Genomic DNA, 57,671 nt, shown 5'->3' on the forward strand with positions numbered 1-57,671 from the left:
TTTAGAACCTGTTTATCTCTGCTTAATTTACTTTGGTACCCACTTTTTCTCCTGTTACCACTTTTTCCAGATTTCCCGGCCTGTTCATGTCAAAAACTATGATAGGCAGCTTGTTTTCCTGGCTAAGGGTGAAAGCTGTGGTGTCCATTACTTTAAGGCCTTTTAGAAGCACATCTTCAAAACTGATAAAGTCAAATTTTGTCGCTGCCTTGTCGATTTCAGGATCGGCTGTGTAAATTCCGTCCACACGGGTTCCTTTTAAAATGACATCGGCATGAATTTCAATAGCTCTTAGCACGGCTGCTGAATCTGTTGTAAAATAAGGATTCCCGGTGCCTCCTCCAAAGATCACTACGCGGCCTTTTTCAAGATGTCGCATTGCTTTCCTTCTTATAAAAGGTTCTGCTACCTCATTGATTTTAATGGCCGACTGAAGCCTAGTCTGAATTCCTGCATCTTCCAAAGCCGATTGTAAAGCGAGCCCGTTGATCACAGTTGCCAGCATTCCCATATGATCCCCGGTAACGCGATCCATTCCTCTACTGGCTCCTGCCACACCTCTAAAGATGTTACCGCCACCAATGACTATGGCTACTTCAACGCCTTTGTCGGTTACTGCTTTGATCTCCTGTGCATATTCGGCTAAACGTTCGGGATCGATCCCATATTGGCGGTTGCCCATTAAAGCTTCACCCGAAAGTTTAAGTAAAATTCTTTTGTAATGCATCTATGTGATTTGATGGGTTGTGCAAAACTAAGGAAATTATCTTTGTCATGTATAGCGGGAAAAATCAAAATAAAACTAAAACGGGGTTAAAGAAGAATAATATTGGCTTTGGGAATTCCGTTTATTGAATAAATTTACCTGTAAGAAAAAATGAAGATGAAAAATTACATTTTTAGAAGTGGATTGGTCTTGCTGCTTTGCATTATAAGTATCGCATGTTCGAAAGACATAGATGATGAACGTTCCATTTTAGGAACATGGATAGAATCATCCCCGGTACCGGAGAGAACTACCCTTCATTTTGGAGAGAACAACCGCCTCACCCGGATTGACGGTGACGGGAATTCTGAAGAATATATCTATCGCATTGAAGACAATACTTTGTTCCTGAGCCTTGCATCCGGTCAGGAAGGTTCTTCTGAACTCTTCTTCGAGCAGATCAACGAGAACCGGATCAAGGTAGAAAACCTTTATGTATCCATTCCTGAAGCAGAGCCTACTTTTATCATTTTCGACAGGTATTAAATAGGGGCAAGAGCCAAGAATATTGAGTCAAGACTATATAGAAACAAATAAACCCTTCCAGGGTTTGGAACCCTGAAAGGGTTGTGTAATTAAAATAAAAAACCCGCTTCTCTTTAGAAGCGGGTTTTTTGAATTATGAGTAAGTGCTTATCCTAAAGCAACTCTTTCAAAAGCTACAACCTTAAGGTTAGCATCCTGAGATTTTACATATTCAGAAACAGACATTTTGCTGTCTTTGATGTAATCCTGGTTTACTAAAGTGTTGTCTTTAAAGAAACGCTTGATCTTACCTTTTGCGATATTGTCAAGCATATCTTCCGGCTTACCTTCCTGTCTTAGTTGATCTTTAGCGATCTCGATCTCTTTTTCGATCACAGACTGGTCAACACCTTCTTCGTTAAGGGCAACAGGGTTCATGGCAGCTGCCTGCATAGAAACGTTCTTTGCGATCTCTTCGGCATTTTCGCTTTTTCCTGAAAGGCCTGTAAGAACAGCGATCTTGTTTCCTGCGTGAATGTAAGAACCTACGAAAGGAGCTTCAAGAGTCCTGAAATCTCCAATCTCGATCTTCTCACCAATTACTCCGGTTTGCTCAGTCAATTTCTCCTGAACAGTGATGCCTTTGTAATCTTTAGAAAGTAACTCTTCCTTAGAATTTACGTTCATTGCAAGATCTGCGAAATCTTCGGCCAACTTGATGAAAGATTCATTTTTAGCAACAAAGTCTGTCTCACAGTTAAGAGAGATGATCACCCCTCTTGAATTGTCTGCATTTACCTTTGCGATAGCAACACCTTCAGCTGATTCTCTGTCGGCACGGTTTGCAGCTACTTTTTGACCTTTTTTACGAAGAACTTCAATAGCTTTATCGTAATCTCCTTCAGCTTCAACAAGTGCCTTTTTGCAATCCATCATTCCGGCACCGGTAGCTTGTCTCAGTTTGTTTACTTCTGCGGCGGTTATATTAGCCATAGTCTTTAGTATTTTTATTAAAATGAATAAGTCGTTTAGCTAAATTCGAAAGAATGCAACCAAACGACTCATAGATTAATTATATGAACTTCTATTCTTCCTCGTCGTTAGAGCGTGCATCGGCCAAAGTCTCTTTTTTGGACTCCAGTCTTACATCTTCCTGAGCTTCTTTCATATCTTTCTTATCCTGTGGATCTGAAGATACAGCCTCGGTCTCTAATTTTGGCTTTCTTGCTCTTGGAGCTTTTGCCGGTTTCTCTTCTGCAGAGTCTTCTTCTTTACCTTCTTTACCAGAAGCTTTTCTTTCAGAAAGACCTTCTACGATTGAGTCAGCAACGTAAGAAACAACTTTGTTGATTGATTTTGAAGCATCATCATTTGCAGGGATCACATAATCCACATCTCTTGGATCTGAATTGGTATCGACCATTGCAAAAATTGGAATGTTTAATTTTTGAGCTTCTTTAACCGCGATGTGTTCACGAGTGATATCTACAACGAAAAGAGCACCGGGAAGGCGGCTCATTTCAGAAATAGAACCTAAGTTCTTTTCTAACTTAGCTCTCAAACGATCTACTTGTAAGCGTTCTTTTTTAGAAAGCGTGTTGAAAGTACCGTCTTTCTTCATTCTGTCGATAGAAGCCATTTTCTTAACAGCTTTACGAATAGTAACGAAGTTGGTCAACATACCACCTGGCCATCTTTCAGTGATGTAAGGCATATTGGCTCTTTCGGCTTGTTCAGCAACGATTTCCTTTGCTTGTTTCTTGGTAGCTACGAAGAGTATTTTTCTACCGCTGGCTGCGATTTTGCTAAGAGCCTCACCGGCTTCCTGCATTTTAGCAGCACTCTTGTATAGGTTGATGATGTGAATCCCGTTGCGCTCCATGTATATGTAAGGCGCCATGTTTGGATTCCATCTTCTTGTGAGGTGACCAAAGTGTACACCTGCATCAAGTAATTCTTTTACTTCTACTTTGTTTGCCATTTTTGTAATAGTTTACGTTCTGTTGAATTAGCAACAATCAGGTGGCGATATACGGCCCTGACCGTTTAGATGCTAAACTAACCACCGGCACTTCGACAAGCGGAGTGAATTCCGGAGTAACAACAAAAATCTTATGATTTAAATGAACTTTTTGGTGCTTTGAACACCAAATAATATTAACGTTTAGAGAACTGGAATTTCTTACGGGCTTTCTTCTGACCGAATTTCTTACGTTCAACCATTCTTGGGTCTCTTGTAAGTAGTCCTTCAGGCTTAAGCGTGCTTCTGTTCTCAGCATCCAACTCTACCATAGCTCTGGAAAGGGCAAGGCGAATAGCTTCTGCCTGTCCTGTGATCCCACCACCGTAAACGTTAACTTTGATATCAAAGCTCTCGTTGTTTCCGGTCATGTTAAGCGGCTGTCTTACTTTATACTGTAAGGTGCTTGTAGAGAAGTAATCCTTAACGTCTTTTTTGTTTACAGTGATGTTCCCGCTTCCAGAAGAAACGTACACACGTGCAACTGCCGTTTTTCTACGGCCAATTTTGTGAATAACTTCCATTACTTAAGATCGTTTAAGTTAATAGTTTTTGGCTTTTGCGCCTGAACGTCATGCTCGGATCCTGCAAAAACTCTTAGGTTACGGAAAAGATCTGCTCCAAGTTTGTTCTTTGGTAGCATTCCTTTTACTGCATTTTCCACAAGTCTCTCAGGACCTTTTGTGAATAATTCCGATGCAGTTAAACTTCTTTGACCCCCAGGATAGCCGGTGTGGCGAATGTACTCTTTAGAGTCCCATTTCTTTCCTGTTAAGTTGATCTTCTCGGCATTGATAACAACTACGTTATCACCGCAATCAACGTGTGGGGTGAAATTAGCTTTGTACTTTCCTCTTAGCAGCTTTGCCACTATAGAAGAAAGGCGGCCAAGGGCCTGTCCTTCGGCGTCTACAACAACCCACTCCTTATTGACAGTGGCTTTGTTGGCAGAAACCGTTTTGTAGCTTAATGTGTCCACACTAATTAAATTTACTTAATAATTAAACATTCCATTCCCTGCATAAAACAGGGGTGCAAATGTACAATTAAAAACTAATTATTCAAATGCCCGATAATTAATTTGTTGGAGTGGAAGATTTTGATTTTCAGAAGGCTCCAAAGAGCTGCTGAAAATACCTTTTTTGGTAATCCATTCTTCCTGAAGATAAACATAAACTTTCGAAGAAGATTTCTTCCGAAGTATTCCGTTTAACGATCATTCATGTGTTAAATGTATAATGAGATAAGAATTACGGCCGATTTTCTTTTAAGTATTCCTGATGTTTCTTTTCCATAGGTTTTACATGCAGCTCCTGCACCAGGATCATAACCACCAGAATTATCGGAGTGGCCAGAGTTATTCCCCAGAACCCAGCAAAACTGGCCACAATTAACTGTGAGGTTATAATGAGGGCGGGAGGGACGCTGGTCAACCGCTGCTGGATCTTAGGAGTTATTATGTTGCTTTCCAGGAACTGCACCAGAATGTAGAGTCCAACTACTATAAAAGCGGTCTGTGGATCCATTGATAACGCCACCAATACCGCTGGTATCATGGCAAGAAGAGGACCAAAGTTGGGAATGAAATTTAAAAAACCTGCAATAATCGAAAGTGCGAGCCACATAGGCATCCCCAAAATGTTCAAACCTACTGCCGTAAGCACAAATACCACGAACATGGCGAATAGTTTACCCAGGATCCACTGTTTCATGCTCCGTCCCAGGTGGTCCAGGACGTCATCGGCCTTACCTCTGCCTTTTGGCGGCACCAGTTTTTTAATCCCTTTTGTATAAAGATAAGGAGAGGCGGTAAGGTAAGCTCCCACTAACAGGATGACATACATATCGCCCAGGATTCCAAAAGTAGTTCTGAAAAAGCTTGAGAAAGCGGAGGTCATTTTTTCTCCGCTCCCGCTATCCTGGATCTTCTCTATGGCTTCCCTGCCCAACCAGGTGTCATTTAAATATTCCCTGGCATTCTCGTATGTCTCGGGTAAGGTTTCGCTGAGTTGAGACATTTGATTTTGTGCTTCACTGCCAATAAGCCATATAATTCCCGCGGCAAAAAGCAAGGTTCCTGCAACCGAGATGGTCATGGCAATCCACTTCTTCCAGTTTGTCTTCTTCTCTATGAGTTGAGCTAAGCCCCGAAAATATACTGCGATAAGGGCGCCGCCCAATACCAGGATAAATACGCTGAAAGTGGATTTAAACAGTAGGAGGATGGAAGTGATCAGGGCAAAGATGCCTGCCGTGATCCAAATTTTTTGTACAAATGAATATTTTTTGTCCTGACTGAATTCTTCGGTCATTAACAGGGGTTTTTGGTTGGAAAATCAGTGTTTTTCAAAAGGTACTAAAATTCCTCTTTTTTGCCGCTGCTGTTAACAGAGTCTTCCGAAAATGACATTTTTGGAGGGATGAAAGGTGAATGTTTAAGGTCTATTGATTAAGGTCTATTGATTAAGGTCTAATAATTTAAAGAAGAAGCTTTTTTGTTCTGATGTTGATCCTCAAATTTTGAATCTTGAATCTTGAATCTTAAATTTTGAACCTTAAACCTTAAACCTTGAACCTCCAACCTGCTAGTGCGCTTCCAGCCAGTTTTCGCCCACACCCAGTTCCACCTCCAGCGGCACATCCATTTTAAAAGCATTTTCCATTTCATGCTTCACCATCTCCTTGATCTTCTCAAGTTCGGGGCGGTAAACATCAAATACAAGTTCATCATGTACCTGCAACAGCATTTTAGTGCGATAATTTCCTTCTGTAAGCTTCCTGTGGATATTGATCATGGCCAGCTTAATAATATCTGCCGCGCTACCCTGGATTGGAGCATTTACTGCGTTTCTTTCCGCGGCACTGCGCACCATTTGATTTCGGGAAGTTATATCCCGTAAATATCGTCTCCTTCCCAGCACGGTTTGTACATATCCGTGCTCCCGGGCAAACTCCACCTGTTCACTAATGAAATTGCGAAGTTTTGGATAGGTTTTATAATAAGTGTCAATAAGATCTTTTGCTTCCCCTCTTGAAAGGTTGGTTTGATTGCTCAATCCAAAAGCCGAAACGCCATAAACAATACCAAAGTTCACTGTTTTTGCATTGCTTCGCTGTTCCCGCGTAACTTCTTCAATGGGTACATTAAAGACTTTTGCAGCTGTAGAAGCATGGATATCCTGGTTTTGCTGAAATGCCGAGATCATATTGTCCTCTTTGCTTAGAGACGCGATAATTCGCAATTCGATCTGGGAGTAATCGGCAGCCAGCAGGATATGATCTGCATCGCGGGGAACAAAGGCCTGCCTTACCTGCCTTCCTCTTTCGGTCCTGATGGGAATATTCTGGAGATTAGGATTTGTGGAACTTAACCTTCCGGTTGCAGCCACGGTTTGTACGTAATCTGTATGCACGCGGCCAGTCGCTTCTTCCACCTGCAGGGGTAAGGCATCAATATAGGTGTTCTTTAATTTTACAAGCCCCCGGTAATCCAATACCTGCTGTACGATCTTGTGCTGCGGCGCCAGGACAGAAAGGATCTCTTCCCCCGTAGAATACTGCCCCGATTTTGTCTTTTTTGGCTTGTCTACCAGCTTTAATTTTTCAAAAAGTACGATTCCCAATTGTTTTGGGGAACCAATATTGAATTCTTCTCCCGCCGTCTCATAAATTTCTTTTTCCAGTTGGGAAATATCTTTCTCCATTTCTTCTGAAAGGCCTCCAAGAAAATCCTTGTCCAATTTTATTCCTTCGAGCTCCATATCTGCCAGTACTTTGACCAGCGGAATTTCGATCTCCCTGAAAAGTTTTTCAGTATTTGCCTCTTTTAACTCCGGAGTGAAATGTTGCTTAAGCTGCAGGATAACGTCGGCATCCTCGACGCTGAATTCAGTCTGTTTTTCCAAGGAGATGTCCCGCATATTTTTCTGGTTCTTTCCTTTTCCTAAAAGGTCTTCAACAAAGACGGGGGAGTAATTAAGGTAGGTTTCAGAAAGCACATCCAGACTGTGGCGCATATCGGGGTTGATAAGATAGTGCGCGATCATGGTATCGAAAAGCGGACCTTTAAAACTGATGTTGTATTTTGCCAGTACCTTAATATCATGCTTCAGGTTTTGACCGACTTTCTCAATATCTTCGGCTTCGAAAAACGGGCGCAATTTTTCCAGTACCGCCTGGGCTTCGGCTCTTTCTTCGGGCACCGGAATATAAAAACCTTTACCGGCTTCCCAGGAAAATGCCACTCCTATTATTTCCGAAGAAAAAGGATTAAGGCCGGTAGTTGTAAATTCAAAACAGGCACATTTCTGCTTCATTAAATTCTGAAGAAAAAGCTCCAATGCCATACCTGTTGCCACACTTTGATATACGTGAGGCATTTCTTTAATGGTCTTCCTGCCCGAAAAATTCTCTATCCCTTCTGAAGCTTCGGCTCCAAAAAGGGAAAATTGCCCTGCTCCTGCAGGTTGAGCCTGGGCCTTCCCGGTTTCTGTGCTTGTCACCTGGGTGGGTCTTGGCGTTTCCTCCCCGGAAAATAATTTTAAAAATTGCTCTTTTAGGCGCCGGAATTCCAGCTCCTCAAAAATCTCCTGTACCTTTTCTGCATCGGGCACCGAAAGTTCATAATCTTCTGCATGGAATTTAACATCACAGTCGACCTGAATTGCTGCGAGTTTCTTGGAGATACGACCCAGTTCTGCATTGGCTTCGACCTTTTCGCGCATCTTACCTTTCAACTTGTGGGTGTTTTCCAACAAAGCCTCCATGCTCCCGAATTCCTTCAGGAATTTTTTGGCAGTCTTTTCACCAACTCCCGGAAGACCGGGAATATTATCTACGGCATCTCCCATCATTCCGAGGAAATCGATCACCTGATCGGGTCGCTCCACTTCAAATTTCTTCAAGACTTCAGGGATTCCCCAGATCTCAATGCCGTTCCCCATTCTGGCAGGGCGGTACATGAAAATATTTTCAGAAACCAATTGCGCAAAATCCTTGTCGGGAGTCACCATAAATACTTTATAGCCTTCAGCTTCGGCCTGTTTGGCAAGGGTTCCAATAATATCATCGGCTTCACACCCGGGAAGAACAACTACCGGGATATGCATGGCTTTTAAGATATCCTGGATAAAGGGAATGGCCTGTAAAATAGGTTCCGGGGTGGCATCCCGATGGGCTTTGTAAGCTTCAAACATTTCTGTACGCGCCACACTTCCTTCCTTGTCGAAACACACCGCCAAATGATCCGGCCGTTCTCTTCTGATCACATCAAAAAGTGAATTCATAAAGCCCATAATGGCCGAAGTATCCTGGCCTTTGGAGTTGACGATGGGATTGTTGATAAATGCGTAATATCCCCTAAAGATAAGGGCGTATGCGTCAAGAAGGAATAAGCGTTTCTGTTCGGCCATGGATTAAAATTTTGGAAGGCTAAAATTACGAAACTCAAATCAGTATTGAGTAATGAGAAGTTAGAAATGAAATTTATGGAACCCCATATTCACAATCGGAAACACCAGGCAAGCACCAAATTCCCAATTCCAAAACAAAATAAAAAAAGTGAATGGGCTTTATGGGCCCATTCATACTCAGTACTTCAGCTTTACCTGTATTAGAACTACACTGCTATTTCCGCTCTTTTATGCTTAAAGCCAAAGAACATGATATACCCGTAGCAAAGCATCACCAATACAAGGGCGAGGCTAAAGCCATAAGAATCGGTAAGGAAACCAAAGGCCGGTGGAATAATAGCACCACCAACGATCATGGTACATAAAACTCCCGATCCCTGCGGTTTGTTGTCTCCCAATCCTTCAAGTGCAAGGCTGAAAATTGTTGGGAACATGATCGAATTAAATAAGCCTACAGCGATAAGGGTCCACATAGCGACGAGTCCGGTGGAAAGGTTGGAGATAAGCACGAGCCCAATTGCACAGGCGGCAAATACACCCAGGACTGTACCTGGATTAATTATTTTCGTAAGGTAAGAGCCTATAAACCTTCCTATCATAGCACCTGTCCAATAAAAAGTCACAAATACTCCCACCACAGCCATATCTGTAGAAGTGGTTACTCCTGAAGAAAGTATCCATTCTGCCAGAGTGCGCATAAAAGGGGTTTCTCTTACCACATCTGGGAGGTTCAGGCTAAGGAAATAGTTGACCATATAGGAGCCAATAGCAACCTCGGCCCCCACATAGAAGAAGATCCCGAATGCTCCCATAATAAGATTCTTATTCTTCAGAACAACGCCGTAATCATTCGAGGCTTCAGTATCAGAAACCTTTGGAAGGTTCACAAAGAAGAAAACCAGCCCGATCAGGATGATAAAAATTGCAATTCCCACAAAGGGAGTTTGTACTGCGGCAGCTTCAGAAGCATAATATTTTACCCTTTCGGCTTCGGTCATAAAAGCGATCTCATCTTTGGTCATCACTTTATCGCTAAGAATAAAAAGAGCTCCTATTGCCGGTGCGATGGCAGTTCCGAGGGAATTAAATGCCTGCGACAGGTTAAGTCGGCTTGAAGCGGTACTGGCGGGACCCAGAATGGTCACGTATGGATTGGCAGCGACCTGCAGGATAGTTATTCCGCCTGCCAGGATAAAATATCCCAGCATAAAGACTCCAAAGACCCTGTATGAGGCAGCAGGCCAAAACAGGAGACATCCGGTAGCCATGGTAAAAAGACCCAGGACAATTCCTTTTTTATAACCAATTTTGGAGAGCAGCCAACCGGCGGGAATCGATAACAGAAAATAAGCGCCGAAAAAGGCAAATTGCACCATACCTGCCTCGAAATAGGAAAGGGTGAATACCTCCCTTAGTCTTGGAATGAGCGAATCTACAAGTACAGTTATAAATCCCCATAAAAAGAAGAGGACGGTTAGGAAAATAAAGGCGGTGCGATAAGATTTTTTCTGTTGTTCCATTGTTTAAAAATAATATTTACTGGGGAAGTTCCTATTCTCTCCTGCACGGTATTCCACGTATGAAAAACCTTTTTGAATGCAATAAGAGCCTACTTCTCCTTTTTTATTAAGGGCGATAAAGGCCGCCTGAAAATCTTTATAGTTCGGGTTTTGGTTAATGATGCGCAATATAGCAGTTTCACATGCTTCCTGCGGAGATTTCCCCTGCCGCATTAGCTCTACTATTAGAAAAGAACCTACACTTTTTAGAATAGCTTCTCCCATTCCTGTAGCCACTGCACCTCCCACTTCGTTATCAAGATAAAGCCCGGCACCAATAATTGGAGAGTCTCCCACGCGCCCGTTCATTTTGTAGGAGAGTCCACTGCTGGTGCAGGCACCTGCGATATCTCCTTTTTCATCGATACAAAGCATGCCAATGGTATCGTGGTTCTCAATATTGATGAGGGGTTTGTACTCCTTCTTAATAAGCCACTCCTTATATGCCTTTTCTGAAGCTTCAGTGAGCAACTCTTCTTTTTCGAAACCCATTTCCCGGGCAAATTGATCGGCACCTTCTCCGGCTAATATCACATGCGGCGTCTCTTCCATTACCTTTCTGGCAACAGAAACTGCATGAGTGTTATTTTTTAGATAGACTACTGCTCCTGCATTGCCTGATGGATCCATGATGCAGGCGTCAAGGGTGACATTTCCCTCTCGATCTGGCGCGCCACCGCGCCCAACAGTGGTGTTTCGAATATCGGCTTCTTCCACCATTACGCCCTGCTCAACGGCATCAAGAGCCGAAGCTCCCTGCTTTAGCATTTCTCCAGCCTTTAAGCTGGCATTGGGAAAATTCCAGGTCGCAATACAAACAGGTTGAAAATTTGCCATTTTAGACAGGTTTAGGTACTCTAATAAAGGTGAAGCTGCCGCCACTCCTAATCCGCTAAGGGAGGTATTCTTAATAAAATGGCGTCTTTTCAAATCTTAGCGGGCAAAAATCGGAGGTAAATGTATGAAATGTGATTCAGAAATTGAATGGTAGAGGACCGCAGCTTGGTTAAAAGTGACGCAAATCATTAAAAAGTTAAAACGGGTCAGGAAGAAACGTGGTTCCTTTGCTGCGCCTTAAAAATGATCTTTGGTGTCTATATGGCTATAGATGAAAGATTTGATCCCGGGATATTTTGGCAAGGCTTTAGCAGTATCTTTGCAGCTTAAATTTTTTACATGCGCTGGATCTTTTTTGTTGTTATTTATATTATTCTGGATATCTATGCCTATCAGGCCTTTAAGACTGTTACCCGGCATAGCTGGATCTACTGGATCTATCTCGCGCTTTCTTTAGGAGTGCTGGGTTATCTTTTATATCAATTCAACGTACCCGATAAACAGGGACTAACAGGCGCCCGAAGTTATGCCATTGGCTTCTTCCTTGCTTTTTTTGTGCCTAAACTCATTCTTTTCATTCTGCTTTTTGGAGAGGATTTGGTAAGAGTGGTGGTAAGTGGTCTTCAAAAAATATTTAATTCGAATGAGGCCTATGCTCTGCCGTCAAGGCGGAAATTCATTAGCCAGATCGCGCTGGGTATTGCAGCCATTCCGTTCGCTTCTCTTCTTTACGGAATGTACCAGGGTAGATACAATTATAAGGTTCTAAAGTATGTATTGCATTTTGATGATCTTCCTGAAACCTTCGATGGTTACAGGATCACCCAGATCAGTGATGTGCACTCCGGAAGTTTTGACAATCCCGAAAAGATCAAATATGGGATAGATCTTATCAACGAACAACAAAGCGATGCCATCATGTTTACAGGGGATCTGGTAAATAACACAGCTTCAGAAATGGATACCTGGAAGCAGTTTTTCGGGCAGCTTACAGCTAAAGATGGAGTTTATTCTGTCCTGGGGAATCACGATTATGGAGATTATGTGAACTGGGACTCTGCGGCGGCAAAAAAGGCAAATTTAGATGCGCTTAAGGAGGTGCACCGGGAAATGGGTTGGAATCTTTTATTGGATGAACACAGGAAGATCAGCCGTGGGAATGACACTATTTCCGTAGTAGGAGTAGAGAACTGGGGAGCCGGATTTAAACAGGTGGGAGATCTCGACAGAGCTTCTGCGGGACTATCAGAAAATGAATTTAAGGTCTTGCTTTCTCATGACCCTTCGCACTGGCAGGAGAAAGTGAAAAAGGACAACAAAAAATTCCATTTAACCCTTAGCGGACATACCCACGGAATGCAGTTCGGGATAGAAATTCCCGGCTGGTTTAAATGGAGTCCCGTGCAATACCGCTACGAACATTGGGCCGGAATCTACGAAGAAGCCGGGCGCTTTCTTAACGTAAACCGCGGCTTTGGCTTCTTAGCATACCCGGGAAGAGTAGGAATCTGGCCCGAAGTAACTGTGATAGAACTGCGGAAGGGTCCTAAGCCTGTATAAATTTGATGCCGCTATATTTTCTGCATAACTTCTGCCAGAAAGAGACGACTTCTGTCAATCTAGTGATAGCTTCTTCAGAATTACGAACCCTGTAATTTTCTCCTGGTTCTGTTTATTTTAAATTGTAAAAGTACCGCCATAGCTGTAAAGGTGATAACTGTGATAAGGATCAACACTTTTAATTCCGGAAGTATATCAAACATGTCTCCTCCATAAAATGCTAATTTTCGGAAGCCGCCCAGGTAGTGTGTCACCGGGATAGATTGAGAAAATGCATTAATAGCTTTAGGCATTGCCAGGCTTGGCCAGGTGAATCCGCTCAATACGTATGCCGGAGTGGAGATCACCATTAATAATTCTGTAGCCTTCAACTGATTTGGGATCAAAACCGAAAACAGCATCCCAATTCCCATAGACGCCAACGTTAGGAAGGCAGTAAGGATAAGCATAGGAATATTAAAAATATCCGCTTCCACATTAAAGAACACAAAGAACTGGCTAATAATGAACCACATTACCGGCAGCATCAGTAAAAACGGAGTTGCTTTAAGCCCTATGTGATAAATGGACCATTTTTTCATCTTTACCAGCTCTTTAAAATATCCATCCTCAAAATCCCTTGCAAAAACCAGGGCCATAGCCAGAAAGATCACCTGTTGCATAATGGCTCCCAAGAGTCCGGGGAGCATGAAGCTCAGATAATTTCCGGCGGAATTGTAGAGCTTATTGAAACTAATTTGAAAACTTTCATATGATTCCAGCGCCTGAGATTGAGACATCCCCTGTTTCTGAAGACCTTCAATTTCTATCCCTGCGTTCACGGTCATCAATACCTGCTGTATATTCTTACTGGCAATATTGGCGTTAAGTATATTGGCCATGTTGAGGTCCACTCTCACTTCCGGATGTCTTTTCTGAAGTATATCGGCTTCGAAGCCTGAGGGCAGGGTTATTACTGCAGCATACTGCTCCCCGGGCATTTCTTCAGCTATGGTTCCAGGGGTATATCTTAGATCCTTCAGCAGCAGCGCTTCATTGATCTCAAACGCATCAATGATCTTATCCGATAAAGGACTAACATCCTGATCAACAATGACAATGGGAAGGTCTATCACCTTTGCCTGTTGATAGACAAATCCAAATAAGATTCCGTACAGAATCGGAGCTCCAAAGAAGATAGCTGAGAGCACATTATTGGAGAATATTCTTTTAAATTCTATCCTGAGTAATTTCAGAAATTCCTTCATAATGTTACTTTTTAAGAAGTATGGTTGCATTGGTGTAGAACTGAAGCTCAGAAATATCAGAGGTAGGCACCACTTTTAATTCATAAACAGATTCTGACAGGTCATAAAGCGGGGCGGTACTGGTAATATCTGCATAATGTGCAAGCTGCTTTATTGCTAAAATCTTTCCTTCGATCGCTTCTTCAGTATAAGGATTGACCATTACCAATTCCTTTCCTTCTTTAAAATCATAAATATTCGATTCGTTTATGGTAAACCTGAAGTAAAGACTGCTTTTCTTGTATCCGTTGAATAGGGAATATCCCGGAGTGAGCAATTCGCCCTCTTCAAGGCTTACGGTTTCAATAGACATATCTGCAGGAGCAAGCAGGAAGACCTCATTAGATGCAGTTAGCACTTCTTCTTTAGCTCCCCGCGCACGGTCCAACTGCCCTTTCGCCTGTTCGATCTGTTCAGATCTCGCCCCATTCTTTGCCTCATGACGTTTTGCCTCAATAGCCGAAACCTGAGCTTTGGCCATATTCAATTTCATTTTCACCTCGTCTAATTGCTGCCGGGTTACTAAGGAATCCTTATACATATTGTTAAGCCTGTTATACGATTCCTGTGCGAAATCCAATTGCGCCCTTGCAGATTCAAGTTGTCCGTCGATCTGCATCAATTGTTCTGTTGTAGCTCCATTATGGGCCATATTGAGTTGACCCTGGGCAGCCGTAACCGCGCCTTCTGCCTGGATCATTTTCGCATAGATCTCGGGAATATCCAATTGAGCCAGAGTATCTCCTTTTTTGACCTCCTGTCCTTCCTCTACATATATTTTTTCTATTCTCCCCGCCAGTTTACTGCTCACAGCGATGGTTTCAAATTTCACCTTGCCTCTAAAAGGGGTGATTTCCTCTTCATTACTACATGAACTTAGCGACAGTAGGGCGATCAAGCCGAATCCTATATTCTTTATTGTTATCATATTTCTTTAAATCCTGGTTTAATAATTAAGTAATCCTTTTGCATGAAGTAGAGCGATAATGGCTCTTCGCTGATCGAAGTAAGATTCCTGCAATTGAAATTTTGCTTTTTCCAGATCTTTTAATGCATCAAGCACCTCGTTGACAGATGCCAGATCATTCCTGTATTGCTTATCAATCATTTCATAAGTGGCTTCCGCCAGTTCTATCTCTTTCTGAGAAATACGTGTGTTTTGGAGAGAAGACTCATAGGACAATTCAGCTTTAACAAGGCTTAGGACGATCATTTCCTGAGCTTCCTCACGTTGTTCCTGATATTTCCTGCTTTCGAGTGTTGTTTGGATGCTTTTTAACCTTGACTGGTTTCCGTCAAAAAGATTCCAGCGTATCCCTACACCAACATACCATTGAGGATCTAATAGAGAAAGGTCGTCCTCCATGAATTCATAATGTCCTTTTACGGCTACTTTTGGAATGAAATGACTTCTTTCCATTTTCGCTTTGTAATCGGTAGCTTTTTCTGCCTCTTCCAATGCCTTGATTTCATTGCGTTTTTCAGCATACATCAGCGTGTCCGGCATTATGGAGGTTAGCTCCGGCTGTAGTAATCTTAAATTTTCTTTGTTTTCACCGGTTAGCTGATGTAATACCTCAATTAGTAAAGTTTTGTTATGGCTGAATTCAAGTTGTTTCGCAGCAAGTTGTTGCCGGGCAAGTTCAATTTTCTTTCTGCTAATAGGGGTTGCCAGGCCATTCTCGATAGCTTTCCGAACATAATATTCCTGTTCCATCAGGTATTCTTCTGAAGCTGATATCACCCTTTTCGAAGCATTTACAAGAGCAAGTTTGTCATAGGTTTCAATGATCTTCAGGGCGACCCTGTCCTTCTCGGCCATCCCTGCGTATTTTACAGAGGCTTCCTTATGTTTCCCTGCTTTTAGGGCATTGGTAGCTTCAAATCCACTGAACAATACCCAGTCTACATCGACAGAGGATTTTAAAATGTTCTTGTCCTGAAGATTTGGAGCTTCCTTAAGGGGAATATTTTCCGGAAAAGGAGCGTTGAAAGGCATGTCCATAGCTTCCTTAATAAGAAGCTTTTGTGTAGACATTAGAAGATTTTTGGTGTCATCATCAAAGGTGATATCATCATTAAGCCGGGTGTAACTTCCGTTTAAAGTGATCTTTGGAAGAAATACCGATTTAGCTAATTTTTGATCTACCTGTGCTTTTTCAGCATCCAGATCATACACATTTACTGTATGACTTTGGTTTAGGCCTTTGTTGATAAGGATTTTAAGTGCGGGATCTAACTGCTGTGCCAGCGAAGTCGTGGGAATTATGCCCACTATTAAGAGGCAACTAAGAATGATCCTCTGGAAAGTTAATTTCATTGCAACTGTTTTTTAAAGCAGTGCAAAGTTCTTCACTAAGTAGAGTGTATCCTTTGACCTATGTCAAAAAGTAAAGATCAGGATTTTTTGGAGTCATTCCGGCGAATACGACTCAGGGTTTCTTGTGTCATTCCGAGATAGGAAGCGATAAACCCTAAAGATACTCGGGTCGAAATATCGGGAAACTCTTTTAGCATGTATTCATAGCGTTCTCTGGCAGTCTGGAATTGTAAAGCGTTTAATTTATTGACCACCCGGGTGAGCATCTCAGTAGAAAGTAGCCTTCCGAATTTTTCCATGTTGTGGTACCGGGCAAACAGCATATCTAATCTCTCCCGGGTGATACTGTAAATCACTGAATCCTCAAGCATTTCCAGGTAATATATACTGGGAACCTGTTGAAAAAAACTTTCTATACTGGACATGATTTTTCCATCTATAAAAAACCACTGGGTAATTTCCATCCCGTCTTCTTTGAGGTAATAACTCCTGCCAACGCCTTTCTCTATGAAGTATAATTTGCTGCAAATCTGTCCTTCCCTCACCAGGATCTCATTTTTCTGAACACTTTCCTTTTCAAAATGAGATACAATATCCTCCAGTTCTTCTGACGAGAAATCGACAACCTGCTTTAAAAAAATGGAGAGATTCATATTGTAACTGGCCCTGTTTATCTATACAAAGGTATTTAATTGAGAAGGAAGTGAGTTTTTCTTATTCAGGATTGACTTTAGAATTGATGCCATTATTATTAGTCTCCGGAATTCGGTCTTCTTATTTGTATTCCAAAAAGCGTGAAAAGAACCTGGTTCACATTAAATCAAACTTTTGATTATATTTGAAATAAGCTGCTAAAGAAGCACACTTCCGCAGCATCTCAAATATCAGGATTATGTCAAAATTTGGGGAATTAATTGACTTGCAGATTCCGGTACTTCTGGAATTCTACACAGACTGGAATGAGGCTTCGGAAGCTATGCATCCGGTACTTAAAGATGTGGCAGCCGCACTTGGGGACAAGGCGAAGGTGATCAAGATCGATGTCGACAAGAACTCTGAACTTGCTGAAGCCTTACGGGTAAAAGGTCTGCCCACTCTCATGATCTACAAGGAAGGGGAGATGAAATGGCGTCAAAGCGGCGAACAGGACGCTAATACATTAATTGGGTTGATGCAGGAGTATCTTTAACATCTCCGGGAAATTTTTCAAGTCATTTTAGAATATTAAGAAGAACTTAAGGAGCAGCAGCCTTTTTTCCTACTTTTGATCTGAAAAATTAACCTGTATCGTCGTGAAAAAAATATCACTTCTCCTTATTAGTCTTTTGATACTTTCTGCCTGCAGCAGTGTTAAACGTGGCAAGCAGGCCGTCAACCAGGGGAATTATCATGAGGCTATCGACATTGCTGTGGAGAAACTTCAGAAGGATAAAGACAAAAAAGGAAACCAGGAGCATATTCTTATTCTGGAAGACGCTTTTAAGAAGCTGACTGAAGCTCGTAAAAAAAGAATCGTCTTTTTAGAGAAGGAGGGAAATCCTGCAAATCTAAAGGATATCTACCTGCTTTACAGGGAACTCGACGGGGTACAGAAACAGATATCACCATTGCTGCCTTTGGCCCTGCATAGTAATAACAGGGAGGCGCGATTCAGGTTTACAGATTATACAGATGCATTGATAGCCTCCAGGAACCGGTATGTAGATTTTCTATATGAAGAAGCCAAGAGCCTGATGCAACAACAGGAGAAAATGACCTATCGCCAAGCCCATAATCAACTTTTGGAACTTCAAAGGCTATCTCCCGGTTATAAGGACGTTTCGCAATTGCTGGAGGAAAGCCATAACAGAGGATCAGATTTTGTTTTGGTGGAACTTAAGAATCAGACTCCGTTTGTAATTCCGGTAAGGCTGGAAGACGAACTGTTGAACTTCAATACCTACGGTCTGGATGACTTTTGGACTGAGTATCATGCAGAGCGAAAAAGAAATTACGAGTATGATTTTGCTGTTCAGCTCGGTTTCAGGGAGATCCTCATATCTCCTGAAAGGCTGCTTGAGAGGGAGATTCCGCTGGAGGCGGAAGTTTCCGATGGATATACCTACAAAAAGGACAGGAAGGGAGAGCTGGTACTGGACAGTTTAGGCAACAAGATCAAGGTCGAAAATTTCGTAAAGGTAAAAGGTGTCTTGTACAAGACTGTGCAGACAAAAAATTTAGCACTCCAGGGGAAGGTGGATTACCTGGACCTGAGAAATGGCCGAATTATGAATAGTTATCCTTTAAATACGGAATTTGTTTTTGAGAACGTCTTTGCTTCCTATGAAGGAGACAAAAGACTGCTGACCAAAGAAGATAAGCTGCTTTTGCAGAATCGTTTTGTGCCCTTTCCTTCTAATGAGCAAATGCTTCTGGATGCTTCCGACGATATAAAGAGCCGTCTGGGACCCATCCTGAAAAGGTACAGGTTCAGGTAATTTTATTAGCTCCGCCGCCTTCCAAACCTCCTGGTGCTTTGTAATATGCTATTGTTTCGGATAAAAAAGTCAATGGCCAACCCATACCCGGACAGGAGGTAGGGGAACGAATTTTTCCTGCCCGGGATTTCTAACATTCAGGTGCTCCAGGTACTAACCCTTTGGTTAATGAGCTGCAGGCTTTTTATGTTTCCTGACTCCGCAGGTATTCAGTCCGATCATTGTATAGAGAGGACAGAAGCTAACAAGGCTTGTTAGAACAAACACACCTGCAAGTATTAAAAGGACTATCCCAATGGTGCCGGAGATTACATTAGTATAAAAAAGCGCTACAATCACCGCAGCAATTATCAACCTGACAATACGATCTGCTGTTCCCATGTTTCTTTTCATGATGTAAGAATTTTTAAGGTGTTCAATTTTGTGTGGTTGAAGAAAGGTTGTATGCCAGTCCCGGTACCATCATCTCTTCTTCGTAAAACTAAACAGGAAATTTGATCTGTGCAGTGACCAAAGTCACCATTACCTATATTTATGCTATAAGTGTGCTGCTTTATTTTTTCCTTTTAATAAATCCTTTATTTACAACAGGAATAACAGATATGAATATTCTTTCCTTATGATCTCTTTATTCAGAGGGAGTTCTTTAACTATTGCAGCAACAAGATGTGCAAGCAATTTGGATGGATCCATTTTTATTTCATATTTCCGGCAAAACGAAAAAGGGGGCGTGAGCCCCTTTTCGTTTAATTTTTGGCTTTAATCGGGTATGGCGGACGCTCTAACTGTTTAGGCGGATTTTCCTTTAGCTGTTGCATTACCACTTCAATTGCTTTTTGAAGTTGAGGATCCTTTCCATTAATTACTTCTTTAGGATATTGCTCTACTTCAATATCGGGAGCAACTCCTTCATTTTCCACTTTAAATCCTTCTTCAGTATAGAATGCCACATTAGGAGCCGTTACAATACCCCCATCAATGAATTCGGGATAACCTAAGACGCCTACAAGTCCGCCCCATGTCCTTTTTCCAATAATAGTCCCCATATCAAATTTTCTAAACATCCAGGGCAGGTAATCTCCTCCGGAACCCGCGGTTTCATTAATAAGCATCACCTTGGGCCCCTGGATCGAAGCACTTGGGGATTTGAGATCTTCCCCATATCTGAAGTTCCAGTTGGCCTGGTGGGGTCTCTTTAACAGGTCAATATAATAATCTGCGAGTTGTCCGCCACCATTGAATCTCTCATCAATTATAACGGCCTCTTTATTGGCCTGGGGAAAAAAATATCGCTTGAAATATTCGTGGCCCTGGTCGGCAGTGTTGGGTACATAAATATAGGCCACTCTACCGTTGGTAGCTTCATTCACCTTTTTAATATTTCCTTCTACCCAATCCCTGTTTCTAAGCGCCCATTCTGAATCAATTGGAGTGACCTTTTCTGTTCTGGAATTTTCCATAGAAGGTGATGAGCTAACGGTAATGTTCACCAGTTTACCGGCTGTATTTTCAAAAAAGCGGAAAAGATTGTCCTTTGCTGTTATTTCTTCGCCGTTTACTGCAAGAATATAATCTCCTTGCTTAATGTTTACCCCCGGCTCAGTAAGAGGCGATCGCATATCGGGATTCCAGTTGAGACCTCCATAGATCTTTTTAATTCTGTATCTTCCATTCTCCACAACATAGTCAGCACCCAATAATCCGCCTTTGATATTATCAGGTTTTTCAAAATCATCTCCCCTGCTGGAGAAGCGGTGGTGACCTACTCCCAATTCACTGAACATCCATTCCATGACCTGGTAAAGATCATCACGCGTGGTAAGATGAGGCAGGAACTGGCTGTACTTTTCTTTCATAGCTACCCAGTCCACCCCGTGCATTCCCGGGTCATAGAAATAATCCCTGTTCACTCTCCAGGCTTCATTGAAGATATTCTGCCATTCGTCTTGTGGAACTATCTTTACCTGAACTTCTCCTAAGGCCAGAGCCGGCTTATCAGGTTTTTGACCTAAAGTGGCAATTCCGAATTTATTGTCTAGTTGGTATAGCAGCTTTTCACCATTGGCAGAGATTTCATAGCCGGATGCAGGCATAATTAGTGTATCCTTCTTTTCCATCAGGTCATATTTTCTTAGGTTCCCGGGGCTATCCTCATGATAGGGAAATCTCAGGTAGTACAATTGACCTTCGGCAGGGGACTCCAAACTGGTGTAGGCTCCCGCAGGCACGGGAATATCTACCATACGGAATTCCAGGTTCTCAAAATCTATTTTTAAAGGTTTGATCTCCGGCTTCTTATTTTCTTCTTTATCTTTTTTCTTCTTCTCTTCTTCCTTTTCCTGTTGCTGAATGACCTCCACGTCATTTTCCTTAAAGAACGGAGAAACCACGTCTTTCTGAAGCGTGACCAGATACATGGAACTGCTCAATTCCATATCCTGATTGGATTGATCGAACCAGTTCACTACCGGTCCTGCATCTGTAGAAGCAAGCATGTATAAATATTTCCCGCTTGGATCGAATTCGGGACTGGTCACATTGGAATATCCATCTGATATGGCCCACGACTTCTTTTCTGAAAGTGAATAGACAAAAGCTTGTTCAAATTGAGTGTTTGTTATTATAGTATAGGTAATCCAGTTGGAGTCGTGCGCCCAGTCCCCAAAAAGATCCCGGAATACGCCGGGGGTATAAAGAACATCAGATGCTATTTTTTCTACCCGGTCTTTGTCACGGTCATATACGTAGAGACTGCGACTGTTATCTACAAATGCTATCTTCCTGCTGTCTGGTGACCAATGTGGATACGCATAAAATCCTGCTCCATCGGGCTTTACTTTTTTTAAGATCTTGTTCTCGCTTTGGTCGTAGAGGTGTAAAGCGTATTCTCCCGACTCATCAGAGAAGTAAGCAATGGTCTTACCATCCGGCGACCAGGCGGGAAACTTTTCATGAACTCCTGTGGTATTGGTAAGATTCATTGGATCACCCTTTTCAGCCGGAACTGTTATAATATCTCCCCTGTAGTCCATAACCACTCTTGCAGCCGAGGGAGAAACAGAGGCACTGCGAACATATTCCTCGCCACTCACAAACCGGGGCCGCAATTCCAGCAGGTCTGTAGCAATTCCAATTTTGATCTTTTGTGTCTGCCCGTTCTGCGGATTCAGTCGGTGAAGGTAACCTGCCTGCTCAAAAATGATCTCATCATCTCCTGCTGAAAGATCTATGACAGGAAAGTCTGTAAAATTTGTATGTTTTGAAACGGTGCCTTGTGCAGGATCATAGCTGTAGATGTTGAATTCCCCGTCTCGATCACTTCTAAAATATAGTCTTCCCTGTAGCCATTGAGGCTTTGTGTCATTACTTCCTCCCTCGGGTTTTGGTACTTCTGTTACCTCAAATGTTTGCGGGTCATAGATCCAGATCCTGGTAGTGGTCCCGCCGCGATAATGCTTCCACTGTTCAAAACGGTCCCCCAAAGGAGTATAGGCAATTTTGCTGCCGTCGCTATTATAGCTGGCCCAATAGGCATTAGGGATCTTCAAAGGTGTTACATTGCCATTTTCTATATTCACCTCAAATAAGCTGCTGTAGCGGTTGGTGAAAACATCCCGTTGAGAGGCGAAGAGTACCTTTGAACCATCTGGTGTAAAATCACGTACCGCATCGGGATAAGGATGCCAGGTTAATCTTTTTGGAACCCCACCTTCTGAAGGAACTACATAAACATCAATATTACCATCATATTCCGCACTAAAGGCAATAGTCTTTCCATCGGGAGAAAAAATGGGGCTTCGTTCTACTCCTTCATCTACCGTTAACCGTTTTGGATTTGAACCATCCCTGTTTGCCACCCACAGATCCTCTGCATAAATGAAAGCAATCTTGTTCCCGCTAATGGCGGGTTGGGAAAGGAGGCGAGTATCCTGAGTGTTAATCTGTGCATTTACAACTATTGACAGGAAAAGGAAGAAATAGAACGTAAATTTGTAATACCGTTTCATAGGTGCAGGATTTTTAATGGATGAATAGATGCACCTGAAGATAGGAAATTCTGTAGGAAAAGAGTTGGGGGAAATAGCTTTTTTAACAGCCTGTGCTGGAGCATGAGCTTTGTTTACAGCGATTTAAAGCTGTAGCCCAGGACGGAGAAGTGTTCAAGAACTCTGGGTAAAACTTTAGTGAGATTCTTCTGTGCTTTAAAGCTGTCGTGGAAAACAATTACACTGCCGGGCCTGGCGTGATCAATTACATTCTGAAAACATTTTTCGGGCGTTATTCCCTTGTAATCCATACTCAGTATACTCCACATGATTATTCTGAAATCTCTTTTTTGAAGCTCCCTTACCTGTTTGCTTTTGATCCTTCCATAAGGGGGTCGAAAAAGGGCATTTTTGGCAGGTTCTTTACCCGGAATATTCTTTTCTATAATCTGCCGGGCCTTAAGAGTATTAAGTACATATTCCGGAGTTGAGGTTTTCCAGCCGTTGAGGTGGTTGAAGGTGTGATTTCCAACTTTATGACCTTCAGCAATGATCTTTTTAAAGATTTCCGGGTGTTTTTGTACATTCTCTCCAATACAAAAGAAGGTAGCTTTTGCATTAAAAGATTTTAGCTGGTCCAGTACCCATGGTGTGACTTCCGGAATTGGGCCGTCGTCAAAAGTTAGATAAATAGCCTTTTCATCAGCAGGCCCTTCCCAGATCCTATTTTTAAAGATCCATTTCACGAATCCGGGAACGGTCGCTATCATATTTACTTAAACTTAGAGAGAATCCCTAATTTCCTGTGGCAACAGTTCCAGGTCTGACTGCGGGAGCTCTTCCGGTTCTTCTGAGCTTCCGTAGAAATGTTTAAAGAGCATGAGGTACTGGTTAAACTCATCTGCTTCTTCCCGGGCGATCTCTTCAGAATCATTAAGGATTAAAAGATCTACAAGACTGCGGTAACGCTCAATATCTGTCACTATTTCATTACCACGATTGAACTGCCTGTCAAGATCCAGAGAGCTGTAGTAGGTAAGATTTTCCTGGTATTTTCTTGCCACCTCTTGCCAGATCTCCCTGGCTTTTTCTTTTTGCCCAACTTCATAATAGCCCTGGATGAAGGGTTCGAGTAAGGTGTAATATTCAAAATGCTCCACCGGCATCTTCTCCATAGCGAGGTCGAGAATATCTTCGGCTTTTGCCATTTTACCTTCATTTATGAGAACTTCCGTTAATCGGGCAAGATTACTGCGATAGGTGATGGCGTTTTTGCGGGTCTCAGGGTCGTAATAAATATCCGGATCTCCTGAATTTCCCCAGTACCATTTCATCACGATGTCATACATTTTATCTGCGTCGATCCTTCCCATATCAAAAGGATTTTGCGGATTGACGGGAGTTTCTATGGGCACCAGTTTATAGGCAACCCCGTCCAGCTGCAGGTAATCTTTCATCCACAGGTAATCGTCATCTCCAAAACTGCCGCCTGTAAAATATATGGGACGTTTCCAGTCATTATTGGCAATGATGTCAAGCATGAGCAGCCTGTTCTTGTATAGTATATCCCCGGAAAGTTCTATGTCGATATGATCTACGATCTCATCTGCATTTTGAGGTTTTACTATATCATATTTCAGAACGTTTTCTTTATTTACCGGAATCCTTATGTTCTTGGTAGGAAAGGTGCTCACAGTTTGACCACTCATGAGTTCTGCAGTAGTTCGCGGGTCATCGCTCGCGATCCAGCTCATCCAGGTCTTAATGTTCATGGTATCCTGGGTAACGGGTTGATACCATATGGCGTCATTGGTGCCGTAGCTGTATTGCTCATGCACCAGTTGCCCGGGAATAGGATCGCTCTCCCATGCTTTTCTCTTCATTTGATCTATATACCAATCGGTGGCAAACAGACTTGTGTTGACTACCCTAACATCTGTCCTGTAGCCTTCTATTTGCTGCGCATACCACAGAGCAAACGTATCGTTGTCCCCAATAGTGAAAATAATTGCATTTTCATCAAGACTGTCCAGGTACATTTTGGCCATGGCAAGGGCGGTATATCTATCAGCCCGATTGTGGTCATCCCAGTTTTCTGAAGCTAAAACTGTAGGAACTGCCAGTAATGATGCGACTACAGCAACCGGAACGGCAATTTTTGGTTTTAGATAATCCTTTAGTATATCAAACAGTGCATATACTCCAAAGCCTATCCATATGGCGAAGACATAAAAGGAGCCAACCAACGCATAATCTCTTTCCCGTGGTTCAAAAGGCCTTTCATTGAGATAAATTTTAAGGGCTATTCCTGTAAAGAGGAAAAATACCAGTAAAACCCAAAAATTCTTTTTATCTCTTGAGAACTGGAAGACCAATCCTAAAAGTCCCAGGATTAGCGGGAGGAAAAAATAGGTATTTCGTGCGCGGTTGTTTTTAGCGTCAGAAGGTAACTGGTCCTGATTTCCAAGCCGGGCTTCATCTATAAAATCAATGCCGCTAAGCCAGTTCCCGTTCTGGTCTGTATATTTTCCCTGAATATCATCCTGTCTCCCTACAAAATTCCACATGAAGTATCTCCAGTACATGTAACCAAACTGGTATTCGAACAAGTAGCCAATATTAGAGCCAAATGAGGGTTTGTCTACATTGATGTATTCCCTAAACTGTTTTAAAAAGGCATCATATTGCTGGTTATCAATATTTCCCTGATTGTAATTTCTTTTGAACTCATTCACCGCAGCGATTAGCTGCTCTTCTTGTTGATATTCCGGTTTTATGGTAAAATCCAGAGGTCCGGTGAAATCAAGATAATTCGCAGCATGTTCTGTACTCCACATACGTGGGAGGATTGCCTTATGGTCATCATTTGTATTTTGTTTGGCATTCTTATAATCATTGACGATCACGTATTTTCCTGCTGCTTCGTCTTTTTCATATTTTGGCTTATCATCAACATATGGATTGTTTTCATCCAGTCCGCTATAGAGCTCTGTAAATTGAGGTCCGTAGAAAAGATGCGTTTCGGGATACTGTTCCCTGTTGTAATAGGCTAACAATTCCCGGGCGTTGTTGGGATTGTTTTCGTTGATCACGGTATTTGCATTCGCCCTTATGGGGAGCATCACCCAGGAGGAAAAACCAATGAAGATAAACAGGATGCATAGCAGCAAAGTATTCAGCTGGTAATATTGTTTCCTGCGGGTATATTTGATTCCGAAGTAGAAGGCAGCGATAAGGGCAAGGCCGGTAAAAATGGTTCCCGAGTTGAAGGGAAGTCCCAGGGTGTTAACGAAGAAAACTTCCGTAGCCGAAAATAATTCAAGGGAATAGGGGAGCAGCAGCTTGAAAATAAACATCAAAACAGCGACTACAACCAAGGTAGCTACAATAAAATTTTTGACAGTAACCTTAGAAAAGTTCTTAAAGAAGTAGAGAAAGCCAATAGCGGGAATAGTGAGCAGGGCCATAAAATGGACACCAAAGGAAAGACCGATAATAAAGGAGATAAGGATCACCCACCGGTTACCCCGAGGTTCAAACATGTCTCTTTCCCATAGCAGGCCAAGGTAAAAAAGGATAGCCATTAGAAAAGTAGCCATGGCGTAAACTTCGGCTTCTCCCGCATTAAACCAAAAGCTATCGGTAAAAGTGAAAGCAAGGGATCCTACTGCAGCACTTCCAAGGACTGCCATCTTTTTAGCTCCGGAAATTTCAGAAACAGGCCCGGCAATCTTTAGCAGAAGCAATACCAGGGACCAGAACATAAATAAAATCGTAAAAGCACTGGCAAAAACCGACATGAGGTTTACCATATAGGCGATCTGCGAGGCTTCACTGGCAAAGACCGAAAAGAATGCGCCCATCATTTGGTAAAGAGGTGCTCCCGGAGGGTGGCCTACTTCAAGTTTGGAGGAAGTGGCAATATATTCCCCCGCATCCCAAAAACTTACTGTGGGTTCAACTGTTAACCAAAAAGTGATAAGGGCTATAAGAAAAACAAACCAGCCCAGAATTCTATTCCACCTGGTAAAGTTGAGATCGGTCATAAGGGTCATTTTGAGAACTGTGGCGAATTTAAGAATAAATAGGAAATTGTAAGGAAAACGAAATTTAAATCGGGTTATTTTGCATTATGGGTCTTCTTAGGGTAGATTGATAACGAAGGATAAGTAAAAATCCTTGCAGCTTCCTACAATCTCCTTCCGGGGAAAAAGGGTTTAAAAAATGACCTTTTTAAAGCGGAAGGAAAAATTTTAATTAAATCCTGAAAAATATTTGTACAAGAGAAACTTTGTTTTAAATTTGCATCCGCATTACAGCAATGGCCCATGGTGTAACTGGCAACACGTCTGGTTTTGGTCCAGAAGAGTCTAGGTTCGAGCCCTAGTGGGCCAACTGAAATGAAAAACCCCGAACGAGAGTTCGGGGTTTTGTTTTTTACAAAATACACAAGGGCCACCAAATTGTGATATCAGTTCGGGTTTTTGTTTCTGAAAAGGAGACAAAAAAAGCTCCGGAAAGCCAGAGCTGTATATATTTTAACCTGGATGACAACAATTAACCCTAAGCAACCTGCGAAAGTGCTCCGGGGACGTGGTTATAATAACTTAAAGCGCTTTGATAAAAATTGAGGCTGCGTTTATCGCTCTTCACACAGGAAGACAGGAACCTGTCAAGATCCTGGCATTCAAAATTTACAGTAGTATACTCATAATCTGAAACCGGTATTTCTGCTTTAACCGTATGATTTGTGTAGTCAATTTCTACCTTACGGGCAGCAAAATACATTTTAATGATACCTTTATGTAAAGAGCTGTATTTGCTTATATCCTGGTCAGAACTAGCACAACTACTATGAATGAAGTTTTTAAATTCTTCTATAATTTGGGAGGGTTGAAATGTGGTCATTAGGTTGATTTTAGGGGATTATTTTTATTTTCCTACAGGCCTAAATTAAGATATGAGGTGTTAAAAATGTTTTAACAAGATGTTGATTAGTAAAGAATTAACAACTGGGACCCGGCGGTGTGAAAAATTTAGGAGCTTTTAGAAAAAATCCGGACAGATTGTATCATTCGAATTAACAAATAGAGTTTGTTTTTAGCTGTTTAAGAGATAATTTTGAAGGGACTATTTTTTTAATTCTTACCTTAAAACAAAATTTCCTTTGAAGAAAAAGAAAGTGCTCCTTACTATTTTAGCTATTATAGCGGGGGTAGTACTCCTTATTTCCCTGTTGAATTTTTACGCAAAACAGAGAGTGGAAGATCAGCTTTCAAAGCTCGAAGCACCTGTTGAATACACCAGCCTGGGAGTAAATGTAATTACCAATAATTTTAGTCTTTCTGACTTAAAAACCCGGCAGGCAACTTTTGCACTTTCCGCTCGAAAAATGAATTTCCGCGGGCTGTCTTATTATAAATTTCTTTTTAAAGATCAATTGGTCATTGATGAAATTGAGATGGAAGAACCCAGCATAAGGTATTTTTCCAAGGATAGTGTTTCTAAAGACACCTCTCAAAAACGAAATTTTACGGTAAAATCCTTTTTGCTGAAGAACGGGGATTTTAGCCGAAGCAATTCTGATACTTCGGAAGTTACTTTTTTTGTCAGTTTTCCGGAAATTGAGGTGAAAGGCGTGGAAAATTTCAGGACTCCGGATTTTAAGAGCTATCGTGCAGATATTGATTCGGTTTACCTTAAAATGAATGCACAACATTACATCCAAATTGGAAATATTGAAGCTAAAAATGGAAGGGTACAGCTTCTGGACTTTGGGATTTTGCCTTTTTATTCAAAAGAGGTGTTCGATCAAAAGATTGAGATCGAAAAGGACAGGATCTCCCTGGAAGTGGATTCAATTTTTATGGAGAATTTTGCCGTTGAAAAGCTTCGGGATACTTTGCTTCTTTCAGATTCTAAAATGACAGTTTCACATGCTATTCTTGAGATCTACAGGAATAAACTGGTGAAGGATGATGTGCGACGAAAACCCCTTTATAATGAGCTTCTGCGGAAAGCCCCGGTTAAACTGAATTTTAAGCAGGTATTGGTGGAGAATAGTGAGATAATTTATGAAGAGCAGGTGCAGGAGAGCAGGCAACCTGCAATTATTCGGTTTACTGATGTTTCAGCAGAAATAAATAATTTGAACAACCTTAGTTCTATAGAAATTCCGCAGCCAAAGATCACGGCAAGAGCTAATTTTATGAGGGGAACGCCAGTGAACCTTAGCTGGACCTTTCCTGTTTTTGACATGGACAACAGCTTTAGTATTTCCGGAAGCTTTGGCAGCCTGGAGGGAGAGGCGCTGGATCCATTTTTAGTACCCGCCCTGGATTTACAGGCACGGGGAGAGATCAATGACATTCACTTCAATTTTTCCGGAAATGAAAACATACTCTCCGGCGACTTTAAAATGAATTATGATGATCTTAAAGTAGAATTGCTCAAAAAGGAAGGCAAAGAAAAAAAAGGATTTTTTAGTGCCATAGCTAACCTGTTCGTTGAGAATAAAGGAGAAGCACGTGCTGAGGAGAAGCAAATAGAAGTTGAGCGTAATAAAGAAAGATCATTTTGGAATTTTGTATGGCTGGGTCTGCGACAAGGCTTTCTGAATACGGTAAGTCAACTTTAACCTTGGAAAAATTCCATTGAATAGGAAAAATTCCTATTTTTGCTGAAATTCAGCAAAATGGATTATGAAAGGATAAAGGAGAAATTAAGTATCCTTGCCGATGCCGCCAAATATGATGTTTCCTGTTCTTCCAGCGGAAGCAAAAGAAAGAACACCAGCAATGGGTTGGGAGATTCTTCGGGAATGGGTATTTGCCATTCGTATACCGAGGACGGGCGCTGTGTTTCACTGCTTAAGATCCTGCTCACCAATCACTGTATCTTCGACTGTGCCTACTGCGTTACGCGCAAGAGCAATGATATCAAAAGGGCTGCTTTTAAAGTACAGGAGGTGGTAGATCTCACCATTAATTTCTACCGGCGAAATTATATTGAAGGACTCTTTCTAAGCTCCGGGATCTTTAAAGATGCCGATTACACTATGGAACGATTAATTCAGGTGGCAAAAAAGCTACGACTGGAGGAAAATTTCAATGGCTACATTCATCTTAAATCCATTCCCGGGGCAAGTGACGAACTCATGCGGGAGGCGGGATTATATGCCGACAGGTTAAGCGTGAACATCGAAATCCCCACCAAATCGGGATTGAAGCTTTTGGCACCCGACAAGAAGCATGAAGATTTTATTAAACCTATGGAAAAGGTGAAAAATGAGATCATTCAATATAAGCAGGAAAGCAAGCTCATTAAAAGCACTCCCAAATACGCACCTGCAGGGCAGAGCACCCAGATGATCGTGGGTGCCTCTGGTGAGAGTGACCGAGATATCATGTATTCGGCAACCTTTTTCTACAAGAAATACAACATGAAGCGGGTTTACTACTCGGGATATGTGCCGGTGACCAATGATTCAAGACTGCCGGCCATGGGCAGCCAGGTGCCGCTGCTAAGAGAGAACAGGTTGTATCAAACAGACTGGCTGTTGCGGTTCTATGATTTTGATGTCCGTGAATTGCTGAATGAAGATCATCTTAACCTTGACCTGGAAGTAGATCCTAAACTAAGCTGGGCGTTAAGGAACAGGCATTTATTTCCCGTAGATGTCAACAGGGTGGATAAACATTTGCTGCTAAGGGTGCCGGGAATTGGTCTTAAGTCGGTAAACAAGATCCTGCTTGCGAGGAAATTCAGGAAACTCAATTGGGAGCACTTAAAGAACATTGGGATCGCCATGAACCGGGCAAAATATTTTATCACCTGTGATTCCCGGGAGTTTGAGGTAATTGAACCTTCCAGTGAGTATCTCAAAAATGTCATTTTAAGTACCTCTTCCGGAAAATTCAGGAAAGATATCAGTTCCCAGTTAAGCCTTTTCTAATATGGAACAGCAGGTGGTTTTATCATACGACGGCAGTCTGGAAGGTTTTCTTAGCTGCGTTTTCGCCACTTATGAAGAAAAGCTGAAGGTGGCAGAAATTCTTCCGCCGGGAAAAAATATGCAGGAGCTTTTCAGTGAGGCCCGAGAGATCATTACAGATCCAGAAAAAGCAAAAAGAGTATGGAGTTCTTTGAAGAAGAAAACTTCTGCTGCCGGCCTAAGGGATGTGAAATATGCATTCTTAAGCGAGATCGATGGTATTGAAAAGCAGCTGCTGGCAATGATTAGATATATCATTGCTGAAGATGCCCCTGTAGACAGGGATTTTTCTCATCCCTCGGTGTTGAAGGTCGCACAGGCAGCAAAAAAGGTAGGGAGGGAGAAGCACAGGATGGAAGCCTTTGTGCGTTTCAGGCTTACCCGCGATGCCATTTATTTTGCTGCCATAGAACCCGATTTTAATGTGCTGCCGCTAATAAAAAATCATTTTAGGAGTAGGTATGCAGATCAAAAATGGATCATTTATGATCTGAAAAGAAATTTCGGGCTGGCTTATGACCTTCAGAATGTGAATTTCATTACCATGGATCTTGATCCTGCTATTGGTATTTCTGGTGCTCCCGAAGCCTATTTTCATACTTCAGAAATCTCTTTTCAGAAGCTGTGGAACCAGTACTTTAGCAGTACCAACATTAAAAGCAGGGCCAATGAAAAGCTCCATGTGCAGCACCTGCCAAAGCGCTACTGGAAATACCTTACCGAAAAGAACCTTCCAGAGAAATAATCTCGGATAATTTTGACCTGATTAAGGTCATATTATAGTTTGAGCTAGCCCGGTATTTTTGTATTTTAAATGAGAGAGGTATGAGCAATTTGATACAGAAATATAATGTCCCGGGGCCAAGGTATACCAGTTACCCCACTGTGCCCTACTGGAACGAAGCAGCATTTACGGTTGAAAGATATAAAGAGAGCCTGAAAAAATCCTTTTTGGAAAGCAACACTGAGGAAGGGATAAGTCTGTACATTCACCTGCCTTTTTGTGAGAGCCTTTGTACATTTTGCGGCTGTAACAAACGCATTACTAAACGGCATGAAGTTGAGTCACCATATATTGCCGCAGTGCTTGAGGAATGGGACATGTACGTGAAAATGCTGGAGAAACGTCCGGTGATCAAAGAAATACATCTTGGCGGCGGAACCCCGACTTTTTTCTCTCCTGCTAATTTGAGAATCCTGCTCGACGGACTCTTTGAAAAGGCTGACAGAGCAGAGGAAACCGATTTCAGTTTTGAAGGACATCCCAATAATACCAAACAGGAACACCTGCAGTTGCTTTATGATCTTGGATTTCGCCGGGTGAGCTATGGGGTGCAGGATTATAATTTTGAAGTGCAGCGGGCAATTCACCGCTTTCAGCCATTCGTGAATGTGAAAAATGCTACAGATGGTGCCAGGGAAATCGGATATACTTCTGTAGGTCATGATCTTATTTTTGGCCTGCCTTTTCAAACGGTTGAACATATCAAGGCTACCATTGAAAAGACCAAAGAATTAATGCCGGACAGGATCGCCTTCTATAGCTATGCACATGTGCCCTGGATCAAAGGAAACGGGCAACGCGGATTTAAAGAAGAAGATCTTCCAACGGCCGATGTAAAGCGGGAAATGTATGAGATTGGAAAGCAAATGCTTGCCGATGCCGGCTACGTGGAAATAGGCATGGACCATTTTGCATTAAAAAGCGACACCCTGTACAAATCCATGGAAAATAAAAAGCTACATCGCAATTTTATGGGCTACACCTCTTCAAAGACCAAAGTAATGATAGGTTTGGGAGTATCGGCCATAAGTGATAGCTGGACAGGATTTGCCCAGAATGTGAAGACCATTGAAGAATATTATGAGATGCTTGAAAAGGGAGAGCTGCCATTATATAGAGGACATATATTGACCGATGAAGATGAGACGGTGCGCAGACACATTCTCAATATTATGTGTAACCTGGAAACCTCCTGGAAAGACGATCGAATGAAATTTGCGGAGCTTCCGGAAGTGCTAATGAACCTGAAGGAAATGGAAGCCGATGGCCTGCTTGAGTTCGGCAAAGAAGAATTGATCGTGAATGAGAGCGGGAGGCCGTTTGTGAGAAATATTTGTATGGCATTTGATGTCCTGCTGCAAAGGAGCAAGCCGGAGACCCAGTTGTTTTCAATGACAATTTGATTCAGGATTTACGATTCAAAATTTAAAATTGGGTGGGGGAGAATTTCTCTGCCTCGAATTCACGAATATTCTTTGGGAGCTGCGGAATTTGGGCTAAAGCCCTTTCTCATGTTGATCACTGACCAAGGCCTGTAGGCCGTGGCAATTCACAAGATAGCTTGGATTAGTGAAGGTAATTTTGACTTGATTGCCCTTCTATATGGAGAAAACAGAACTTAGAAAATAATTTCTGAACACTGAGCACTGAGCACTGAGCATTAACTGAAGACTACCTACTGGTCATCACCTATTTATTTTCCCGGCTCATATACATATTCATGAACAGGTTATGGGCCATGTTTCTTGCTCTGTTCTTTGCAATGTTCGCGCGTTCGCCTTCAAAGAGTTCATCTATAGTCTGATACCACATGGTAAGCCACTCCCCAAAATGCTTTTGCTCTATACTATGGTCGAAATTCTCATCAACCTCCTTATGCGCGCGCATAGGATTACCTCTGAATTTACTGACCATAAATAGATTGGTTTCCCAGAAATCTGTCAGTTTTTCCAGATGGGAAGGCCAGTCCTTAACAGTTTCATTAAAGAAGTGACCAATCTTTTTGTTGGTTCTTACCTTCGTATAAAAAGAAGAAACCAGGAGAAAAACATCCTCCCGGTTCTGAATATCATTTTTCATTAAGGATTCTATTTTTAATATCGCATCCAAACATTGATGAGAAGCAGAATACTGCTTAGTGCAAGGCTTAAAATTAAAGCATTAAAAACGAATTTTGCTTTCATTTGAGATAAAACTGAAACCAGGTAAGCCATAGCACCCACAAGAACAATAAAAAGTTGTGCCATTTGAATGAAATCATGACCATTCATAAGGATCACCATCGCGGCCGCAGCTCCCAAACATGCTGTTAGAATAACTGCTACTGCAGAATATCCCACATAAAGTCCCTCAAAATCTTTGTAAAGTGTGTTGTAAAGTCTCATACCTGTTTTTTTATTATAATGTAAAATTAAAGGTATGAGCAGGGGCATCATATGATTTGAGTCATAAAAGCGGACATTTCTATCCATGATGAAAATCATAACCTGCTTAAAATGAGATTTTAGCGGTAAACTTTTCTCTTCTTGATCTGCAATTCGCCTTTTTTCTCGAGAGATTTAGTGGCGCGAATCACTGTTTCTACCCGAAGGCCGGTAAGATCGGCAAGTTGCTGGCGGGTGAGATCCAGACGGTAACCGTATTTCTCTTCTACTTTTCCCACATGTTGCTTGAGATAATCGATAATGCGCAGAATTCGGTGTTCGGGTTCCTGGCTGGAAATTTCGGAAACCATAATGGCTTTGTAATACAGCCGTTTGGCAAGGGTTTCGGTTATCTTAAGATGGACTTTTGGATTGGAGGAGAGCAGGTCTAAAAATTGCTCTTTTGACAGCTGAAAAACCTCGGCATCTGAGATCGCTTCAGCATTTGCCGGATATTTTACCCGGGCGAGCAGGGGAGGTTCTCCAAAACTCTGTCCTATAGAAAAAATTCCCTGGATGAACTCTTTTCCGTCCTCGTTATAATTGTTCATTTTGATCTCTCCCGAAGCTACCTGGTAAAAATTAACCGCCGATTCTCCTTCACGAAAGAGTTGGTCTCCTTTAGAATAGGCTACTCTTTTGGCTCCATGGTTGAGCAACAGGTTCTCATCTATCATGAATTACTGGTGTGATTTTACGAGTTGAACCAGTTCATGTTTTTGAAGTACTCCGGATTGCCTCCACAGCTGTTGGCCTTTCTTGAAAAGTATGAGCGTGGGAACACCACGCACCTGGTATTTTTCTGCCAAAGGTTGATTTTTATCCACATCGATCTTGACGATCTTCACCTTATCCCCAAGTTCGGCTTTTGCATCTTTTAAAATTGGAGCGAGCATTTTGCATGGGCCACACCAATCGGCAAAGAAATCTACCAAAACAGGTTTTTCATCATTGATGATTTCGCTAAAACTACTTTTCATAACTTGAAATTTTATGCAGTTTAAAGGTAGTCAAAAATGGCAGAATTGCGAAGTATTAGGAAGAGCTATCTGGTTTTGTTCATTCGGGTGTGAGCTTCTTTTTCCAGCATCTCCCGGTGATCAGGATGTGCTATGGAGATAAGTGCCTTAGCTCTTTGTTTCAGGTTCTTTCCGTAGAGATTTACCACTCCATATTCAGTAGCGATATAATGCACATGGGCACGCGTGGTGGTTACACCTGCACCTTCCCTGAGGTAAGGGACAATCTTTGAAAGCCCTTTATTTGTGACTGAAGGCATGGCTATTATGGCTTTTCCGCCTTCAGAAAGAGAAGCGCCGCGAATAAAATCCATTTGCCCCCCTACACCTGAATACTGATAATTCCCGATCGTATCTGCACAAACCTGGCCTGTGAGGTCGATCTCTATGGCGCTGTTGATGGCAGTAACTTTCGGATTTTTTCTAATGACTGCGGTGTCATTGGTGTAAGCAGCTTCTTTGAAATGCACCACAGGATTGTCATCAATAAAATCATACAACTTTTGTGACCCCAGGGCGAAGCAGGTAACGATCTTTCCGGTCTTTACTTCTTTCTCTTCCCCGGTAATAATTCCTTTTTCAATGAGTGGCAAAATTCCGTCAGAAAACATTTCGGTATGAATTCCCAGACGTTTGTGGTTCATTAGATTGTTCAATACCACATTCGGGATTCCGCCGATGCCCATTTGAAGAGTGGCGCCATCTTCAATAAGTTCGGCTACATGCTTTCCAATCTGCTTTTCGATCTCTGAAGGAGCTTCGGGATCATGAGAATGAATGGGTGTATCTACTTCAATGGCGGCAAAGATCCTGCTCATGTGGATGATTCCATCTCCGTGTGTTCGGGGTACCCGGGGATTGATTTGCGCAATGACTTTCCTGGCAGTTTGAATTGCAGGTAAAGTTATATCGACAGATACTCCAAGAGAGCAATACCCATGTTTATCTGGAGGGGAAACCTGGATAAAGGCTACATCTAGTGGTAAAATATTCTTACGGAACAATAAATGGATCTCGCTAAGAAAAATGGGAATGTAGGCTCCATATTCAGAATTTATGGTATCTCTTACATTACCCGCCGCGAAACAGCTGTTTACATAAAACGATTTGCGGTAAGGTTCATGAGTATATCGGGCAGGACCCTCTGTGTGAATTTGAAATATCTCTACCTTTTCCAGTTCAGTATACCTGTCTACCAGGGCTTCGATTAGAATTTTAGGGGTCATTGCAGCACCCTGGAAAAATACCCGGTCTCCGGACTTTACATGTGAGACCGCTTCTGCAGCCGAAACTATATCCATAGAAATTATTTTTTTACGTGGAGATCAAATTCAATTTCGATATTATCTTTTACTACGATCATTCCAAAGAGCTTTTTAGGAGGCTCCAGGTCGTAATTCTTGATGTTTACTTCAAGTTTTCCCTTAAATTCTGCGATAGTCCCGGTTTTGATCTTTACCGGTACGTTGTAGGTCCTGTGTTTGCCTGCTATGGTGATGATCACATGAGCGGAACCCAGGGTAGGAGAAGAGAGGTCAATTTTATTTACCTCCAGTCTTATTTTCGGGTACTCGTCAGATCTTAAGAGGTCATGGAAATCCCGGTTGATGCCTTTGCTGCCACAGTCGAACCCCCGGTTATTAAGGGAGAGAACGGCCCCATTAAAGTTAATTGTATTCCCTGTTTTCCTGTACTTTACAATTTGTGCTCCTTCCAGATAGGAGTTATCAAATTCGCATTGAAAAGCAGCAATGTTGGAATCTCCAATGATGGTAAGTTGACTCGATGGTAAGACAGTAGCTTTTATATTTTGAAAATCCTGTGCGTGAATCATCGCACTATGGAAAAGCACTAATAAAACAAACGCAATTTTTTTCATTTTGTCTAAAGTTAAAAAAAAATGGGGGAATTTTAGTTCCCCCATTTTCGGGCTAGTTCAAACGAATCTCTTGAGATTAGAAGCCAATTGTTGCTTCGATCATAAATCCGTTGAAGTTTCCTTCATTGTGGATGTCAGTTGTAGGGTATCCACTGTAGTCCTGGTTCACGTATTCAACTTTTGCAAGAACGTTTTTGGTTAAGAACCAGCCTGCTCCAAGTTGGAATCTGTCAACATCAAGATCATTACCGTTGATATCCTCACCACCTGCGGTGTTGTAACGTCCTCCGATGTAGAAGTCTTCATCAGCTCCAAATCTGTAAAGAAGTTCACCTGAGTATTGGTTGTAAGATCTGGTTTCAGAGTTTGCTTCATTCTTTTTTCTACCAGTTACATTTTCGATGATTCCGAAGAATTCAAGGCCTCCAAGTTTAAAGAATGGGTTGATTTGGAAGGCAGTCATGTCGTTGTTGATATCTGGAACTAACATACCTCCTCTAAATCCATCTCCACCACCGTCTACGTCGCTAAGAACAGAGTAGTAACGAGATCCTGCACGGTCACCACTGTAAAGATATACACCTCTTCCATAGTTGTGTGGAGCATGAAGTACAGATCCTGTTAATCTAAATCTGAAGTTTTCAGAAATTTGGTCGTCATATCCAATTTTAGCTAACCAAGATGGGCTGGTAGAATTTTTATCTGTAACATTTTGGTTCAATTTACCGTTAGTGAATCCAACCATTCCTAACCATGGTCCGTTGAAGTAATAAACTTCAGCACCAACTTCTGTAGTGAAAGCATCCATTACATAGTTTCCAACAAATGGGTTGTGGATAGCCTCTGCGTTGTCAGATCTTCTGAAGTGACCGTCACCATAGTTGTTTTCCATGTGACCAATTTTGATCCTTAGGTGCTCCATAAGACCTGAAGCTAATCCTTCACTGATGAAGTCAAGACCGTCGATCTGGATATACCCACCTTTTACGTAAGCTTCAGGGTGGTGTTGAGAAGAAAGGTAAGTTCTCAAGTGCATTCTTAATCCTGGTGCTAAAAGAACGTCAAGATCAAGGTTGGCAGTTGCAAGGTTAAAGTTGCTTCCAAGATCAACCAGTTCAACTGGTCCTTCAGATTCCTGGCTTAATCCCTGGAACTGGATTGTAGATGCACCACCTACTCTTACCTGCACTCCTTCAAATTCGCCTAATGTAATGTCTTTTTTTGGTTCAAAAACATTTACACCGCGTTGATCAGGATACTGGAAATTGGGAAGACTTCTGTCCAAAAGGGTTTTATTTCCTTCCTCTTCTACGACTAAGACGTCTACATCTTGTGCTTGTGCCTGAAAGCCTAAGGCCATCATTAAAGCAATACCGGAAAATTTAATTAAGTTTTTCATTTTGATAGAAATAATGGTGATAGTTGATAATTATTAAATTGTTTGATTTTAAAGATTATTTATTGAATGTTACCTGAAATTTGATATCTAAGTCATCTCCTGTAGTAATGGTTCCAAACATTGCTGTTGGAGGATCTACTTTGAATTCGGTCATTTTGATCTTCTTGTTGCCGCTAAGAACTACTTTGTCTCCGCTTACTTTAGCATCAAAAACTATTTCCACATTTTTCTTAGTTCCTGCAATAGTAAGGGCTCCGGTAGTTGTAACTTTACAGCTGCTTTTTGAGGTGCAGTCCAGGTTGTTAACTTTTTGAAGCTGATAAGTGATGGTTTTGTGCTTATCTGTGTTAAGAGCTTTGTAAGTGTTTTTGTCCATTCCTCCTTTTCCACTCTTCAAACTTTCGGCAACCACTGTAAACTTAATGTCATCGATCTGCACCAATTGCCCGTCTTCCATCTGGACCTTCATTGATCCCTGAAGATCTTTGGCAGTGATCTCCCAGTCGTGGACGTTTGAAGTTCCTTCTACTTTTAAACTGGAAGCTGCATTATTTACATTATATGTTTGTGCAAATATTGTATTGGCAGAAAATACCATTACCAGAAAGCTTCCAATTACTAACCAAAGGTTCTTTTTTGTGTTCATGATTTTTGTTTTTAATTATGATACAAAGATGGGACAGAAATCGAGGGTATAGTATGACGCGGGTCAGCTTTCGGGCAGTTTATTAGCGGTGCATAATATTTTTTTAAGTTCTCTTTCACAGTTAGGGTAAGCCTTTTAAAATAAGCATTTTAAGATTTTTCTGCTCTGGAAGCTGCCCAAAAAGATGATCCTGCTCATACTTTTTTATCCTTTTCTTAAAAAAAGTTCCAAAAGAAAACTAATGAAAGCAAGGCTTTAAGAGAACTTTGCCTAAATTTTAAACTTTAGGTGCAAAAAACTGGATAAAAATGTCCAATTTGTGAAAGTCATCCTACCTTAAAAGAAATGACGATAACAAATTTTTAAGATTTAGTGACAGGAAGCTGAAGCTGTTACCTGGGGAGTAACTTCGGCAGGTGAAAGATATGGAATGCCAAGTCCCAGGCCTCTGACTATAAAAAGAAGACCTATAATCACAACAAAAGCAGGAATGAGTTTTTGAACCTTATTCCTCATCCTGCCGCTAAGTAAACTGCTGAAATAAACTGCTGAGGTCATTAAGGGAATAGTGCCAATTCCAAACAATAACATATATAATCCACCCTGAAGCAAACCTCCCGCCGCTATAGATCCAAATACGGCCATATAGACCAGTCCGCAGGGAAGAAAGCCGTTGAGAAAGCCAATGGTAAAGAAGGTGTCGGGAGTTTTTTTCTTCAATGCTGCTCCGAGAGAAAATTTCACCTTTCCAATGAGGTGGTATATAGGTTGTGAAAAATTGAATTTTTGGAACTGTTTTGTAGGTACAAGGATCACTGTGATCATAAGGATACCGATTCCTATTGAAAGCTGTTGCTGAAGTCCGAATAGATTCAGGCTTTTTCCCAGTAAGCCAAAGGCAAGACCAATGAGGCTGTAGGAGAGTAATCTGCCAAAGTGATAGAGGAAGATCTGAAGGAATTTTTTCACCTTATTATCCCGGGATACCGGAAGCATAAAGGCAATAGGCCCACACATGCCAATACAGTGGAAACTTCCTAATATTCCTAATATTAAAGCAGAATAGAGCACTTAATAGTTGATATCTTCTTTGAAATAATAAGCTTCTTCCCCGTAGGTCCAGTCTATAATTATGTTCCAGCGGCCGCCTAACAAGTTCTTATCAGGTACGAGCAATTGATTAGAGGACAATGAAAGAGGAATCTCAAAGTCCAGTTGCTTGTTTGACGGCCGGTATAGGAACACATTTCCTTTTATTTTAGAAAACTCCAGTTCTTCGGGAAAGGTAATAACCATCCCTTCTGAAGTTTTTTCAAGTTGTATGTTTTCTGAAAGCAGGGTGGCATTCTGGGTTTTATCCAGTTGGTCCTGAAATGTTATCTCTGTCTTATAGTATTCTTCAACTACAAGATCATGGCTGTATGCTTCATCTGTGCTCATGGTGATTACAAAGAACATGATGAAACTAATAAAGCTCACGATAGCCATTACAATGGCTGTTCCCCAGGAAATTTTCATATTCTTACTTTTTAATTACCAAAAAAATGCTGTCTTCATGAGGTTGTACCGCATGATATTCTCCCACCGGAATGATATGTTCATCAAATAGTTCCAGCCGGGTTCTTTTTTCTCCTGCTATATAAGTAACAGCTCCTTTAATCACCAGGATCCTTGCCGGAATATCACTCTTATGCTCTTTCAGGATAACATCTTTATTAAGACCGATGGCCAATACATGCGACCCGGCTTCCTGCTCGAATTTCCTAACCAGGATCTTTGTCGCGGTGGGTAATTCTGAAATTATTTCCTTCACTAGCATAGCAATTTTTTTTCCCTTATTAAGAGTTTATCTTTATCTGAAACTTCTTGGTCCCATGAAATTGGTCGTAGTGGTTTCAATCAATTTATTCCCGCTGTAGATTCCGATTTCCACCGAACTTTTTTCGTCTTTCAAGACTGCCTTGGGAATTTCGATAAAGAGAGTTCCCTCGGCCAGACCTTTTTCGGGCACTGTAATATTTTCGTGAGTGACCGACTCTATTGTACCGTTGTGAGACAGTAATTTGAAATGAACATCCTCGAAGCTTCCAGTAGTCTTATTGATGAGCTTAAATGTATATACGTTGCTTATTACGTCATTAGCCCGGGTTTCATACAACTGCCCGGGGAGCCTTAGAATAGTGGCCTCCACATCAGATCTTATAAATAACATTCCGGAGAGTATTCCCACCAATACAAGCAGAATAGCTGCAAAACCTTTCATGCGAGGATTAAAAGTGAATTTCTCCTCTTTCTCTATATTCTCTTCAGAATAGAACCCGATGAGCCCTTTTGGAAGATCTACTTTTTCCATCATGGCATCACAGGCATCGATACAGGCGGTACAGTTGATACATTCCAGCTGAGTTCCATTCCTGATATCAATTCCGGTAGGGCAAACATTCACACACTGGAAGCAGTCGATACAATCTCCTTTTCCCAAAGCCGCACGATTTTCATTCTTTTTAAACTTCGACCGTCCCTGAGTTCTTTCTCCTCGTTTCCTGTCATAGGCGACGACCACAGATTTTTTATCGAGCAGTACGCTCTGCAATCTTCCGTAGGGGCAGGCAATGGTACAAACCTGTTCCCTAAACCAGGAAAAAATGAAATAAAAGACACCGGTAAAGATGAGCAGGGCTGTGAAAGTGCTAATATTCTCCAGCGGCCCTTGTGTAACATACTGCAGTAATCTTTTGCTTCCCACGAGGTAGGCTAAAAATACATTGGCAATACCAAAGGAGATAAGGAAAAACAGAAACCATTTAAAACCTTTTTTTCTGATCTTTTCATTATTCCATTCCTGCTTATCAAGGCGCATTTGGGCTCCCCGATCTCCTTCGATCCAGTATTCGATCTTCCGGAAGACCATCTCCATAAAAATGGTCTGGGGACAGATCCACCCACAAAAGATCCTTCCAAAGGCAGAGGTGAACAAGGTGATGAAAAGCACCCCGATGATCATTGCAGTTACGCCCAGATAAAAATCCTGTGGCCAGAATGGTTGTGCAAAAATGTAAAACTCCCTTCCTATTACATTGAACAGCATGAATTGATTGCCGTTAATGTGAATAAACGGGGAAAGGATAAGGAAAGCCAGCAGCACCCAGGTTAGTTGAGTACGATATCTGTAAAATCGTCCCTCAGGTTTTTTAGGATAGACCCAGGCTCTTTTGCCTTCGGCATTCATGGTGCCTATCCTGTCCCTGAAGTTGTTTGTTTCTTTATCCAAAGCTTTTAATTCTTTTTTCTGTTTATTCTTCTGCCCAAACTTCGCCTTCGGCTTCTTTGGGGTTTGCAGGAGTAGTTCCCTGAAGGCTCAAAACATAACTTGCAACCTGCTGGATTTCGGTAGGCTTTAGTGAGGATTTCCAAGCGATCATTCCTTTTCCTGCACGTCCTCCTTCACTTATAGTATGGAATACATTTTTTATTCCGCCACCAAGGATCCAGTGTTCGTCTGCCAGGTTGGGACCTATACCTCCACCACCGTCAGCGGCATGGCAAGCCATACAATTGGTTTGATAAATAGCAGCTCCTTTTTCTATGTCTCCTGTTTCAGTAAGCAGCACTACAGACTCTGCATCAACTAGATCTGGAGCATTCTTTTTGTATTCCTCCACTGCAAGTTTTGCCGCCAGCATTTCAGTTTCATATTCTGCCACCTGGTTCTCTCCGTCAAAAATGTGATAGTAAGCCATATATCCTGCTGCGAAAATTATAGAGGCGTAGAAGGAATAGAGCCACCAAGGGGGTAATTTGTTATCCAGTTCTTTTATTCCGTCGTAGTTGTGATCGAGCACCAGGTCTCTTTCTTCAGAAATCGGACGGGTTCCCATAGCTTTTCTGTAAAGCTCCTTCAGGTCATATTTCTTCATACGCTCCTGTTGGGCTGCCATGTATTTCTCTTTAGCTTCGGGAGAAAGTGCCTGAAACATGATATTTTCAAAAGCATCAAGAATAAATTCCGCAGCGATCAAAAGCAGAAGGAAGACCAGAAGGACAACAGCCAGCAAAGGGTGTTCTACAAAAGCATAATTATCGCCAGAATCAACTAGGAATTCAAGGGCTCCTGCGATGATCAAAAAGAAAACAGGAATTCTTATCCAGGCCGGGATTGCGTGTCTCATGAGTTTTGGTCGTTATCTTGTTCTAATGGAATTTGTTCTACAGTATGTATGTAATCTTTTTTGGCAGTAAAGACCCACCAGAAAAGCGCTACAAAAAAGAGGAAGAAAATGAGCAGGGAGATGATGGGATAAACCTCGATCCCGTCAATTGTCTCCATATGTCCTTTTATAAATTTTAGCATGATAATTATTTTGAGGTTGTTGAATTCACCATTTTAATATCTGTGCCCAAACGTTGGATGTAAGCGATCAAAGCGACGATCTCGCGGTCTTTCATTTCCACAAAGTCAAGTCCGTTCTCTTCTGCATACTTTTTGTCTGCTTCATAAGTAGCAACAAAGTCCGGATCGTTGTAGAGATTCTGCTGAATTTTGGTAGCCTGCTCCTCCATCAATGCCTGTGCATTCGCAATTTCGGCTTCGGTATAGGGTACTCCTAACTTAACCATGGCTTCCATTTTTGCTTCGGTGTTAGATCGGTCATGTTTATCAGTGATCAGCCATTTATATCCCGGCATTATAGATCCTGCAGAGGTGCTTTGCGGGTCATACATATGGTTAAAGTGCCAGTTGTCTGAATATTTTCCGCCTATCCTCATGAGATCGGGTCCGGTACGTTTACTTCCCCACAGGAATGGGTGATCGTAGACGTATTCTCCAGCCTTGGAATATTCTCCATAACGTTCTACCTCACTTCTAAAAGGGCGAATCATTTGAGAGTGACAGGAGACACAGCTTTCTCTAATATAAATATCTCTTCCTTCCAATTCCAGCGGAGTGTAAGGCTTTACGCTGGTAATTGTTGGGATATTTGATTTCACCAGCAGGGTAGGAACGATTTGAATTATTCCTCCAATCAAGATGGCAATAGTTGCAAGAATTGTCAACTGCACCGGTTTGCGTTCCAGCCAGGTGTGGAAACCTTCCCCCACAAGTCTTCTGTTGCTGATCTTTTGAAGTGGTGCTGCTTCAGCCAGTTCGTCAGTAACTTCAGAACCACTTCTAATTGTTTTATAAACGTTGTACAGGAGAATAAACATTCCGCAGATGTACATGCTTCCGCCTATTGCTCTAAACCAGTACATCGGCATGATCTCTGTCACTGTTTCGAGGAAGTTTCCATAGACAAGCGTTCCATCAGGGTTAAACTGTTTCCACATAGAGGCCTGTACAAATCCTGCAACATACATTGGCAGGGCATAAAGAATGATCCCTAAGGTGCCTGTCCAGAAATGTGCGTTTGCAAGTTTGATAGAATATAATTTTGTCTTGAACATTCTGGGAACAAGCCAGTACACCATTCCAAAAGTTAAGAACCCGTTCCAGGCAAGAGCGCCCACGTGAACGTGTGCAATAACCCAGTCGCTAAAATGTGCTATGGCATTCACATTTTTGAGGGACAGCATGGGGCCTTCAAAAGTTGCCATTCCGTATCCGGTAATAGCTACTACCATAAATTTAAGTACAGGATCTGCTTTTACTTTATCCCAGGCACCGCGTAGGGTTAGCAATCCGTTGATCATTCCACCCCATGATGGCATTAACAGCATTACAGAAAATGCTACCCCCAGGTTCTGTGCCCAGTCGGGCAAAGAAGAATATAAGAGGTGGTGTGGTCCTGCCCAGATGTATATAAATATTAAGGACCAGAAGTGGATGATGGATAATTTATAAGAATACACGGGTCTGTTCGCAGCCTTGGGAACAAAATAATACATAAGGCCAAGGAAAGGAGTAGTAAGGAAGAATGCCACGGCATTGTGACCATACCACCATTGAACAAGTGCATCCTGCACCCCTGCGTAAACCGAATAACTTTTAAACAAACCTACAGGAATTGCAAGGCTGTTAAAAATGTGAAGTACGGCAACGGTGACAAAAGTTGCAATGTAAAACCAGATGGCAACATACAGGTGTCGTTGTCTTCTTTTAAAAATTGTAGCGATTAGGTTCCAGCCAAAAACCACCCAAACAACAGCAATGGCAATGTCAAAAGGCCATTCCAGCTCTGCATATTCTTTTGAGCTGGTGAATCCCATGGGTAGGGTAATAGCGGCACCTACAATGATCGCCTGCCAACCCCAAAAGTTGATCTTGCTCAGGATGTTGCTGTACATTCTCGCTTTTAGCAATCGCTGGGTGGAGTAATAGACTCCTGCGAAGATGGCGTTACCTACAAAGGCAAAAATTACTGCATTGGTATGCAGGGGACGAAGGCGTCCAAAACTCAGCCAGGAAATCCCGTCTGTAAGGTTTGGAAATAAAAATAAGAAAGCCAGTAGTAGCCCGACTGACATTCCAATGACGCCCCAGAACAGGGTGGCGTAGAGGAAGTTTTTTACGATTTTGTTGTCGTAGTAGAACTGTTGCAATTCCATACTTAATTGTCTTGTTTAATTTTTACGGGTTTTGTTGATTTCTCTTTTACAAGCTCATCCTCAAAAAGAATACGCACAGACGGAGTGTAGTCATCATCAAACTGACCATTACGAACAGCTATGATGAAAACAATGAAAAAGACTACCGCTACAATAATGCTTATCGTAAGGAGTAAATAGATGACGCTCATACCTATTTAATTAGGTGCAAATCTAAAGGCATTCATTTTTTGGAAATATGATTTCGATCAGGTTTAGGGACAAAAACATCCTGAAAAAAATTCAGCATATATGATTACGCTCATATCTCGGGCTGAACTTAATTAGGACATTTGTATCTGAAATTAAAATCAAATACATCTGATCATGAAAAATTCTAAAAAAACCAAAAAAGGATTAATAGTAGGTTTCTTTTTCGCGGCCCTCTTTGCCGGGCTGTTCAGCTCTTGTGAAAAAGCGGTAGCGGCAAAGGAAGATCCCGAATCAATGAAAGTATATGGTGAAAGCGAGGCAGAGATGACCGCTCCTCCTTTCGTGCCCAGACCTGTTGGGAAAAGAGCTGCCACCAAGCTTATCGTTAACATGGAAGTTATCGAAAAAGAGATGGAAATGAGCGACGGCGTAACTTACGTGTATTGGACCTTTGACGGTACAGTTCCCGGAAGTTTCATTCGTACCAGAGTGGGAGATGAGATCGAATTCCACTTTAAAAACCACCCCGACTCAAAATTACCTCACAACATTGACCTTCACGCAGTGACCGGTCCCGGAGGTGGAGCCGAGTCTTCTTTTGTAGCTCCAGGTCATGAATCGGTCTTTACTTTTAAGACCATGAACCCCGGTCTATACGTATATCACTGTGCTACTGCACCTGTTGGAATGCACATTGCAAACGGGATGTACGGTCTTATCCTTGTGGAGCCCGAAGGTGGCCTTCCTCCTGTTGACAAGGAATATTATGTAATGCAGGGAGATTTTTATACCGAAGGTGAAAATGGAGAAAGAGGTCTTCAGGCTTTCAGTATGGAAAAAGCAGTAAATGAAGATGCAGACTATGTAGTGTTCAACGGAAAGGTTGGCGGACTTACAGGAGATAATGCACTTACTGCTAAAGTTGGTGAAACTGTAAGATTGTATGTGGGTAACGGTGGTCCCAACCTGGTATCTTCCTTCCACGTCATTGGAGAGATCTTTGATAAAGTTTATGTTGAAGGTGGTGCAATGATCAATGAGAACGTACAAACAACCCTTATTCCTGCCGGTGGTGCTGCCATAGTGGAATTTAAAGTTGAAGTTCCCGGAAACCTGGTATTGGTCGATCACTCAATCTTTAGAGCCTTTAATAAAGGAGCCCTTGGGATTCTTAAAGTTGAAGGAGAGGAAAATCCTAAGGTCTTCGGCGGAAAGATCGAAGAGAAGGTTTATAATCCCGGAACTTCAGTAAGCGGTGTGACCGAAGAAGCTACTGAAGGTGGTCTTAGTGCTGAAATGTCAATGGCTGAAAAAATGGAAAGAGGTAAGCAGGTTTATACTCAAAACTGTTTAGCTTGTCACCAGGCAACCGGCGCCGGAATTCCCAATGCCTTCCCTCCGCTAGCATCTTCAGATTACCTGAATAAGGATGTGCACCGTGCAATCGAAGTAGTGAAGTTTGGTTTGACCGGAGAGATCCAGGTAAACGGTAACGTCTATAACAGTGCTATGCCAAAACAAAACATTTCTGACGAGGATGTGGCTGCAGTACTTACCTATGTGTACAATAACTGGGGCAACAACAAGTCTGAAGTTACCCAGGAAATGGTGAAAAAAGTAAAATAAATATCTTTATAGTATGAAAACCTTAATCAGATTGGCAGTATGCATCGCGGTAATGATCCAGAGCCAGGCTTATAGCCAGTCTGGTTCAATGGTAGAGGTGAAGGGAGGGGAATTCATTCCCCTCTACGGAACCAAAACAGAAGTTCCGGTGGGTGATTTTTTAATGGATGTCTATCCTGTTACCAATGCCGAATTTCAACAATTCGTGGAATCAAATCCCCGCTGGAGGAAATCTCAGGTGAAGAAACTCTTTGCCGATGACAATTACCTTCGCAACTGGAAAGATGATCTTAGCCTGGGAGAAGGCATGTTGCCAAATTCTCCTGTAACCAATGTCTCCTGGTATGCTGCTAAAAATTACTGCGAATGCCAGGGCAAAAGACTGCCTACGGTAGATGAGTGGGAGTACGTGGCCATGGCAAACGAGAAACAACCTGATGCCCGCACAGAGAAAACATACAACCAGTTTATTTTAAGCTGGTATGAAACTCCGGACACTTACAAAAAGACCATTGGAAACACCTTTAAGAATTATTGGGGCGTTTACGATCTTCACGGATTGGTGTGGGAATGGACTTCAGATTTTAACTCGGTGATGATAGGAGGAGAATCCAGGAAAGACAGCACCGGGGACAATAACCTGTTCTGTGGAGCTGCCGCGGTGGGAGCTACAGATCTTATGAACTATGCTGCTTTTATGCGCTATGCCTTCCGCGGAAGCATGAAAGCCCAATATTCTGTCAAAAACCTCGGATTCCGTTGTGTGCAGGATGTTGAAAAATCAGAATTATGACCATGAAAAATTTAATTTACATATTACTCGCAGCTTTTCTTTTTACCGCCTGTAACAATGCTGAAAAGAAGGAAACTGAAGTTGAAAATGATCTGGCTGAAACTAAGGTTTCTGCCGAAAATAAGGAACTCCCGGAGCTTTCTATTTACAACTTACCCTCTACCTGGACCACCCAGAATGGGGAGAACATTCAGCTGGAGGATCTAAGGGGAAACGTGCTGGTCATGGTGATGATCTACACCTCCTGTAAAGCCGCCTGCCCCCGCCTGGTAGCAGATATGCGGAATATCGAAAAACAGGTGCCCGAAGGTGATCTGGACAATGTAAAATTCATCATGGTTAGTATAGATCCTGAGACCGATACTCCAAAACGCTTAAAAGAATTTTCTATTGAGAATGACATGGAGGATGACCATTGGTTATTCCTTAGAGGAACACCCGAAGATACCCGGGAATTTGCCACCGTACTTGCAGTGAGCTATAAAAAGATTTCTCCCATTGATTTTTCACACTCCAATATTATTAGTGTGTTTGATGAAGAGGGTGTGCTGGTGCACCAGCAGGAAGGTTTGGGTGTTGATAATACCGAAACCATTCAGGCTATCACCACCGAAGTTTCGAATTAATAGAATTTTTCGATCAGGAAAAAGGCTGCCTTCGGGCAGCCTTTTTTATTTCCTGGGTTTTTCAGTAGGGGGAAGAATTTCATATTCAGCTTCTTCTTTAGTGCCCTTAATGCTGCGGAAGTTTAATCTTTCCAGGAGCCTTATTGCTGCCGAATTATCTTTTGAGGTGACGGCAAAGATCCGTTTTAACCCTATCCTCCTGAAGCCGAAATCTATTGCGAGTCGCATAGCTTCTGTCATGTAGCCTTTGCCTCTGTATTCCGCCAAAAGCACACAACCCAGTTCTCCTGAAGCACTTTTAAAACCCCGGTAAAATCCACAGGTGCTGGTAAGTTTTTCCGGAACTCTTTTCTTCAATTCCCCAATGAATACTTTCCCCGCAGAGGTAATCCTGTTCAATCTGCTGCAGCATCTTTTCAGCTTCGGCTACTGTGGCAGCCCGTTTACCGTCATAGAAGGAGATGGGAAGGAGCTGCTGCAGGTCTTCAGGTTCGATTTTCCTGAGAAGGAGTGCTTCAGAAGCTATTTTGGATATCGGGTGTAAGGAGGTTTATTCATCTTTTCTTTCAAAAATATTATTTTTTGAACCTCATTCTAAAGCCGAATACCGGGAGCCGGCCCTGCATGAAATCAAGATCCTTAGATCTCTCAAATCCCATTCGTTCATACATGTCCCAGGCCGTCTGCATGGCTTTTGTGCTGTGGATGATCAATTGCTCCCTCCCGTCCTCCAGGGCACGGTCAATACATCTTTGGGTAAGCAGCCTGCCGATCTTCTTTCCGCGGTAATCCCGGTCTACAGCCAGCTACCTGAAACCTGCAGCATGAAGTTCTTTTGTAGCTGTGCCACCTGACCCGTAATATTTCATATCGCTGAAATACACCACGCCACCCATAACTTTTCCCTTAGGATCTACCGCTACAAAGATTTCTGTATGGGGATTTTTAGTTAGCTCGCCAATATTTGCAAGCATTTTGTAATAATCGGGTTGATCTTCCTGTCTGGGAAATCCTTCCAGCGAAGAATAGACATTTACCATTATCTTTCCCAGAACAGCATGTTCTTGAGGCTTTGCATTTCTAATCTCAACTTCCATAATATGCGATAAGAAAATAAAAGTACTTAGAAATGTTCTTTTAAAAAGGTTTTATTCTTAAAGGTCTTTCTGGATAAGAGTTCAAAAAGAGAAATTGGCGAGAGGATTTCGGGAAATACAAACAACAAGAAGCAAGTAGGGGATTGCTATCTCGTTGGCTTTTCCTGCCTTACGACAGGAAGTCAAATAATTTAATCACAATTCTAAGATAGTATTTCCGTCGGAATCTCCGACTTATTATAAAACTTAACTAAAAAATTCCGCTCCATGATGAAATCCAGATGCATTGGCCTGCAGCGATCAGATCTTTCTCCCTATTAGATTTGTGCAGACTGTAGTGAAAGCAATAATGCTTATGGAGCTCAAAGGCATCAAAATAGCAGCAATTATGGGAGATAATTGCCCTGTGACCGCAAAATAAAGCCCAACCACATTGTACAGGAATGAAAGCAGCATGCTTATTTTGATCACTGTCATTGCCTTTTTGGAAGCCTTAATGAATTTGTACAGGCTGCCAAATCTACTGGCATCAAGAATGGCGTCACAGGCCGGGGAGAAGACATTTACATTTTCGGAAATTGCAATTCCCACCTCGCTTTTCGCCAAAGCGCCGGCATCATTAAGACCGTCACCCACCATGATGGTCTTCCTTCCCTGTTGTTGAAGCTTACTGATGTAGTTCAGCTTATCTTCAGGTTTTTGGTTAAAGTGCATTTCTGTTTTTTCCGGTAGCAGGTTTTCCAGCCTCAGCTTTTCCCCTTCATTATCTCCGGAAAGTATGGAGAGATGATATTCCGGCGCAAATTCAGCAAAAAGATCGGCAGCGCCTTCACGATACTCATTATGGAAGATGTACCTGCCCTTGTACTCGTTGTTTGAACTAATGTGCACAGAGGTATTTAGAGACGGAACCAAGGTTTTATTCCCCACAAATTCCGCCGACCCTACCTTCATCAACTGCTTTTGGTGTACGGCCTCTATACCTTTGCCGGTCACCTCGCGGAATTCTTCAGGCGGAGTGATATCATACCCGGCAAGCATGTCATACAAAGTGCGGCTTAACGGATGGTTTGATGCTCTAAGGGTATTCTTCAGCAGAGCCTCTTCTTCCGCAGATAAATCAATTCCTTCGTAAATAATGCTGCTTTTCTTGTTGGAGGTGATGGTGCCGGTCTTATCGAAAATAACAGTATCGGCATTAGCCAGCTGTTCAATGACCCCGGCATTTTTGAGATAGAACTTTTTGTTCCCAAAGATGCGCAGCAAATTCCCCAGGGTAAAAGGTGTGGACATTGCCAAAGCGCATGGGCATGCAATGATGAGAACGGCGGTGAAAACATTAATGGCCGTCGCAACATCCAGGAACAGCCAGAAAGCAGTTGCCGAAAACGCGATAAGCAGCAGTACTATGGTGAAATATTTGCTGATACTATTGATGAAAGAGGTAAAAGAATCCTCTTTTTTCACCTGGAAAACATCATTGCTCCACAGTTTTGTAAGATAACTTTGAGAAACGGATTTTAAAGCTTCCATTTCGATCATCCCCGAAACCTGTCGGCCGCCGGCAAAAAGTTTATCTCCCGATTCTTTTTGAACAGCTTCAGACTCGCCGGTGACAAAACTATAATCGATGCGGGCGTTGCCGTTGATAAGGATTCCATCTACAGGGATAAGCTCCTCATTCCTGATGAGGATGCGATCTCCTTTCTCAATGTCGTGTACATGTATGCTTTCTTCTTTCCCTTCAGGATTAATTCTTGTAATTCCAATGGGAAAATAGGACTTGTAATCCCGCTCAAAAGAGAGAAAATTGTAGGTCTTTTGCTGAAAGAATTTTCCAAGGGTAAGGAAAAAAACGAGGCCGGTGAGGCTATCGAAGAATCCGGTGCCCCAGTCAAAAGTGATCTCCAGGGTGCTGCGAACAAAGAGCACTACGACACCAAGCGCAAGGGGGACATCAATGTTGAGGATCCCTGCTCTTAGTCCTTTATAGGCTGAAATAAAGTAATCCCGGGCCACATAGAAGACTACCGGCAAAGAAAAACCGAACATCAACCATCTAAAAAGGCCTTTGTATTGATCCAGCCAGAATTCATTCACTTCAAAGTATTCGGGGAAGGAGAGAAACATCACATTTCCAAATGCAAAGCCCGCTACTCCAAGCTTGTAAATGATGCTGCGGTTGATCTTTTTTGCTCCGGCTTCGCTGTCTTCAAGGCTAATATATGGTTCATAGCCAATGCTGCTAAGAAAGATCACCAGCTCCTTAAGGTTTATCTTTTCTGAATTATAAGTAACCCTGATGGTCTTCTTGGGAAAATCAACCTGCGAAGCAGAGATATCAGGTCTTAATTTATTGAGATTCTCAAGGATCCAGATGCAGGAGCTGCAATGGATATGAGGAATATAAAGAGAAACGATCTGCAGGTGCTCATCGCTGAATTCCAACAGCTTTTCTACGATCTTTTCATTGCTTAAAAAGTCATACTTCCCTTCAAGTTTTGAGGGAGCTGCACCGGGAGCTGCTTCCATATCGTAATAGGAAGTTAAGCCACTTTCTGAAAATATTTCATAAACGGTTTTACAGCCATTACAGCAAAATGACTTGTCGTCAAAAATAATGCGTGACTTTATGGTATCACCGCAGTGATAACAAGAAAGATCCTCCATAAAAAATTGCTCGTTTCGTACCGAATGCAAAGGTTGAAAATGAGCGGGTTAGAAAACATGATCGAGATCAGTTTTTAGAGGGTATTCAAAAATGGCCTTTTTGAAACCTTTTCTTAAATGGACTTAAGATCTTAAACGGGCATATTTCTCGATCTCCGAATTAAGTTCGGCACCAATAAGGATAATGAAACTGGTAAGGAATAACCACAACAAAAGGACTACTACTGCGGAAATTGATCCATAGACCTCTCCATAACTACCAAAGTTCTTTACATAAAAAGAAAACCCCCAGGAGGCGAGAAGCCATAGAAAAGTAGCCAGTAAGGCTCCCGGAAGTACCCATCGAAATTCCGGCGTCCTTTTAGCCGGAGCATACTTGTAAACAGCACCCACAAAATAGATTACCAGCGCTGCCAAAATGATCCAGCGGCCGTAGCCAATGAGAGTTTCGATGTTCGAGGGCAGGCCTAAATAACCTACTATTATGGGAAAAACCACGATTACAGCTATGCTTATGATGATTACCAACACTGCAAGCAAGGTGTAGAGCAGGGTAAGGGCATTTTGTTTTATGAATCCGCGGGTTTTATTAGTGTCATAGGCAATATCCAGGCCTGTAAATAAAGATTTCGTTCCCTTATTGGCACTCCACAGGCTCAGCAGGATTCCTATTACCAGACTCCAGCTTAAGGCACTTCCCGAGGTATTCACCAGTTGTTCCAATTGCGCCTGAATGATCTCAAAAGCCTGTTGAGGCATTACCTGTGCAATTCGCTCCAGTTGTCCCTGCAGACTTTGAGGATCCATAGCCAAACCATATATGGATACAAGGGCTCCTATTGCAGGAAATACCGCTAAAAAGGCGTAAAAAGCGACTCCGGCTGAAATGATCGATACATTGTTTTCTCCAATCTCATCCTTTACCTGAAGCCCTATCACTTTCCATCCTCTTAAAGGTATATCTGTGGGTTTTTTAATTAAGCCTGCACTCTCGTATTTTTTATTCATGACACAAATTTCTCTTTTTCTCAAATTAATAATTTAATCAGAGAAACTTGTAAAAGCCATGATAAGCTATTGTTAATTAGAGGCTTCTTCCTGCGTTTTTTGACTTTTTTTTCTGAAATATTCAATGGCGGTAGGTGCCGTTAATCCGTGAAGGACAATGGAAATTAAAATGATATAGGCAGTAATGGCATATAATTCATTCTTGTACTCAAAGTAATCAAAGGTGACAAAAGCCCAGGAGAGGTAAAAAATAGAACCAATTCCCCTGATTCCGAAAAAGCTCACGGCAAGTTTGCTCTTAAAGCCTTCTTTTACCCCCGCAAGACCAATTAATCCTGCAACCGGCCGAATCACCAATACAAACAAAAATGCAAATAGAATTCCTTTCCAGTCGGTGAGGGTGAGCATCCCGTTCATGATAGAACCTCCAAAGAGAATAATGTAAACGACCATGAGCAGGTGCTCCATTTCGGTAATGAATTCTCCCAGTTTCTTTTTATAGTTTTGGTCCACCTTCTCATAATAGCGAAGAGCAAAACCTGCAAAGAAAACAGCAAGGAACCCGTATCCATGAAGGGCTTCACTTACACCATAGGTCATAAAGGTGAGGGAAAGGGAAAGAAAACCAACAAAGGTCTTTACTCCCATATATTTGTGCAGCCGGTCCATAATGAGACCTATCATCCAGCCTATAAAAAGTCCTATCACCACACCTATTACAATTTTAAGCAGCAGTTTATCCCAAAACCATTCTGTAAAATTAAAAGCTGCCCAACTTCCTGCCTGTGCTACCATTACCGCCAGGTAAGAGAAGGGAAAGGCAATTCCATCATTAAGACCTGCTTCGGCAGTTAATGTGAACCGCACGTTATCTTCATGTTCCTGTTCTTCCATGGGATCATCCAATTGTACTTCGGCCGCTAAAACAGGATCTGTAGGTGCAAGTACGGCGGCAAGTAACAGGCTGGAGGGAACGCTTAAAAGAAGGAAGTACTGGCCCAAAAAGTATGCGGAAAGCATACATATTGGCATGGTTACGAATACCAGCAGGAGCGGTTTTCTCCAGGATTTTAAATCATAATTAGCACCAATTTTTAAGCCTGCCCCCATAAGGGAAATGATCACAACTGCTTCGGAATAATACATGAGGCCCTCATCATTCCACAAAGGATCTGGCCAGCCTAACGGAAGACCTATTAGGAATAAACCGAACCCTATCAGTAGTAAAAGAATAGGGGAGCTAATTTTTAGCTTTTTTGAAAATGATGGAAGCCAGGCCATAATAATTGTCGCAAAACCGAGGCCGGCCATGATTAAATAATGTTCCTCCATACCTTCTAAAAATAGCACTTAAATTTTCAGGTATTCATAAAAGAATGTTAGTTATTCCTGTTGTATAAATAATTTTCATGGATTATTTCCATGACATATAGGAAAATTTCCTTAAAAGTGTAAATTTGCAAGTATGGGAACAGATATCACACCAGAAATAAGGCGTTTTAAAGAGGTGAGGGATGAAAATAACTTCACCCAGGCCGAATTTGCCGAAGTATTAGGTATTAAAAATTCTACTGCCGATATAGAAAGGGGGCGTACCAAACTTTCAGGAAAAATTGTTGCAGAACTGTTGCGGCAATTTGGGATCAATCCTCTATGGTTGTTTGGGGAAAGCAATCAAAAATACCTGCAGGTGACCAAGGGTGATGTGAGTCCCAAGGTGGTTAGCCTAAATAGTGCTGAAGAGGAAAATATTGTTCTGGTGAATGTCAAAGCAGCAGCAGGGTATCCCCACAACGTACAGGATGTAGAGTGGTACCAGCAACTGCCGGCATTTGATATTCCGCTGCCGGAATATCGCAATGCTACGCATCGAGGCTTTCAGGTAGAAGGAGATAGTATGCTTCCCAATTTCAGGCCGGGAGAATGGGTTTTGGGAAAAGCAGTTCCCACTATTGAAGAAGCCAGCAATAACCGTGTTTATGTGGTGGTGCTTTATGATTCAGTCCTGGTGAAGAAAATCCAGAAATTACCGGATCCTTCCAAATTACTACTCGTATCGCTGAATGAAGAATATCTTCCGGTGGAGGTAAATATTAATGACATCCAGGAATTGTGGCAGGTAAATTCCAAGCTTACATTTAACCTTGATTCTCCTTCAGAAAGCGGTCTGTTAAAGCAGTTACAACAGTCCATGGAAGATCTTAAAAGCGAATTCAGGTCCATTAAGCACTAAAAAAACGGTCTGAAATATCAGACCGTTCATCCGGATCATAAGATCCATGGTTAAAGTTGGTTAATTTAATCTTTAAAGATCGTCTTCTCCTCCAATACCGGTGTTTTCTCCGGCTTCATTTACTCCTTCTTCTACAGCATCACCTGTAGCCTCGGCAGCATTTTGGGTTTCTCGGCACGATACCAGTGAGCTGGCAAGCGCGAAAGAGAATAACGTCAGGAATATATACTTTTTCATACCTTTTGTTTTACGTGGTTAACAAAATCTAGTCGATTTCATCTTCAATATCATCGGCTGCATCTTCCATTTCATCTCCTGCATCCTCCATGCCCTCCTCAAGTTCAACATCATCATTAGTGTTTTCAGTTTCGCGGCAGGAAATGAATGCCGAACTGAAAGTGAATAGGAATGCGAATAATAAGGCAATACGTTTCATAATTTAAGGTTTAATAGTTAGTACAAACAAATTTTAGATTAAAAATCTAGTTTTTAACACGTTTACTGCTAAAATTTTCTAAACGAAATCCTAAACTTGAGAATACCTTTTAATTATCATCCCCAATTTTCTCGATTTCCTCGTCGATCTCCTCATTAACTTCATTATCGATCTCCTTTCCGGTACGTTCTATAATGCCTTCCTCATCTTCTTCTACTTCTACTTCCTCTCTTTCAACTTCTACTTCACGAACGACTTCCCGTTCGGTAACTGTTTCGCGGCAAGAAGTGAAAAGAATACTTCCAAAGGCAAGCATAATAAATAAGATTCTGGTGTTCATAAGTCGGTTTTTTCGTTTCAACAGACTAAAGTAGGAAAGAAGCCTGCTACAAAAATTATATTTGACAGAAATTTATGACAGTTTCTAAATTAAAACCAAACATCAAAGGCAATTATAAAAAAAGCCACTCATATTTAGGAATGGCTTTGACTTTGAGGGTTTTTTACTAGCTATTTATTTCCGAAGGATCATATTCATTCTCATCCAGGAAACCGTCATCGTTGTCATCCCAACCTGCGAATAAACCGGAATTCCATTCGTTGTTGTCAAGGCTTAGATCGTCATTCTCGTCGAATTCATTGAACCAGTCAGAATCGGCGAACCCTTCGTTCCATTCCTCACTGCTCAAAAATCCGTCTTCATCTTTATCGAAAAGATCCCAGTCCTCTTCCCCGGCATAATCTGCATAGTAGTCATTTCGACCTTCGTTCCATTCATTTTCATCGATCATATCGTCATCATTGGCATCTGCCATTCCAAAAGTGGATCCGTAAAATTCCTCATCGTTTAAAGTTGAATTCTGATCTTCATCCCATTCTGAAAAACTTGTAGTGTTGGCTTCTCCAAATTCAGTCTCATCGAGCATGCTGTCATTGTTCGCATCAAAGGAGCCAAAACCTTCGTCCATTTCTTCTTCGTATTCAGTGGACTCCATATCTTCCTCGATTATATCAGTTTCTACTGACTCTTTTTCGGCATCTTTACAGGCTAAAAAAGAGCTGCTTACAGTAAATAAAAAGGTGAATAAATAAATAAATCGTTTCATAATATTAAATTTTTAAATGTTTGTATCTCAATTTTTAAATTAGTTTCTCATTGAAGTTTAATTAAAACAACCAACCTTCAAGAGCAAGCATTCCTCCAACTGCCGAGGCTGCAGCTGAAACAATTCCGGTTGCCACTAACCACCACGCCGCAGTTGCAGCTGCTTTTCTGGATTCCTCGGCTGCGATAAGTGCCTTTTCTTTGGCTTGTTCCATTTTCTCGCGTACCTTGATCTCTAACTCATAAGCCTTTTCAACAACTGCATCCCTGGCAGTTACAATTTTGTCTGCAATAGGTTCTGCTTCAGTTCTTGTCATTGAGGTCCTTGTGGTGATAAGATTGATCATTTCCTCCTTGTTATAATGTTCCAGCTTATATTTTAGGTCGGGTCCTGCGCCAGATTCATTGAAGATCGAAGTAAAGTCAGAGTAAATTCTGTTTAGATCGGCAGTTTTACTGGAGAACATATCTTTTACTTTGGCTTCAAGATCTTTTTCTTTATGCTGTAA

At 41.9% G+C, this 57,671-nt stretch carries 58 protein-coding genes and 1 tRNA gene (1 of these 59 only partly in view); 14 read left to right on the forward strand and 45 right to left on the reverse strand.

Features of this window, described 5'->3' with window-relative positions:
• Positions 1-22: 22 nt before the first annotated feature.
• Positions 23-727, reverse strand: coding sequence for a UMP kinase (gene pyrH / locus CRO16_RS06270; protein WP_097055442.1), 705 nt, complete (start codon positions 725-727; stop codon positions 23-25).
• A 156-nt stretch (positions 728-883) separates the two neighbouring features.
• Between pyrH and CRO16_RS06275 the strand changes: the two genes are divergently transcribed.
• Positions 884-1,252 carry a hypothetical protein gene (locus CRO16_RS06275; RefSeq protein ID WP_143544442.1) on the forward strand — a complete coding sequence of 123 codons (369 nt, stop codon included), beginning with the start codon at positions 884-886 and terminating at the stop codon, positions 1,250-1,252.
• A gap of 147 nt (positions 1,253-1,399) precedes the next feature.
• Here CRO16_RS06275 and tsf read toward each other — a convergent pair whose 3' ends face one another.
• The 8 genes from tsf to CRO16_RS06315 all read right to left on the reverse strand — a co-directional run bounded on the left by tsf (position 1,400) and on the right by CRO16_RS06315 (position 11,151).
• On the reverse strand, positions 1,400-2,224 hold the full coding sequence (tsf, locus tag CRO16_RS06280) for a translation elongation factor Ts (protein WP_097055444.1): 825 nt from the start codon (positions 2,222-2,224) through the stop codon (positions 1,400-1,402).
• A gap of 91 nt (positions 2,225-2,315) precedes the next feature.
• Positions 2,316-3,212: a 30S ribosomal protein S2 gene (gene rpsB / locus CRO16_RS06285; RefSeq protein ID WP_097055445.1), complete on the reverse strand. Its 897-nt coding sequence runs from the start codon at positions 3,210-3,212 to the stop codon at positions 2,316-2,318.
• A gap of 176 nt (positions 3,213-3,388) precedes the next feature.
• A complete protein-coding gene (gene rpsI, locus CRO16_RS06290) occupies positions 3,389-3,775 on the reverse strand; it encodes a 30S ribosomal protein S9 (protein ID WP_097055446.1) in 387 nt (128 codons plus the stop codon).
• Complete coding sequence (gene rplM / locus CRO16_RS06295) at positions 3,775-4,230, reverse strand: 50S ribosomal protein L13 (protein WP_097055447.1); 456 nt, start codon at positions 4,228-4,230, stop codon at positions 3,775-3,777. The genes rpsI and rplM overlap by 1 nt, the downstream gene beginning before the upstream one ends.
• 271 nt (positions 4,231-4,501) lie before the next feature.
• The gene (locus CRO16_RS06300; protein ID WP_097055448.1) at positions 4,502-5,563 is read right to left on the reverse strand and encodes an AI-2E family transporter; all 1,062 of its coding nucleotides are present in this window, start codon (positions 5,561-5,563) and stop codon (positions 4,502-4,504) included.
• A 273-nt stretch (positions 5,564-5,836) separates the two neighbouring features.
• Positions 5,837-8,662: a DNA polymerase I gene (gene polA, locus CRO16_RS06305; protein WP_097055449.1), complete on the reverse strand. Its 2,826-nt coding sequence runs from the start codon at positions 8,660-8,662 to the stop codon at positions 5,837-5,839.
• 206 nt (positions 8,663-8,868) lie between these two features.
• Entirely contained in the window at positions 8,869-10,182 is a 1,314-nt protein-coding gene (locus tag CRO16_RS06310) for a sugar MFS transporter (RefSeq protein ID WP_097055450.1), read from the reverse strand.
• Positions 10,183-10,185: 3 nt separating this feature from the next.
• The gene (locus CRO16_RS06315) at positions 10,186-11,151 is read right to left on the reverse strand and encodes a N(4)-(beta-N-acetylglucosaminyl)-L-asparaginase (RefSeq protein ID WP_097055451.1); all 966 of its coding nucleotides are present in this window, start codon (positions 11,149-11,151) and stop codon (positions 10,186-10,188) included.
• Between the two features lie 246 nt (positions 11,152-11,397).
• Here CRO16_RS06315 and CRO16_RS06320 point away from each other — a divergent pair, with 246 nt between their 5' ends.
• Complete coding sequence (locus CRO16_RS06320; RefSeq protein WP_097055452.1) at positions 11,398-12,618, forward strand: metallophosphoesterase; 1,221 nt, start codon at positions 11,398-11,400, stop codon at positions 12,616-12,618.
• 80 nt (positions 12,619-12,698) lie between these two features.
• Here CRO16_RS06320 and CRO16_RS06325 read toward each other — a convergent pair whose 3' ends face one another.
• The 4 genes from CRO16_RS06325 to CRO16_RS06340 all read right to left on the reverse strand — a co-directional run bounded on the left by CRO16_RS06325 (position 12,699) and on the right by CRO16_RS06340 (position 16,877).
• Positions 12,699-13,865, reverse strand: coding sequence for an ABC transporter permease (locus CRO16_RS06325; RefSeq protein WP_097055453.1), 1,167 nt, complete (start codon positions 13,863-13,865; stop codon positions 12,699-12,701).
• A gap of 4 nt (positions 13,866-13,869) precedes the next feature.
• Positions 13,870-14,832 carry an HlyD family secretion protein gene (locus tag CRO16_RS06330; RefSeq protein ID WP_097055454.1) on the reverse strand — a complete coding sequence of 321 codons (963 nt, stop codon included), beginning with the start codon at positions 14,830-14,832 and terminating at the stop codon, positions 13,870-13,872.
• A gap of 18 nt (positions 14,833-14,850) precedes the next feature.
• Positions 14,851-16,224: a TolC family protein gene (locus CRO16_RS06335; protein WP_097055455.1), complete on the reverse strand. Its 1,374-nt coding sequence runs from the start codon at positions 16,222-16,224 to the stop codon at positions 14,851-14,853.
• Positions 16,225-16,301: 77 nt separating this feature from the next.
• Positions 16,302-16,877 carry a Crp/Fnr family transcriptional regulator gene (locus CRO16_RS06340; protein WP_097055456.1) on the reverse strand — a complete coding sequence of 192 codons (576 nt, stop codon included), beginning with the start codon at positions 16,875-16,877 and terminating at the stop codon, positions 16,302-16,304.
• Positions 16,878-17,116: 239 nt separating this feature from the next.
• Here CRO16_RS06340 and CRO16_RS06345 point away from each other — a divergent pair, with 239 nt between their 5' ends.
• A complete protein-coding gene (locus CRO16_RS06345; protein ID WP_097055457.1) occupies positions 17,117-17,413 on the forward strand; it encodes a thioredoxin family protein in 297 nt (98 codons plus the stop codon).
• Between the two features lie 103 nt (positions 17,414-17,516).
• A complete protein-coding gene (locus CRO16_RS06350; protein ID WP_097055458.1) occupies positions 17,517-18,701 on the forward strand; it encodes a hypothetical protein in 1,185 nt (394 codons plus the stop codon).
• Positions 18,702-18,866: 165 nt separating this feature from the next.
• On the opposite strand, the gene CRO16_RS06355 is transcribed toward CRO16_RS06350, so the two are convergent.
• From CRO16_RS06355 to CRO16_RS06370, 4 genes are all read right to left on the reverse strand, one after another.
• Positions 18,867-19,094 carry a YgaP family membrane protein gene (locus tag CRO16_RS06355; RefSeq protein WP_097055459.1) on the reverse strand — a complete coding sequence of 76 codons (228 nt, stop codon included), beginning with the start codon at positions 19,092-19,094 and terminating at the stop codon, positions 18,867-18,869.
• A gap of 353 nt (positions 19,095-19,447) precedes the next feature.
• Entirely contained in the window at positions 19,448-22,708 is a 3,261-nt protein-coding gene (locus CRO16_RS06360) for a S41 family peptidase (protein WP_097055460.1), read from the reverse strand.
• A 113-nt stretch (positions 22,709-22,821) separates the two neighbouring features.
• A complete protein-coding gene (locus tag CRO16_RS06365; RefSeq protein ID WP_097055461.1) occupies positions 22,822-23,457 on the reverse strand; it encodes a polysaccharide deacetylase family protein in 636 nt (211 codons plus the stop codon).
• A 12-nt stretch (positions 23,458-23,469) separates the two neighbouring features.
• On the reverse strand, positions 23,470-26,733 hold the full coding sequence (locus CRO16_RS06370) for a glycosyltransferase family 117 protein (protein ID WP_097055809.1): 3,264 nt from the start codon (positions 26,731-26,733) through the stop codon (positions 23,470-23,472).
• A gap of 276 nt (positions 26,734-27,009) precedes the next feature.
• On the opposite strand from CRO16_RS06370, the gene CRO16_RS06375 reads away from it, so the two are divergent.
• Positions 27,010-27,082: transfer RNA gene (locus CRO16_RS06375), tRNA-Gln, on the forward strand.
• 168 nt (positions 27,083-27,250) lie between these two features.
• On the opposite strand, the gene CRO16_RS06380 is transcribed toward CRO16_RS06375, so the two are convergent.
• Entirely contained in the window at positions 27,251-27,595 is a 345-nt protein-coding gene (locus CRO16_RS06380; RefSeq protein ID WP_143544444.1) for a hypothetical protein, read from the reverse strand.
• 259 nt (positions 27,596-27,854) lie between these two features.
• Here CRO16_RS06380 and CRO16_RS06385 point away from each other — a divergent pair, with 259 nt between their 5' ends.
• The 4 genes from CRO16_RS06385 (at position 27,855) to hemN (ending at position 32,867) form a co-directional block, all read left to right on the forward strand.
• The gene (locus tag CRO16_RS06385) at positions 27,855-29,324 is read left to right on the forward strand and encodes an AsmA family protein (protein WP_097055463.1); all 1,470 of its coding nucleotides are present in this window, start codon (positions 27,855-27,857) and stop codon (positions 29,322-29,324) included.
• Positions 29,325-29,381: 57 nt separating this feature from the next.
• On the forward strand, positions 29,382-30,641 hold the full coding sequence (locus CRO16_RS06390) for a putative DNA modification/repair radical SAM protein (RefSeq protein WP_097055464.1): 1,260 nt from the start codon (positions 29,382-29,384) through the stop codon (positions 30,639-30,641).
• 1 nt (position 30,642) lies between these two features.
• Positions 30,643-31,425, forward strand: coding sequence for a TIGR03915 family putative DNA repair protein (locus CRO16_RS06395; RefSeq protein WP_097055465.1), 783 nt, complete (start codon positions 30,643-30,645; stop codon positions 31,423-31,425).
• Positions 31,426-31,505: 80 nt separating this feature from the next.
• Positions 31,506-32,867, forward strand: coding sequence for an oxygen-independent coproporphyrinogen III oxidase (hemN, locus tag CRO16_RS06400; protein ID WP_097055466.1), 1,362 nt, complete (start codon positions 31,506-31,508; stop codon positions 32,865-32,867).
• Positions 32,868-33,153: 286 nt separating this feature from the next.
• On the opposite strand, the gene CRO16_RS06405 is transcribed toward hemN, so the two are convergent.
• The 16 genes from CRO16_RS06405 to ccoS form a co-directional block, all read right to left on the reverse strand.
• The gene (locus CRO16_RS06405; RefSeq protein WP_097055810.1) at positions 33,154-33,543 is read right to left on the reverse strand and encodes a group III truncated hemoglobin; all 390 of its coding nucleotides are present in this window, start codon (positions 33,541-33,543) and stop codon (positions 33,154-33,156) included.
• 14 nt (positions 33,544-33,557) lie between these two features.
• Positions 33,558-33,848, reverse strand: coding sequence for a hypothetical protein (locus CRO16_RS06410; RefSeq protein WP_097055811.1), 291 nt, complete (start codon positions 33,846-33,848; stop codon positions 33,558-33,560).
• 119 nt (positions 33,849-33,967) lie between these two features.
• Complete coding sequence (locus tag CRO16_RS06415) at positions 33,968-34,564, reverse strand: Crp/Fnr family transcriptional regulator (RefSeq protein WP_097055467.1); 597 nt, start codon at positions 34,562-34,564, stop codon at positions 33,968-33,970.
• 3 nt (positions 34,565-34,567) lie between these two features.
• Entirely contained in the window at positions 34,568-34,867 is a 300-nt protein-coding gene (gene trxA, locus CRO16_RS06420; RefSeq protein WP_097055468.1) for a thioredoxin, read from the reverse strand.
• 65 nt (positions 34,868-34,932) lie between these two features.
• Positions 34,933-36,207 carry an acetyl-CoA hydrolase/transferase family protein gene (locus CRO16_RS06425; RefSeq protein ID WP_097055469.1) on the reverse strand — a complete coding sequence of 425 codons (1,275 nt, stop codon included), beginning with the start codon at positions 36,205-36,207 and terminating at the stop codon, positions 34,933-34,935.
• A gap of 5 nt (positions 36,208-36,212) precedes the next feature.
• Positions 36,213-36,785, reverse strand: coding sequence for a YceI family protein (locus tag CRO16_RS06430; RefSeq protein ID WP_179670494.1), 573 nt, complete (start codon positions 36,783-36,785; stop codon positions 36,213-36,215).
• A gap of 76 nt (positions 36,786-36,861) precedes the next feature.
• Positions 36,862-38,145: a hypothetical protein gene (locus CRO16_RS06435; RefSeq protein ID WP_245858884.1), complete on the reverse strand. Its 1,284-nt coding sequence runs from the start codon at positions 38,143-38,145 to the stop codon at positions 36,862-36,864.
• 94 nt (positions 38,146-38,239) lie between these two features.
• Complete coding sequence (locus CRO16_RS06440) at positions 38,240-38,830, reverse strand: YceI family protein (protein WP_097055472.1); 591 nt, start codon at positions 38,828-38,830, stop codon at positions 38,240-38,242.
• 369 nt (positions 38,831-39,199) lie between these two features.
• Positions 39,200-39,901 carry a sulfite exporter TauE/SafE family protein gene (locus CRO16_RS06445; RefSeq protein ID WP_097055473.1) on the reverse strand — a complete coding sequence of 234 codons (702 nt, stop codon included), beginning with the start codon at positions 39,899-39,901 and terminating at the stop codon, positions 39,200-39,202.
• A complete protein-coding gene (locus CRO16_RS06450; protein ID WP_097055474.1) occupies positions 39,902-40,348 on the reverse strand; it encodes a FixH family protein in 447 nt (148 codons plus the stop codon).
• 4 nt (positions 40,349-40,352) lie between these two features.
• Positions 40,353-40,649 (reverse strand): cupin domain-containing protein, encoded by a 297-nt coding sequence (locus CRO16_RS06455; protein WP_097055475.1) that lies wholly within the window; start codon positions 40,647-40,649, stop codon positions 40,353-40,355.
• Between the two features lie 33 nt (positions 40,650-40,682).
• Positions 40,683-42,059 (reverse strand): cytochrome c oxidase accessory protein CcoG, encoded by a 1,377-nt coding sequence (ccoG, locus tag CRO16_RS06460; protein ID WP_097055812.1) that lies wholly within the window; start codon positions 42,057-42,059, stop codon positions 40,683-40,685.
• 64 nt (positions 42,060-42,123) lie between these two features.
• Positions 42,124-42,999 (reverse strand): cbb3-type cytochrome c oxidase N-terminal domain-containing protein, encoded by an 876-nt coding sequence (locus tag CRO16_RS06465; RefSeq protein ID WP_097055476.1) that lies wholly within the window; start codon positions 42,997-42,999, stop codon positions 42,124-42,126.
• Complete coding sequence (locus CRO16_RS06470) at positions 42,996-43,181, reverse strand: CcoQ/FixQ family Cbb3-type cytochrome c oxidase assembly chaperone (RefSeq protein ID WP_097055477.1); 186 nt, start codon at positions 43,179-43,181, stop codon at positions 42,996-42,998. Before CRO16_RS06470 ends, CRO16_RS06465 begins: the two co-directional genes overlap by 4 nt.
• A gap of 5 nt (positions 43,182-43,186) precedes the next feature.
• Positions 43,187-45,376, reverse strand: a complete 2,190-nt coding sequence (gene ccoN, locus CRO16_RS06475; protein ID WP_097055478.1) for a cytochrome-c oxidase, cbb3-type subunit I — start codon at positions 45,374-45,376, stop codon at positions 43,187-43,189.
• Between the two features lie 2 nt (positions 45,377-45,378).
• Positions 45,379-45,567, reverse strand: coding sequence for a cbb3-type cytochrome oxidase assembly protein CcoS (gene ccoS, locus CRO16_RS06480; protein WP_097055479.1), 189 nt, complete (start codon positions 45,565-45,567; stop codon positions 45,379-45,381).
• A gap of 175 nt (positions 45,568-45,742) precedes the next feature.
• Between ccoS and nirK the strand changes: the two genes are divergently transcribed.
• Genes nirK through CRO16_RS06495 form a run of 3 tightly spaced genes read left to right on the forward strand, consistent with a single transcriptional unit; the run spans position 45,743 to position 48,613 of the window.
• Positions 45,743-47,194, forward strand: coding sequence for a copper-containing nitrite reductase (gene nirK / locus CRO16_RS06485; protein WP_097055480.1), 1,452 nt, complete (start codon positions 45,743-45,745; stop codon positions 47,192-47,194).
• 13 nt (positions 47,195-47,207) lie between these two features.
• Complete coding sequence (locus CRO16_RS06490; RefSeq protein ID WP_179670495.1) at positions 47,208-47,987, forward strand: formylglycine-generating enzyme family protein; 780 nt, start codon at positions 47,208-47,210, stop codon at positions 47,985-47,987.
• A gap of 2 nt (positions 47,988-47,989) precedes the next feature.
• Positions 47,990-48,613, forward strand: a complete 624-nt coding sequence (locus tag CRO16_RS06495) for an SCO family protein (protein ID WP_097055481.1) — start codon at positions 47,990-47,992, stop codon at positions 48,611-48,613.
• Positions 48,614-48,658: 45 nt separating this feature from the next.
• On the opposite strand, the gene CRO16_RS16250 is transcribed toward CRO16_RS06495, so the two are convergent.
• Positions 48,659-48,970 (reverse strand): GNAT family N-acetyltransferase, encoded by a 312-nt coding sequence (locus tag CRO16_RS16250; protein ID WP_218839724.1) that lies wholly within the window; start codon positions 48,968-48,970, stop codon positions 48,659-48,661.
• A gap of 7 nt (positions 48,971-48,977) precedes the next feature.
• Between CRO16_RS16250 and CRO16_RS16255 the strand changes: the two genes are divergently transcribed.
• Positions 48,978-49,157 (forward strand): hypothetical protein, encoded by a 180-nt coding sequence (locus tag CRO16_RS16255; protein ID WP_218839725.1) that lies wholly within the window; start codon positions 48,978-48,980, stop codon positions 49,155-49,157.
• Between the two features lie 31 nt (positions 49,158-49,188).
• Here CRO16_RS16255 and CRO16_RS16305 read toward each other — a convergent pair whose 3' ends face one another.
• The 5 genes from CRO16_RS16305 to CRO16_RS06520 all read right to left on the reverse strand — a co-directional run bounded on the left by CRO16_RS16305 (position 49,189) and on the right by CRO16_RS06520 (position 54,738).
• Positions 49,189-49,419: a GNAT family N-acetyltransferase gene (locus tag CRO16_RS16305; protein WP_262507443.1), complete on the reverse strand. Its 231-nt coding sequence runs from the start codon at positions 49,417-49,419 to the stop codon at positions 49,189-49,191.
• Positions 49,420-49,710: a hypothetical protein gene (locus CRO16_RS16310; RefSeq protein WP_245858889.1), complete on the reverse strand. Its 291-nt coding sequence runs from the start codon at positions 49,708-49,710 to the stop codon at positions 49,420-49,422.
• 300 nt (positions 49,711-50,010) lie between these two features.
• The gene (locus CRO16_RS06510; protein WP_097055482.1) at positions 50,011-52,380 is read right to left on the reverse strand and encodes a heavy metal translocating P-type ATPase; all 2,370 of its coding nucleotides are present in this window, start codon (positions 52,378-52,380) and stop codon (positions 50,011-50,013) included.
• 123 nt (positions 52,381-52,503) lie between these two features.
• On the reverse strand, positions 52,504-53,388 hold the full coding sequence (locus CRO16_RS06515; protein ID WP_097055483.1) for a YihY/virulence factor BrkB family protein: 885 nt from the start codon (positions 53,386-53,388) through the stop codon (positions 52,504-52,506).
• A gap of 72 nt (positions 53,389-53,460) precedes the next feature.
• Positions 53,461-54,738, reverse strand: coding sequence for a cation:proton antiporter (locus CRO16_RS06520; RefSeq protein WP_245858891.1), 1,278 nt, complete (start codon positions 54,736-54,738; stop codon positions 53,461-53,463).
• 115 nt (positions 54,739-54,853) lie between these two features.
• Here CRO16_RS06520 and CRO16_RS06525 point away from each other — a divergent pair, with 115 nt between their 5' ends.
• Entirely contained in the window at positions 54,854-55,621 is a 768-nt protein-coding gene (locus tag CRO16_RS06525) for an XRE family transcriptional regulator (RefSeq protein WP_097055485.1), read from the forward strand.
• A 72-nt stretch (positions 55,622-55,693) separates the two neighbouring features.
• On the opposite strand, the gene CRO16_RS16135 is transcribed toward CRO16_RS06525, so the two are convergent.
• From CRO16_RS16135 to CRO16_RS06540, 5 genes are all read right to left on the reverse strand, one after another.
• Entirely contained in the window at positions 55,694-55,858 is a 165-nt protein-coding gene (locus CRO16_RS16135; RefSeq protein ID WP_179670496.1) for a hypothetical protein, read from the reverse strand.
• Between the two features lie 28 nt (positions 55,859-55,886).
• Entirely contained in the window at positions 55,887-56,057 is a 171-nt protein-coding gene (locus tag CRO16_RS16140) for a hypothetical protein (protein ID WP_179670497.1), read from the reverse strand.
• Positions 56,058-56,166: 109 nt separating this feature from the next.
• On the reverse strand, positions 56,167-56,397 hold the full coding sequence (locus CRO16_RS06530) for a hypothetical protein (RefSeq protein ID WP_097055486.1): 231 nt from the start codon (positions 56,395-56,397) through the stop codon (positions 56,167-56,169).
• A 166-nt stretch (positions 56,398-56,563) separates the two neighbouring features.
• On the reverse strand, positions 56,564-57,163 hold the full coding sequence (locus CRO16_RS06535; protein WP_097055487.1) for a hypothetical protein: 600 nt from the start codon (positions 57,161-57,163) through the stop codon (positions 56,564-56,566).
• 61 nt (positions 57,164-57,224) lie between these two features.
• Positions 57,225-57,671, reverse strand: partial view of a hypothetical protein gene (locus tag CRO16_RS06540; protein ID WP_097055488.1) — the end only. 1,251 nt of this gene lie beyond the right edge of the window; 447 of the gene's 1,698 nt are visible here — the last part of the coding sequence; the start codon falls outside the window, past its right edge — the gene reads right to left on this strand; the stop codon is at positions 57,225-57,227.

It is taken from the genome of Salinimicrobium sediminis (assembly GCF_900215295.1).
Classification (GTDB): Bacteria; Bacteroidota; Bacteroidia; order Flavobacteriales; family Flavobacteriaceae; genus Salinimicrobium; species Salinimicrobium sediminis.

Bases quoted from the DNA above. Each gene is read 5' to 3' on its own strand.
- pyrH (WP_097055442.1), bottom strand. From the start codon at position 727: ATGCATTACAAAAGAATTTTACTTAAACTTTCGGGTGAAGCTTTAATG.
- CRO16_RS06275 (WP_143544442.1), top strand. From the start codon at position 884: ATGAAAAATTACATTTTTAGAAGTGGATTGGTCTTGCTGCTTTGCATT.
- tsf (WP_097055444.1), bottom strand. From the start codon at position 2,224: ATGGCTAATATAACCGCCGCAGAAGTAAACAAACTGAGACAAGCTACC.
- rpsB (WP_097055445.1), bottom strand. From the start codon at position 3,212: ATGGCAAACAAAGTAGAAGTAAAAGAATTACTTGATGCAGGTGTACAC.
- rpsI (WP_097055446.1), bottom strand. From the start codon at position 3,775: ATGGAAGTTATTCACAAAATTGGCCGTAGAAAAACGGCAGTTGCACGT.
- CRO16_RS06300 (WP_097055448.1), bottom strand. From the start codon at position 5,563: ATGACCGAAGAATTCAGTCAGGACAAAAAATATTCATTTGTACAAAAA.
- polA (WP_097055449.1), bottom strand. From the start codon at position 8,662: ATGGCCGAACAGAAACGCTTATTCCTTCTTGACGCATACGCCCTTATC.
- CRO16_RS06310 (WP_097055450.1), bottom strand. From the start codon at position 10,182: ATGGAACAACAGAAAAAATCTTATCGCACCGCCTTTATTTTCCTAACC.
- CRO16_RS06320 (WP_097055452.1), top strand. From the start codon at position 11,398: ATGCGCTGGATCTTTTTTGTTGTTATTTATATTATTCTGGATATCTAT.
- CRO16_RS06325 (WP_097055453.1), bottom strand. From the start codon at position 13,865: ATGAAGGAATTTCTGAAATTACTCAGGATAGAATTTAAAAGAATATTC.
- CRO16_RS06330 (WP_097055454.1), bottom strand. From the start codon at position 14,832: ATGATAACAATAAAGAATATAGGATTCGGCTTGATCGCCCTACTGTCG.
- CRO16_RS06335 (WP_097055455.1), bottom strand. From the start codon at position 16,224: ATGAAATTAACTTTCCAGAGGATCATTCTTAGTTGCCTCTTAATAGTG.
- CRO16_RS06340 (WP_097055456.1), bottom strand. From the start codon at position 16,877: ATGAATCTCTCCATTTTTTTAAAGCAGGTTGTCGATTTCTCGTCAGAA.
- CRO16_RS06345 (WP_097055457.1), top strand. From the start codon at position 17,117: ATGTCAAAATTTGGGGAATTAATTGACTTGCAGATTCCGGTACTTCTG.
- CRO16_RS06355 (WP_097055459.1), bottom strand. From the start codon at position 19,094: ATGAAAAGAAACATGGGAACAGCAGATCGTATTGTCAGGTTGATAATT.
- CRO16_RS06360 (WP_097055460.1), bottom strand. From the start codon at position 22,708: ATGAAACGGTATTACAAATTTACGTTCTATTTCTTCCTTTTCCTGTCA.
- CRO16_RS06365 (WP_097055461.1), bottom strand. From the start codon at position 23,457: ATGATAGCGACCGTTCCCGGATTCGTGAAATGGATCTTTAAAAATAGG.
- CRO16_RS06370 (WP_097055809.1), bottom strand. From the start codon at position 26,733: ATGACCGATCTCAACTTTACCAGGTGGAATAGAATTCTGGGCTGGTTT.
- CRO16_RS06380 (WP_143544444.1), bottom strand. From the start codon at position 27,595: ATGACCACATTTCAACCCTCCCAAATTATAGAAGAATTTAAAAACTTC.
- CRO16_RS06390 (WP_097055464.1), top strand. From the start codon at position 29,382: ATGGATTATGAAAGGATAAAGGAGAAATTAAGTATCCTTGCCGATGCC.
- CRO16_RS06395 (WP_097055465.1), top strand. From the start codon at position 30,643: ATGGAACAGCAGGTGGTTTTATCATACGACGGCAGTCTGGAAGGTTTT.
- hemN (WP_097055466.1), top strand. From the start codon at position 31,506: ATGAGCAATTTGATACAGAAATATAATGTCCCGGGGCCAAGGTATACC.
- CRO16_RS06405 (WP_097055810.1), bottom strand. From the start codon at position 33,543: ATGAAAAATGATATTCAGAACCGGGAGGATGTTTTTCTCCTGGTTTCT.
- CRO16_RS06410 (WP_097055811.1), bottom strand. From the start codon at position 33,848: ATGAGACTTTACAACACACTTTACAAAGATTTTGAGGGACTTTATGTG.
- CRO16_RS06415 (WP_097055467.1), bottom strand. From the start codon at position 34,564: ATGATAGATGAGAACCTGTTGCTCAACCATGGAGCCAAAAGAGTAGCC.
- trxA (WP_097055468.1), bottom strand. From the start codon at position 34,867: ATGAAAAGTAGTTTTAGCGAAATCATCAATGATGAAAAACCTGTTTTG.
- CRO16_RS06425 (WP_097055469.1), bottom strand. From the start codon at position 36,207: ATGGATATAGTTTCGGCTGCAGAAGCGGTCTCACATGTAAAGTCCGGA.
- CRO16_RS06430 (WP_179670494.1), bottom strand. From the start codon at position 36,785: ATGAAAAAAATTGCGTTTGTTTTATTAGTGCTTTTCCATAGTGCGATG.
- CRO16_RS06435 (WP_245858884.1), bottom strand. From the start codon at position 38,145: ATGGCCTTAGGCTTTCAGGCACAAGCACAAGATGTAGACGTCTTAGTC.
- CRO16_RS06440 (WP_097055472.1), bottom strand. From the start codon at position 38,830: ATGAACACAAAAAAGAACCTTTGGTTAGTAATTGGAAGCTTTCTGGTA.
- CRO16_RS06450 (WP_097055474.1), bottom strand. From the start codon at position 40,348: ATGAAAATTTCCTGGGGAACAGCCATTGTAATGGCTATCGTGAGCTTT.
- CRO16_RS06455 (WP_097055475.1), bottom strand. From the start codon at position 40,649: ATGCTAGTGAAGGAAATAATTTCAGAATTACCCACCGCGACAAAGATC.
- ccoG (WP_097055812.1), bottom strand. From the start codon at position 42,059: ATGAATGCCGAAGGCAAAAGAGCCTGGGTCTATCCTAAAAAACCTGAG.
- CRO16_RS06465 (WP_097055476.1), bottom strand. From the start codon at position 42,999: ATGAGACACGCAATCCCGGCCTGGATAAGAATTCCTGTTTTCTTTTTG.
- CRO16_RS06470 (WP_097055477.1), bottom strand. From the start codon at position 43,181: ATGCTAAAATTTATAAAAGGACATATGGAGACAATTGACGGGATCGAG.
- ccoN (WP_097055478.1), bottom strand. From the start codon at position 45,376: ATGGAATTGCAACAGTTCTACTACGACAACAAAATCGTAAAAAACTTC.
- ccoS (WP_097055479.1), bottom strand. From the start codon at position 45,567: ATGAGCGTCATCTATTTACTCCTTACGATAAGCATTATTGTAGCGGTA.
- nirK (WP_097055480.1), top strand. From the start codon at position 45,743: ATGAAAAATTCTAAAAAAACCAAAAAAGGATTAATAGTAGGTTTCTTT.
- CRO16_RS06490 (WP_179670495.1), top strand. From the start codon at position 47,208: ATGAAAACCTTAATCAGATTGGCAGTATGCATCGCGGTAATGATCCAG.
- CRO16_RS06495 (WP_097055481.1), top strand. From the start codon at position 47,990: ATGAAAAATTTAATTTACATATTACTCGCAGCTTTTCTTTTTACCGCC.
- CRO16_RS16255 (WP_218839725.1), top strand. From the start codon at position 48,978: ATGAATACTTTCCCCGCAGAGGTAATCCTGTTCAATCTGCTGCAGCAT.
- CRO16_RS16310 (WP_245858889.1), bottom strand. From the start codon at position 49,710: ATGGAAGTTGAGATTAGAAATGCAAAGCCTCAAGAACATGCTGTTCTG.
- CRO16_RS06510 (WP_097055482.1), bottom strand. From the start codon at position 52,380: ATGGAGGATCTTTCTTGTTATCACTGCGGTGATACCATAAAGTCACGC.
- CRO16_RS06515 (WP_097055483.1), bottom strand. From the start codon at position 53,388: ATGAATAAAAAATACGAGAGTGCAGGCTTAATTAAAAAACCCACAGAT.
- CRO16_RS06525 (WP_097055485.1), top strand. From the start codon at position 54,854: ATGGGAACAGATATCACACCAGAAATAAGGCGTTTTAAAGAGGTGAGG.
- CRO16_RS16135 (WP_179670496.1), bottom strand. From the start codon at position 55,858: ATGAAAAAGTATATATTCCTGACGTTATTCTCTTTCGCGCTTGCCAGC.
- CRO16_RS16140 (WP_179670497.1), bottom strand. From the start codon at position 56,057: ATGAAACGTATTGCCTTATTATTCGCATTCCTATTCACTTTCAGTTCG.
- CRO16_RS06530 (WP_097055486.1), bottom strand. From the start codon at position 56,397: ATGAACACCAGAATCTTATTTATTATGCTTGCCTTTGGAAGTATTCTT.
- CRO16_RS06535 (WP_097055487.1), bottom strand. From the start codon at position 57,163: ATGAAACGATTTATTTATTTATTCACCTTTTTATTTACTGTAAGCAGC.